Origin of the sequence: Actinomadura opuntiae, from assembly GCF_030283205.1 — a bacterium.
Classification (GTDB): Bacteria; Actinomycetota; Actinomycetes; order Streptosporangiales; family Streptosporangiaceae; genus Spirillospora.
Genome location: NZ_JASNWF010000015.1, coordinates 115344 through 171363 on the forward strand (window position 1 = coordinate 115344; position 56020 = coordinate 171363).

Annotated in this window: 58 protein-coding genes and 1 pseudogene (1 of these 59 running past the window's edge); 18 read left to right on the plus strand and 41 right to left on the minus strand. The window is 69.2% G+C overall.

The features are described 5' to 3' along the window. The first annotated feature begins 34 nt into the window (after window positions 1–34). A complete protein-coding gene (locus QP089_RS30235) occupies window positions 35–448 on the plus strand; it encodes an L-threonylcarbamoyladenylate synthase (protein ID WP_285916073.1) in 414 nt (137 codons plus the stop codon). 42 nt (window positions 449–490) lie between these two features. Here QP089_RS30235 and QP089_RS30240 read toward each other — a convergent pair whose 3' ends face one another. From QP089_RS30240 to QP089_RS30260, 5 genes are all read right to left on the minus strand, one after another. Continuing rightward, the gene (locus QP089_RS30240; RefSeq protein WP_285916075.1) at window positions 491–904 is read right to left on the minus strand and encodes a fasciclin domain-containing protein; all 414 of its coding nucleotides are present in this window, start codon (window positions 902–904) and stop codon (window positions 491–493) included. Window positions 905–1115: 211 nt separating this feature from the next. Further along, window positions 1116–2291 carry an acyl-CoA dehydrogenase family protein gene (locus QP089_RS30245; RefSeq protein WP_285916313.1) on the minus strand — a complete coding sequence of 392 codons (1176 nt, stop codon included), beginning with the start codon at window positions 2289–2291 and terminating at the stop codon, window positions 1116–1118. 5 nt (window positions 2292–2296) lie between these two features. Further along, a complete protein-coding gene (locus QP089_RS30250; RefSeq protein WP_285916076.1) occupies window positions 2297–3304 on the minus strand; it encodes an ABC transporter permease in 1008 nt (335 codons plus the stop codon). Continuing rightward, window positions 3291–4793 (minus strand): sugar ABC transporter ATP-binding protein, encoded by a 1503-nt coding sequence (locus QP089_RS30255; RefSeq protein WP_285916078.1) that lies wholly within the window; start codon window positions 4791–4793, stop codon window positions 3291–3293. The genes QP089_RS30250 and QP089_RS30255 overlap by 14 nt, the downstream gene beginning before the upstream one ends. Window position 4794: 1 nt before the next feature. Next, a complete protein-coding gene (locus QP089_RS30260) occupies window positions 4795–5838 on the minus strand; it encodes a sugar ABC transporter substrate-binding protein (protein ID WP_285916080.1) in 1044 nt (347 codons plus the stop codon). 153 nt (window positions 5839–5991) lie between these two features. On the opposite strand from QP089_RS30260, the gene QP089_RS30265 reads away from it, so the two are divergent. The 3 genes from QP089_RS30265 to QP089_RS30275 all read left to right on the plus strand — a co-directional run bounded on the left by QP089_RS30265 (window position 5992) and on the right by QP089_RS30275 (window position 9587). Continuing rightward, a complete protein-coding gene (locus QP089_RS30265) occupies window positions 5992–6903 on the plus strand; it encodes a PaaX family transcriptional regulator (RefSeq protein WP_285916082.1) in 912 nt (303 codons plus the stop codon). A 59-nt stretch (window positions 6904–6962) separates the two neighbouring features. Next, a complete protein-coding gene (locus QP089_RS30270) occupies window positions 6963–8312 on the plus strand; it encodes an FAD-binding oxidoreductase (protein WP_285916083.1) in 1350 nt (449 codons plus the stop codon). A gap of 300 nt (window positions 8313–8612) precedes the next feature. Further along, window positions 8613–9587 carry an L-threonylcarbamoyladenylate synthase gene (locus tag QP089_RS30275; protein ID WP_285916084.1) on the plus strand — a complete coding sequence of 325 codons (975 nt, stop codon included), beginning with the start codon at window positions 8613–8615 and terminating at the stop codon, window positions 9585–9587. A gap of 101 nt (window positions 9588–9688) precedes the next feature. Here the strand turns inward: QP089_RS30275 and QP089_RS48895 are convergent, their stop codons facing one another. The 5 genes from QP089_RS48895 to QP089_RS30300 all read right to left on the minus strand — a co-directional run bounded on the left by QP089_RS48895 (window position 9689) and on the right by QP089_RS30300 (window position 14279). Next, entirely contained in the window at window positions 9689–9985 is a 297-nt protein-coding gene (locus QP089_RS48895; protein WP_353070639.1) for a carbonic anhydrase, read from the minus strand. Between the two features lie 268 nt (window positions 9986–10253). Then, window positions 10254–11030 (minus strand): transposase, encoded by a 777-nt coding sequence (locus QP089_RS30285; protein ID WP_285916086.1) that lies wholly within the window; start codon window positions 11028–11030, stop codon window positions 10254–10256. Between the two features lie 666 nt (window positions 11031–11696). Then, window positions 11697–12008, minus strand: coding sequence for a hypothetical protein (locus QP089_RS30290; protein WP_285916088.1), 312 nt, complete (start codon window positions 12006–12008; stop codon window positions 11697–11699). Between the two features lie 279 nt (window positions 12009–12287). After that, window positions 12288–13322 carry a hypothetical protein gene (locus tag QP089_RS30295; RefSeq protein WP_285916090.1) on the minus strand — a complete coding sequence of 345 codons (1035 nt, stop codon included), beginning with the start codon at window positions 13320–13322 and terminating at the stop codon, window positions 12288–12290. A 264-nt stretch (window positions 13323–13586) separates the two neighbouring features. Continuing rightward, complete coding sequence (locus QP089_RS30300) at window positions 13587–14279, minus strand: hypothetical protein (RefSeq protein ID WP_285916092.1); 693 nt, start codon at window positions 14277–14279, stop codon at window positions 13587–13589. Between the two features lie 122 nt (window positions 14280–14401). On the opposite strand from QP089_RS30300, the gene QP089_RS30305 reads away from it, so the two are divergent. From QP089_RS30305 to QP089_RS30320, 5 genes are all read left to right on the plus strand, one after another. Continuing rightward, window positions 14402–15091, plus strand: a complete 690-nt coding sequence (locus QP089_RS30305) for a TetR/AcrR family transcriptional regulator (RefSeq protein WP_285916094.1) — start codon at window positions 14402–14404, stop codon at window positions 15089–15091. A 66-nt stretch (window positions 15092–15157) separates the two neighbouring features. After that, window positions 15158–16558, plus strand: coding sequence for an IS256 family transposase (locus tag QP089_RS30310; protein ID WP_285916096.1), 1401 nt, complete (start codon window positions 15158–15160; stop codon window positions 16556–16558). Between the two features lie 196 nt (window positions 16559–16754). Further along, window positions 16755–16988, plus strand: a complete 234-nt coding sequence (locus QP089_RS48900) for a helix-turn-helix domain-containing protein (RefSeq protein WP_353070640.1) — start codon at window positions 16755–16757, stop codon at window positions 16986–16988. After that, a complete protein-coding gene (locus QP089_RS30315) occupies window positions 16880–17152 on the plus strand; it encodes a helix-turn-helix domain-containing protein (RefSeq protein ID WP_285916097.1) in 273 nt (90 codons plus the stop codon). The genes QP089_RS48900 and QP089_RS30315 overlap by 109 nt, the downstream gene beginning before the upstream one ends. A gap of 43 nt (window positions 17153–17195) precedes the next feature. Further along, window positions 17196–17345: a hypothetical protein gene (locus QP089_RS30320; RefSeq protein ID WP_285916099.1), complete on the plus strand. Its 150-nt coding sequence runs from the start codon at window positions 17196–17198 to the stop codon at window positions 17343–17345. Between the two features lie 133 nt (window positions 17346–17478). On the opposite strand, the gene QP089_RS30325 is transcribed toward QP089_RS30320, so the two are convergent. Both QP089_RS30325 and QP089_RS30330 read right to left on the minus strand, forming a co-directional pair. After that, window positions 17479–18498 (minus strand): SDR family oxidoreductase, encoded by a 1020-nt coding sequence (locus QP089_RS30325; RefSeq protein ID WP_353070641.1) that lies wholly within the window; start codon window positions 18496–18498, stop codon window positions 17479–17481. Continuing rightward, window positions 18441–18791, minus strand: coding sequence for a hypothetical protein (locus QP089_RS30330; protein ID WP_285916101.1), 351 nt, complete (start codon window positions 18789–18791; stop codon window positions 18441–18443). Before QP089_RS30330 ends, QP089_RS30325 begins: the two co-directional genes overlap by 58 nt. Before the next feature lie 18 nt (window positions 18792–18809). Here QP089_RS30330 and QP089_RS30335 point away from each other — a divergent pair, with 18 nt between their 5' ends. Then, the gene (locus QP089_RS30335; protein WP_285916104.1) at window positions 18810–18980 is read left to right on the plus strand and encodes a hypothetical protein; all 171 of its coding nucleotides are present in this window, start codon (window positions 18810–18812) and stop codon (window positions 18978–18980) included. 244 nt (window positions 18981–19224) lie between these two features. Here the strand turns inward: QP089_RS30335 and QP089_RS30340 are convergent, their stop codons facing one another. Then, window positions 19225–19866: a nuclear transport factor 2 family protein gene (locus QP089_RS30340; protein WP_285916106.1), complete on the minus strand. Its 642-nt coding sequence runs from the start codon at window positions 19864–19866 to the stop codon at window positions 19225–19227. 56 nt (window positions 19867–19922) lie between these two features. Further along, window positions 19923–20501: an NADPH-dependent FMN reductase gene (locus QP089_RS30345; protein ID WP_285916108.1), complete on the minus strand. Its 579-nt coding sequence runs from the start codon at window positions 20499–20501 to the stop codon at window positions 19923–19925. 220 nt (window positions 20502–20721) lie between these two features. On the opposite strand from QP089_RS30345, the gene QP089_RS30350 reads away from it, so the two are divergent. Further along, on the plus strand, window positions 20722–21423 hold the full coding sequence (locus QP089_RS30350; RefSeq protein WP_285916110.1) for a GntR family transcriptional regulator: 702 nt from the start codon (window positions 20722–20724) through the stop codon (window positions 21421–21423). Between the two features lie 150 nt (window positions 21424–21573). On the opposite strand, the gene QP089_RS30355 is transcribed toward QP089_RS30350, so the two are convergent. The 16 genes from QP089_RS30355 to QP089_RS30430 all read right to left on the minus strand — a co-directional run bounded on the left by QP089_RS30355 (window position 21574) and on the right by QP089_RS30430 (window position 37313). Beyond that, window positions 21574–22782 (minus strand): acyl-CoA dehydrogenase family protein, encoded by a 1209-nt coding sequence (locus QP089_RS30355; RefSeq protein WP_285916112.1) that lies wholly within the window; start codon window positions 22780–22782, stop codon window positions 21574–21576. 152 nt (window positions 22783–22934) lie between these two features. Then, window positions 22935–23798 (minus strand): SDR family oxidoreductase, encoded by an 864-nt coding sequence (locus tag QP089_RS30360; RefSeq protein WP_353070642.1) that lies wholly within the window; start codon window positions 23796–23798, stop codon window positions 22935–22937. A gap of 119 nt (window positions 23799–23917) precedes the next feature. After that, entirely contained in the window at window positions 23918–24562 is a 645-nt protein-coding gene (locus QP089_RS30365; RefSeq protein WP_285916113.1) for an NAD(P)-dependent oxidoreductase, read from the minus strand. A gap of 275 nt (window positions 24563–24837) precedes the next feature. Then, on the minus strand, window positions 24838–25305 hold the full coding sequence (locus tag QP089_RS30370) for a hypothetical protein (RefSeq protein ID WP_285916114.1): 468 nt from the start codon (window positions 25303–25305) through the stop codon (window positions 24838–24840). A 74-nt stretch (window positions 25306–25379) separates the two neighbouring features. Beyond that, window positions 25380–26225 (minus strand): fumarylacetoacetate hydrolase family protein, encoded by an 846-nt coding sequence (locus tag QP089_RS30375; protein WP_285916116.1) that lies wholly within the window; start codon window positions 26223–26225, stop codon window positions 25380–25382. Between the two features lie 121 nt (window positions 26226–26346). Then, window positions 26347–26910: a VOC family protein gene (locus QP089_RS30380; protein WP_285916117.1), complete on the minus strand. Its 564-nt coding sequence runs from the start codon at window positions 26908–26910 to the stop codon at window positions 26347–26349. Between the two features lie 79 nt (window positions 26911–26989). After that, complete coding sequence (locus QP089_RS30385; protein WP_285916119.1) at window positions 26990–27844, minus strand: oxidoreductase; 855 nt, start codon at window positions 27842–27844, stop codon at window positions 26990–26992. 129 nt (window positions 27845–27973) lie between these two features. Continuing rightward, the gene (locus QP089_RS30390) at window positions 27974–29299 is read right to left on the minus strand and encodes a sugar ABC transporter substrate-binding protein (protein WP_285916120.1); all 1326 of its coding nucleotides are present in this window, start codon (window positions 29297–29299) and stop codon (window positions 27974–27976) included. Then, a complete protein-coding gene (locus QP089_RS30395) occupies window positions 29280–30332 on the minus strand; it encodes an ABC transporter permease (protein ID WP_285916122.1) in 1053 nt (350 codons plus the stop codon). Before QP089_RS30395 ends, QP089_RS30390 begins: the two co-directional genes overlap by 20 nt. Window positions 30333–30393: 61 nt before the next feature. Continuing rightward, on the minus strand, window positions 30394–31890 hold the full coding sequence (locus QP089_RS30400) for a sugar ABC transporter ATP-binding protein (protein WP_285916124.1): 1497 nt from the start codon (window positions 31888–31890) through the stop codon (window positions 30394–30396). A gap of 301 nt (window positions 31891–32191) precedes the next feature. Beyond that, on the minus strand, window positions 32192–33409 hold the full coding sequence (locus QP089_RS30405) for an acyl-CoA dehydrogenase family protein (RefSeq protein WP_285916126.1): 1218 nt from the start codon (window positions 33407–33409) through the stop codon (window positions 32192–32194). Window positions 33410–33438: 29 nt separating this feature from the next. Continuing rightward, window positions 33439–33978, minus strand: coding sequence for a flavin reductase family protein (locus QP089_RS30410; RefSeq protein WP_285916127.1), 540 nt, complete (start codon window positions 33976–33978; stop codon window positions 33439–33441). A 61-nt stretch (window positions 33979–34039) separates the two neighbouring features. Beyond that, window positions 34040–34939 carry a dihydrodipicolinate synthase family protein gene (locus QP089_RS30415; RefSeq protein ID WP_285916129.1) on the minus strand — a complete coding sequence of 300 codons (900 nt, stop codon included), beginning with the start codon at window positions 34937–34939 and terminating at the stop codon, window positions 34040–34042. Window positions 34940–35036: 97 nt separating this feature from the next. After that, entirely contained in the window at window positions 35037–35615 is a 579-nt protein-coding gene (locus QP089_RS30420; RefSeq protein WP_285916131.1) for a VOC family protein, read from the minus strand. A 429-nt stretch (window positions 35616–36044) separates the two neighbouring features. Beyond that, window positions 36045–36734 carry a GntR family transcriptional regulator gene (locus tag QP089_RS30425; protein ID WP_285916133.1) on the minus strand — a complete coding sequence of 230 codons (690 nt, stop codon included), beginning with the start codon at window positions 36732–36734 and terminating at the stop codon, window positions 36045–36047. Between the two features lie 57 nt (window positions 36735–36791). Next, window positions 36792–37313, minus strand: coding sequence for an Lrp/AsnC family transcriptional regulator (locus QP089_RS30430; RefSeq protein WP_285916134.1), 522 nt, complete (start codon window positions 37311–37313; stop codon window positions 36792–36794). Window positions 37314–37589: 276 nt separating this feature from the next. Here QP089_RS30430 and QP089_RS30435 point away from each other — a divergent pair, with 276 nt between their 5' ends. From QP089_RS30435 to QP089_RS30460, 6 genes and pseudogenes are all read left to right on the plus strand, one after another. After that, entirely contained in the window at window positions 37590–39923 is a 2334-nt protein-coding gene (locus tag QP089_RS30435) for a thiamine pyrophosphate-binding protein (RefSeq protein WP_285916136.1), read from the plus strand. A gap of 451 nt (window positions 39924–40374) precedes the next feature. Further along, window positions 40375–40611: a CoA-transferase gene (locus QP089_RS30440; RefSeq protein ID WP_285916137.1), complete on the plus strand. Its 237-nt coding sequence runs from the start codon at window positions 40375–40377 to the stop codon at window positions 40609–40611. A gap of 220 nt (window positions 40612–40831) precedes the next feature. Continuing rightward, window positions 40832–41424 (plus strand): annotated as a pseudogene (locus tag QP089_RS30445) (biotin/lipoyl-containing protein); the annotation flags it as partial. Window positions 41425–41650: 226 nt separating this feature from the next. After that, on the plus strand, window positions 41651–42019 hold the full coding sequence (locus QP089_RS30455; protein ID WP_285916141.1) for a 2-oxo acid dehydrogenase subunit E2: 369 nt from the start codon (window positions 41651–41653) through the stop codon (window positions 42017–42019). Beyond that, window positions 41965–42252, plus strand: a complete 288-nt coding sequence (locus QP089_RS48905; protein WP_353070646.1) for a hypothetical protein — start codon at window positions 41965–41967, stop codon at window positions 42250–42252. Before QP089_RS30455 ends, QP089_RS48905 begins: the two co-directional genes overlap by 55 nt. 171 nt (window positions 42253–42423) lie before the next feature. Next, window positions 42424–43035, plus strand: a complete 612-nt coding sequence (locus QP089_RS30460) for a TetR/AcrR family transcriptional regulator (protein ID WP_285916143.1) — start codon at window positions 42424–42426, stop codon at window positions 43033–43035. A 304-nt stretch (window positions 43036–43339) separates the two neighbouring features. Here the strand turns inward: QP089_RS30460 and QP089_RS30465 are convergent, their stop codons facing one another. After that, window positions 43340–45082 carry a CocE/NonD family hydrolase gene (locus QP089_RS30465; RefSeq protein WP_285916146.1) on the minus strand — a complete coding sequence of 581 codons (1743 nt, stop codon included), beginning with the start codon at window positions 45080–45082 and terminating at the stop codon, window positions 43340–43342. Between the two features lie 252 nt (window positions 45083–45334). Further along, a complete protein-coding gene (locus QP089_RS30470; protein ID WP_285916149.1) occupies window positions 45335–45556 on the minus strand; it encodes a hypothetical protein in 222 nt (73 codons plus the stop codon). A 137-nt stretch (window positions 45557–45693) separates the two neighbouring features. Here QP089_RS30470 and QP089_RS30475 point away from each other — a divergent pair, with 137 nt between their 5' ends. Further along, the gene (locus tag QP089_RS30475) at window positions 45694–45861 is read left to right on the plus strand and encodes a hypothetical protein (RefSeq protein ID WP_285916152.1); all 168 of its coding nucleotides are present in this window, start codon (window positions 45694–45696) and stop codon (window positions 45859–45861) included. Window positions 45862–45871: 10 nt separating this feature from the next. Here QP089_RS30475 and QP089_RS30480 read toward each other — a convergent pair whose 3' ends face one another. The 9 genes from QP089_RS30480 to QP089_RS30520 all read right to left on the minus strand — a co-directional run. Then, window positions 45872–46600, minus strand: a complete 729-nt coding sequence (locus tag QP089_RS30480) for a GntR family transcriptional regulator (protein WP_285916154.1) — start codon at window positions 46598–46600, stop codon at window positions 45872–45874. A gap of 285 nt (window positions 46601–46885) precedes the next feature. Further along, on the minus strand, window positions 46886–47785 hold the full coding sequence (locus tag QP089_RS30485) for a fumarylacetoacetate hydrolase family protein (protein ID WP_285916156.1): 900 nt from the start codon (window positions 47783–47785) through the stop codon (window positions 46886–46888). Continuing rightward, window positions 47782–48921 carry a DUF3500 domain-containing protein gene (locus QP089_RS30490; protein ID WP_285916157.1) on the minus strand — a complete coding sequence of 380 codons (1140 nt, stop codon included), beginning with the start codon at window positions 48919–48921 and terminating at the stop codon, window positions 47782–47784. The genes QP089_RS30485 and QP089_RS30490 overlap by 4 nt, the downstream gene beginning before the upstream one ends. Continuing rightward, window positions 48918–49247 carry a cupin domain-containing protein gene (locus QP089_RS30495; protein WP_285916159.1) on the minus strand — a complete coding sequence of 110 codons (330 nt, stop codon included), beginning with the start codon at window positions 49245–49247 and terminating at the stop codon, window positions 48918–48920. The genes QP089_RS30490 and QP089_RS30495 overlap by 4 nt, the downstream gene beginning before the upstream one ends. Before the next feature lie 6 nt (window positions 49248–49253). Then, a complete protein-coding gene (mhpA, locus tag QP089_RS30500; RefSeq protein WP_285916160.1) occupies window positions 49254–50861 on the minus strand; it encodes a bifunctional 3-(3-hydroxy-phenyl)propionate/3-hydroxycinnamic acid hydroxylase MhpA in 1608 nt (535 codons plus the stop codon). Then, on the minus strand, window positions 50858–51955 hold the full coding sequence (locus tag QP089_RS30505; protein ID WP_285916161.1) for a quinone oxidoreductase family protein: 1098 nt from the start codon (window positions 51953–51955) through the stop codon (window positions 50858–50860). Before QP089_RS30505 ends, mhpA begins: the two co-directional genes overlap by 4 nt. Next, window positions 51956–53227: an acyl-CoA dehydrogenase family protein gene (locus QP089_RS30510; protein WP_285916163.1), complete on the minus strand. Its 1272-nt coding sequence runs from the start codon at window positions 53225–53227 to the stop codon at window positions 51956–51958. Window positions 53228–53279: 52 nt separating this feature from the next. Continuing rightward, window positions 53280–55547, minus strand: a complete 2268-nt coding sequence (locus QP089_RS30515) for a CocE/NonD family hydrolase (RefSeq protein WP_285916165.1) — start codon at window positions 55545–55547, stop codon at window positions 53280–53282. Window positions 55548–55659: 112 nt separating this feature from the next. Then, on the minus strand, window positions 55660–56020 hold the 3' portion of the coding sequence (locus QP089_RS30520) for a CaiB/BaiF CoA transferase family protein (protein ID WP_285916167.1). Its footprint extends 899 nt past the window's final position; the window shows 361 of its 1260 coding nt (coding positions 900–1260); its start codon lies beyond the right edge, outside the window — the gene reads right to left on this strand; it ends in the stop codon at window positions 55660–55662.

The following is a 56020-nucleotide window of genomic DNA, read 5'->3' on the forward strand; positions in this document are numbered from 1 at the left end:
GGCATGGGAACGGAACGGTGGGAGGATGTCGAGGGTGAGGGCGAGCACCAGTGACATCGAGACGGCGGCCGATGTGCTGCGCACCGGAGGCCTGGTGGCCTTCCCGACCGAGACCGTCTACGGCCTGGGCGCCGACGTCCCCGCAACCGCGCGCTTGCTGGCCGAACACTTCTGGCCGGGGCCGCTGACACTGGTGCTGCGGCGCGGTCGGGGAGTGCCGCTGGAAGCGACGGGCGGTCTAGAGACCGTGGCCGTGCGCGTACCCGACCACCCGATCGCACTCGCGCTGCTATCGACCTTCGGCGGCGGCCTCACGGCCCCATCGGCCGACCGCTTCGCCTCAGTCAGCTTCGACCGGAGCAGGGACACCTCCCAGGGCGGCGGGCCGGGCAGGGGAATCGGGGGCGGGCTCGGAAGCGACGCGGGTCAGCAGGTCTGCGGCAATTAGATTAAAGGGTCAAGGTCCTGGCCGTCCGCGCCTGCCGCGGCTTCACTTGGGGGGCGTCAGGACGCTGTCGATGATGTAGACGGTGGCGTTGGCGGTGTGGACGTTGCCGCAGGCCACCTTGGCGTCGCTGCCGATGGTGAACGATTCGCCGGAGCTGCTGGTCTTGAGCATCGCGCCGTTGAGGGTCTTGAAGTCGCCGTTGGCCAGCCCGCTCGGGGTGATCGGCTGCCCGACGACGTGGTAGGTCAGGATGCCGGTGAGCGTCTTCTTGTCGCTCAGGACCTTGTCGAGCGTCGCCTTGGGGATCTTGTTGAACGCGTCGTTGGTCGGTGCGAACACGGTGATGTTCTTGGCCGAGTTGAGGGTGTCGACCAGCCCGGCCTTCTTCACGGCGGTGACCAGCGTCGACAGCACCGGGTTGTTGGACGCGGCGGTCGCGACGGGGTCGGCGGACATGCCGCTGAAGCTGCCCTTGCCGGACGCCGGGACGGCCGAGCAGGCGGGCCCGAACGGCTGGTCGGAGGCCGGTGAACTGCTCGCGGCCGTCGCCGGCGCCGAACCGGCGGGCGCGGCACTGAACCACCGTGATCTCCAGGAACACATGCCCTGGCGCCCGGCTCGGTCGAACCGAGGACGCTGGGTGCCCGCTCGCCTGCGGCCTCACCGTTCAGACGGCGGGAAGGGCTGCGGCGATGCCGAGGTGGAGCATTTCTCTCGTGAAGTCGCAGGGGTAGCCGGTCCAGGCGTCCCGGAGGAGCTTCTCCGGACCAGCGCCCGTGGTGACTCCGGTGGCTCCGTGCAGCCGGACCGCTGTTTGCGCGCATTGGATCGCCGCGTCCACGGCGCGGGTCTTGGCCGCCGGAACCAGGACGGCCAGCTCGCTCGGATCGCCTCCCCCGTCCAGCGCCGTCGCGGCCTCATGGACCAGCAGCCGGGCCGTCCGCACGGTCACCGCCATCTCCGCCAGGTCGAGCGCCACGGCCTGATGCTCGCGCAGCGGGCGGCCCCAGCTATGGCGCGAGGCGGTATGGGCGCGGGCGAGGTCCTCGGCGGCGCGGGCGACGCCGACGAAGGTCGCGGCGAGACCGACCGCCATGCCCGGCGTCGTGCTCATCAGCAATCGCAACGCCTCACCCTCCGACCCGATCCGGGAGGAGGCGGGCACCCGGACCTCGTCGAAGAACACCTCGGCGTGGAAGCCGGTGCGCAGTCCCAGCAACCGCGAACGAGGCCCGCAGGACAGGCCCGCGGTGCCGGCCGGGACCCAGAAGGCGCTGGTCGATTCGACGCCGGCACGGTCCGTGGCCGTCCGGGCGAAAGTGACGTAGGCGTCGGCGACGCCAGCGTTGGTGACCCACTGCGCCTTGGCGCCGCTGATGACGTACTCGTCGCCCTCCCTCACCGCGCGGGTGCGGTAGCCGGACTCCGGGCCCGGTCGGGGGTCGAACAGCTCGGAACCGGCGACGGACGGCTCGTTCATCGCGCCCGCGAGAACCGTCTCGCCGACCGCTATGCCCGGCAGCCACCGTTCCTTCTGCTCCGGCGTGCCCGCCGCGAGGATCAGACCTGGGACGGTCATGGTGAGGTTCAAGCCGGCGGCGAATCCCGCGTCCACCGCGCCGAGTTCCTCGGCGACGATCGCGTTGTCGAGCTGCGTCCCGCCTCCCCCGCCGTACTCCTCGGGAATGAGCAGGCCGGGAAGTCCCAGTTCCGCCGCACCTTTCAGCAGGTCGCGGTTGGCCTCGGAGGACAGCTCACCGTCATCGAGAGGAAGCGCGGGGGCGAGGCGGTTGCGGGCGAAGGCCGCGACCGCCTCGCGGAGCGCCTGCCGTTCGGGCGCCATGCGGGTCACGGCATCGCCTTTCCGCTGCGCAGGCGGTCGATGCCGATCGCGACCACGAGGACGACGCCGCTCACGACGTTGCTCCAGAACGGGCTGACGCCTGCAAGGGTCACGCCGTTCTGCAGAACGCCGAGGAACAGCACGCCCAGCAGTGTGCCGAGCAGGGAGCCACGGCCGCCCATGAAGGACGTCCCGCCGAGCAGGACGGCGGCGCCGGCCGTCAGTTCCATCCCGATGCCCGCGTCCGGGGAGGTGGAGGTGAGGCGTGCCGCGCCGACGACGCCGGCGAGGCCGGCGAGCGCGGCGCACAGCGTGTAGACGGCGACGCGGACGCCGGCGACGCTGATCCCGGCCAGCCGTGCGGCCTCGGGGTTGCCGCCGACCGCGTACACCATGCGGCCGAACCCGGTGTAGCGCAGCACGAGGACGGCCAGCAGGAACACCGCGGCAGCGATCATCACCGTGATCGGGACACCGGCGACGCGCTGGGAGCCGAGCTTCACCAGGAACGCGTGCTTGAAGATCGTCTGCGACTGCCCGCCCGACCAGATCTGGGCGAGCCCGTGCAGCAGCGTCCCGGTGCCGATCGTGACGACCAGGAACGACAACCCCGCCTTGCCGATGAGCAGGCCGTTGGTCAACAGTCCGGCGGCCAGCGCGGCGGCGACCGAGGCGAGCAGCGCGGCGGGGGCGGGCAGCACGTCCAGCAGCTTCCAGCACACGATCGCCGAGAAGCCCATCATGCCGCCGACCGACAGATCGATGCCCCCGGTCAGCAGCACGAACGTCATCCCGGTGGCGACCAGCAGCAGCACCACGTTCGTCTCGGCGATGTTCATGAAGTTGTCGACCGTGAGGAACTGCGGCTGCGTCACCGACAGCACCACGATCAGCAGCACCAGGACGGCGAGCACCCCGAGGTACTGCGAGGTCGCCTGCACGGCGTCGCGGGCCCGGCCGGCGGCCGGGCCGCGCGGCGCCGCCGCGGTCAGTGTCCTGTCAGGCAGCGTCATCTCGGTCCCCTCCCCCAAGCGCCAGCAGCGCGATGGCCTCTTCGCTCGCCTCGTCCCGGCCGAGGGCGCCGGCCGGGCGGCCCTCGGCGAGCACGATGATCCGGTCGGCGAGCCCGAGCAGTTCCAGCAGATCGGACGAGGCGAGCACGACGGCGGCCCCGGCCTCCGCCAGCCCGCCGATCAGTTCGTAGATGTCGGCGCGGGCACCGATGTCCACCCCGCGGGTCGGCTCGTCCAGCAGCAGCACCTTCGGCGCGTGGCCGATGGCGCGGGCGAGCACCAGCTTCTGCGCGTTCCCGCCCGACAGCGTCCCGACCGGGACGTCCACTCCGGGGCAGCGGACCCGGTACTCGGCGACCGCTCGGTTCGCGCGTTCCCGGTCGCGGGCGCGGTCCGTCCTTCGCAGGGCGCGCAGCCACGGGACGGCGAGATTGTCGCGGATCGTGTGCTCGGCCGCCAGGGCCTGCTCGAACCGGTCCTCCGGGACCAGCGCGACTCCGGCCCGGCGGGCGGTGCGGGGGGTGGCGCGTTCCACCGGGCTCCCGTCGACCACGACGGTGCCGCCACGCGGCCTGCGGGCACCGGCGATCGTCTCCAGCAGTTCGCTGCGCCCGGCACCGACCAGGCCGGCGACGCCGATGATCTCCCCGGCGCGCGCCTCGAACGAGATGGCGTGCGGGGCCCGGTCCGTCACCAGGCCCTCGACGCTCAACCGCACCGCACCGGGCGTCACCGGACGCTTGTGGAAGTACTCGCCGAGGTCACGGCCGACCATCGCCGAGGACAGTCGCTCGTCGGTGAGCTCGTCGCGCCCCAGCTCGGCCACGGTGCTCCCGTCGCGCAGCACCGTCGCCCGATCGCAAGCGCGCCGGATCTCCCGCAGCCGATGGGTGATCATGATGACGCCGCAACCCCGCGCCGCGAGCCCGTCCACCACGGCGAACAGCCGTTCCGGGTCGGGCAGCCGGGTCGTCACCTCGTCCAGGATCAGCAGCCGCGGTTCGGCGGCCAGGGCCTTGGCGACCTCGACCAGCTCCCGCTCCCCCGGCGGAAGCGTCCCCGCGGGCCGCAGCGGGTCGACGTCCAGCCCGGCTCGCTCCAGGTACGGCACGGCCTGGGCGGCCAGGGCCGTGCGGCGGACGGTCCGGGCCGCCCGGTTCAGCCGGGGCAGCAGCACGTTCTCGGCGATCGAAAGCCCCGGGACCAGCGTCGGCTCCTGCGACACGAGGCACAGCCCCGCGTCGAGCGCGTCTTTCGGGCCGCTGAACGTCACCTGATGCCCGTCCAGTTCGACGACGCCCGCGTCCGACGGCATCGCGCCGGCCACGATGCGCGCCAGCGTGGACTTCCCGGAGCCGTTCTCGCCCGCCAGGCAGACCACCTCGCCGCGGTTCACCACCAGGTCGGCCCGCCGCAGCGCGGCGACGGGCCCGAACCGCTTGGCGACCCCGGACACCTTCAGCAGCGGGGCCGTGTTCGCGTCCGCCACGTCAGCCCAGCTTGACGTAGGTCTTGCCGTCGCGCTGCTCGAAGGCGAGGGAGAACGGGTTGTTCACCCGCTGCGCGATCGGCTGCCAGGTCCCGACGTTCTTCTTGTCGAGCTTCACCGTCGGGATCCAGATCTCCTTCGGGACCTTGCCGCCGCACACCGCGCGCAGCGCCGCGTACGCCAGCGCCTGACCGGTCTTGTCGTAGGGGACGCCGTAGGTGGCGGAGATCTTGCCCGCCTGCACCAGCGGGATCGCGTCCGGCTGCCCGTTGATCGACACGATCGCCGGCCTGAAGTCGCCGGACAGCGCGGACGCCGCGCCGATCGCGGAGACGTCGTTGAACGTCCAGATGCCCTTGAGGTCCTTGCCGTACTTCTGCCGCCATGACTCGGCGATCGCCTTGGCGTCCTCGGGGGTGATCTTCTGGTTGACCTGGCGGTCCACCACGGTCAGTCCCGCCTGCTTCGCTCCCGCCTCGAAACCGGCCTTCTCCCAGTTCAGCAGCTCGGCGTAGCTCGGGCCGAACATCGCGGCGACCTTGCCGCCTCCGACCAGCGCCTTCAGGGTCTTCGCCCCGTCCGCGCCCGCGAAGTCCACATCGTCGTGGACGGTGGTGAAGTACGGGCCGCCGACCTTGGTGTCCAGCACGATGATCGGGATCTTCTTCGCCCGCGCCTGCGCGAAGACCCCCTGCGTGGCGTTCGGGTCGACCGGGTTGGCGATCAACGCGTCCACCTGCTGCTGCATCAGCGTGTTCAGGTCGGAGATCTGTTTGCCCGGGTTGAGGTTGGCGTTCACGGCCTTGAGCTTGGCCCCGTACTTGGCGAGCGCTTTGGAGACGATCTGCTCGATCGCCTGGAAGTTGGGGTCGGGCAGCGGCTCGCTGAATCCGATGGTCTTGCCCTTGGCGGCCGGGCAGCCCGTCCCGTCGTCTCCCCCGGACGCGACGGTCTTGTCGTTGTCGCTGCCGCCGCAGGCGGCCAGGCCGAGCAGGAGTCCTGCCGCCACCACCCCGGCCGCGGTGCTCCGTGCACGCACGGTCATATGCCACCTCCGGCAGTCTTACCGCATGACGGTCGTCACATTGCTGACGACTGGAATCACGGTTGTACGCCCTGACCGGCAGGACCTCCGAGACAAAGGGTTCGCTGGACGGACCCGCACGCCCGACCGCCCGGCTCATGCACACTGGGGTGCATGCGAGGACCCGAGAGCGACCTCATCGACGGCGACTGGGCGGGCGCGACACCGTCCATGGCCCGCAGCCCCCGCAGCGGCACCGCCGGCGAGCCCGGAACCGGCCGCCCCAAGATGCTGATCATGGACGTCTGCGGCGCCTACATGCGGCCGCTCGGCGGATGGTTCGCCATCGCGAAGATCGTCCAGCTGATGAACGAGCTCGGGGTGGACGAGACGGCGACCCGGTCCGCGCTGCTGCGGATGCGCCGCAAGGGCCTGCTCGAATCGGAGAACCGGGCGGGCGCGCGCGGGCTCCGGCTGACCGAGCAGGCGCTCGCCGCGCTGGAGGAGACCGACCGGCGGATCTTCGGCCCCCGCCACCCCGCCTACCTCGGGGACGGCTGGGTCCTGGTCTCCCTGTCCGTCCCCGAGGACGAGCGCTCCAAGCGGCACGTCCTGCGCTCGCAGCTGTCCTGGCTCGGCTTCGGCAACCTCGGCAACGGCCTGTGGCTGGCACCGCGCCGGATGCGGGACGAGCTGGAGAAGACCGTCAAGCAACTCGGATTCGAACGCTTCGTGCTGATGTTCGACGCCCAGTACTCCGGTTTCACCGAACTGTCGGCCCTGGTGGAGAAGGCCTGGGACATGGCCGAGCTGACCGCGCTGTACGCCGAGTTCGTCGAATGGTGCGAGCCGGTCACCGAACGCTGGCAGGACGTCCGGCTCCCGTCCGGCTCCCAGGCGTTCGCCGACTACACGCTGGCCCTCTACCACTGGCGGAAATTCCCCTACCTCGACCCGGGCCTGCCCAAGGACCTGCTTCCGGCCGACTGGGCCGGGCACCGCGCCGCCGAACTCTTCTTCGATCTGCGCAACCGGCTGGAGCCCGGTGCGATCGAGTACGTCCGCAAGGTCTGCGCGGCCGGCTGAGTTCGTCCAGCGGACCGTGCGGCTCCCGGCTCTCGCACCCGCCGACCTACCGTGCCTGCGTGATCAAGGGATTCAAGGGCCGGCTCCTCACCCCCGGCGACGCGGGCTACGACGACCACCGGCGCATCTGGAACGAGGCCGTCCAAGCCCGTCCCTCCCTGCTCGCCCGATGCGCCGACACCGATGACGTCGCCCTCGCCATCGGTCACGCGCACGACAGGGGCCTGCCGTTGACCGTCCGCGCGGGCGGGCACAACTTCGCCGGCCGCTCGCTCGCCGACGGCGGCGTCGTCATCGACGTCCGCGACCTGAACGGCATCGCGGTCGACCTCGAACGCCGCGTCGCCCACCTGGGCGCCGGCCTTCGCTGGGGCCAGGTCGACCCCGTCCTCCAGGAGCACGGCCTGGCCACCACCGGCGGCTCGGTGTCGAAGGTCGGCGTCGCCGGTTTCTCCCTCGGCACCGGCCTCGGCTGGCTCGGCCGCCTCCACGGGCTCGCCGGCGACAACCTCACCGGGGCGACCATCGTCACCGCCGACGGCGCCGTCCGCAACGTCGGCCAGCACACCGACCCCGACCTCTACTGGGCGCTCCGCGGCGCCGGCACCGGCCTCGGCGTCGTCACCGAACTCCGCATGCGGCTGTTCCCCCTCGTCCGCCCGACCACCGGCATGCTCATCCACCGCATCGACAACGCCAACGACGTCCTCTGGCAGGTCGTCGAAGCCACCGCGGACGCTCCCTCGCATCTCAACTGGGCGGCCGTCCTCACCTGCGCACCCCCCGTCCCCGCCCTGCCCGGCGACGTGCAAGGCCGCCCCGTCTTCCTCGTCCCCGTCTTCTCCACCAGCCCAGACGGAGTCGACGACCCCCACGTCCAGGCCCTACGCCGCATCGGCCGCCCGCTCCTGGACACCATCGCCCCCACCGACTTCTGCACCTTTCAGACCTCCACCGACGACGCCGCCCCCGACGGAACACGTTGGGACGTCCGCTCCGAATGGCTCACCCGCCTGGACGGACCCGCCATCGACCACGCCGCCGCCATGATCGAGGAGGCGTCCTCACCGCTCGGCGAGTTCCTCTTCCGCCCCCTCGGCGGTGCCATCGCCGCCCCGGACGCCCCCGACACCCCCTTCTCCTACCGCCCCGCCGCCTTCATGACCGAGGTCATCGCCAACTGGCCGCACGGCGACGGCGCCGCAGAACGCGCATGGACGGAAAAGGGACTGGCCGGCGTGCTCCACCTGTCCGCCGGGGGCCCCGACGTCAACCACCTCGGCCTCGACGAAGACCCCGCCCGCGCCCGCGCCGCCTACTCCCCCGCGACGCTGAACCGCCTTGCGGCGATCAAGAAGACCTATGATCCCGCCAACGCGTTCACCTCACCGCCGTGGCTCGCCCGCTAGAGACAGATGAGAGCCGAGCCGACCGGCTTGGCAACAGACCAACATGGCCCCCTTTGCCTAGCAAGTCGCCCCCAACGCCCCCAGTCGGTGTCAGGGGCCCTGCCGATGGGACGCGCGTTCGATGGTCTTCGGCTCAGTCGGGTGTCGACCGGCGACACCCTTCTCTGCCTTGACTGCCGGGACAGCTCGACAGGGGCGGCGAGTGGCGGCGACGGCGGCATCGCGTTCACCGAGCGGACGGCGGGTGAGAGCCGCCGTGCTAGGACGGCATGGGAACGGAACGGTGGGAGGATGTCGAGGGTGACGGCGAGCACCAGTGACATCGAGAAGGCGGCCGATGTGCTGCGCACCGGAGGCCTGGTGGCCTTCCCGACCGAGACCGTCTACGGCCTGGGCGCCGACGCCCAGGACCCTGTCGCGGTCACGCGTACCTTCCAAGTCAAGGGACGTCCGCCCTCCCACCCGCTGATCGTCCACATCAGCGGCGCCGAGCGCCTGCCGGAGTGGGTCGCCGACGTCCCCGCAACCGCGCGCTTGCTGGCCGAACACTTCTGGCCGGGGCCGCTGACGCTGGTGCTGCGGCGCGGTCGGGGAGTGCCGCTGGAAGCGACGGGCGGTCTAGAGACCGTGGCCGTGCGCGTACCCGACCACCCGATCGCACTCGCGCTGCTGTCGACCTTCGGCGGCGGCCTCACGGCCCCGTCGGCCAACCGCTTCGGCTCGGTCAGCCCCACCACAGCAGACCACGTCCGCACCGAGCTCGGTGACGGCGTCGATTTCGTGTTGGACGGAGGCCCCTGCCAGGTCGGTGTCGAGTCGACCATCCTCGACGTCACGGGCGATGCCCCGGGCATCCTCCGCCCCGGCGGGGTCACGCGAGAGGACCTCCAAGCAGTGCTGGGGCGCCCGCTCGCCGTTCCGTTGACGAGCCGCGTCCGGGTGCCGGGCCAGCATCCCTCCCACTACGCGCCGCGCGCACGGGTCGTCCTCGTCGACCCCGACAAGGTCATCGCCGAAGCCGAAAGCGCGCAGGAACTGGGGCACCAGGTGGGAGTGTTCCTACCCACCGCCTTCGCCGAGACCCCGGTCAATGCGCACGCCGTGGTGACGATCCCCGACTCGATGACCGCCTACGCGCGCGGACTGTATGGGTTTCTCCGCGAGCTCGACCAGCGAGGCTGCGACCTCATCATCGCCTCCTTGCCGACCGAAAAGGGACTGGGACTGGCGATCGCCAACCGGCTCCGCCGCGCCGCAGGCCCGCGGCCTTCTTAAGGAACAGCCTTCAAGAAACCGGGCCGACCTCTGGCGGAGCCCTGGATCAAGACGCGGAGTCAGCGGCGACTTGGAGCCCGCGTGCCGCGACCACCTGGGTGTTACCGTCGGCCAGGCGGTAACACAGCCCACGACCGCGGCCCGCCGGCGTTGGCCCGTTCGGCGAGCACCCGGGAGCGGTCCAGCAGCGGGTCCTGATGTGCTCGGCCAGGATCTCCTCGGTCTCCACCCTGCCCGCGGCGCGCGCCGCGAGCACGCTGGACGTCACCCGCTCGACGACGTCCCGGATACAACCGCCCGGCGCCATCCCCTCCTCCAGCGCCGCACGCGTCATGGCCCAGGACCACCACCAGCGGGCAGCCCAGCACCTCCACCCCATACTCGATGCCGCCCACCACTCCGGACCCATCACATGACCCGCGGTACGCACAGTCATCGGACCCCGCTCGGCTCCACGATCAGAGCACCACACGCATCGCCGCCGAATGCGGAGAGGCCTGGATCGCCTTGGCAACCATGCTGCTTCCGCCCTTTTGGACTCCTCGGCGACAGGCTTGCTGGCCCTCTATCGCTCCATTCGGGGACGGCGCGGCTAAAGGTTGTCCCGTAATGGTGGAGAAGCGCGGCCAGACGTGCTGCCGGTGATCTGGCGTCCTCCGGGCCGGGTCAGCCGGCTGTCGCCAGGTTGTGCATGAGGGCGATGCCGCGGGTGGCGTGGTGGACGCCGTCGCGTTTGCGGCGGCAGTTGCGCAGGATGTTCCACCACTTCATACGCGCGAAGGCGTGCTCGACGCGGGCGCGCACCCGTTTGTGGACGGTGTTGAGCTCGTGCTGCCAGGCGGGCAGCTCGCTGCCGTCGCGGGGCCGCCGGTAGGGCATGATGACCTGCCGGTTTCCCTGGTAGCCGCCGTCGGCCATCACGTGCGCGCCCCGGCACGCGGTATCGGCACCTGAATCGCGGAAGGCGGTGCAGTCGTTGTGATTGCCCGGCACCGGGCGTCCGACCGCGACCACCAGCCGGGTGTTGGCGTCGATGACGACCTGCATGTTCACCGAGTAGCGGTAGTTCTTGGACGAGGCGGTGACCGTCCGGTCGTGGACGGGAACCAGCGTGCCGTCCACGATCAGCACGGTTTCGGGGCCGTGCCGGCGGGTGACCGGGGCGAGTGCGAGCAGCGGCGCCAGGTGGTCCACGACGCGGTGCGCGGCCGACTTCGACACCCCGAACAGCAACGCGACCTGCCGCAGCGTGAGGTTGGTGCGGTAGTACACCGCGATCAGCAGCACCCGGTCGGCCAGCGGCAGACTCCACCGCCGCCCGGTCCCGGTCTGCTCACCACCCCGACCTGCAACGATCCGCACCAGGCGTCGGAACTGCCGCACTGACAGACCGGTGAACACCGGCACCCACTCGTCCCGATCAGCAGTGATTGCCCGCTCCACACCAAGATCAACGATCTTGATCGCCTGACGTTACGGGACAGCCTTTAAGCCGCCGGGCAGCATGCAGGTGCCGAAGGTCTGCTCGACCGCCCACCGCTTGGGCACCGGGGTGAACCCCCTGTTCTCCGGGCCCGGGCTGCACCGTGATGACGGTGATGCCCAACGCGGCGCCGTGGTCGACAGGCGGCTGTCCCGGAGGGTGCTGCCGGGCCGGCTAGTAGGAGTTCGGGAAGCCGCTTGGTGGAGCGGGGGGCCGGGTGTGGTGTGGGCTGGCCTTGGCTGCGGCGTTGGCGGCGGCCACGGTGGTCTCGCAGAGTCGACGGAACGCAGCGCGTCCAGGCCGACGCACAGCACCGAGATGCCGCTGTCGAGCGCCGCGGCGCAACTGCTGGATGCGGCCGTGCTGCGCATCACGCCGCCATGGCCTGGAGGCGAGCCGACCGGCATAACGCCATGGCGCCACCGGCAGGTGCCGGGCCGCAAGCCGGTGCGGGTGCCGGCGCCTGAACATGCGGCGGACCGGGATCAGGACGGTATCGGCGCAACGTGGCCCGTTGAGGTGATCAGCGCAGGAGCAGGGTGGGACCGTAGGGGCATGTCGACTCGCGCCGACACTTCCAGCAGCGCGGCGCACGCCTTGTCCAGGTCGTCGCTGCTGCGGTTCTCTTACCACCAGGTGAAGGTGATCTTGTGGGCGACCTTGCCGTCCGAGGCGCCCAGAATGTTGGCCTCCGGATGCTTCTCAGCGTGGAAGCCGCTGAGGTAGACCGTCACCGGCGGGTAGTCCTCCGTGCGCGCGCACGACTGCGGTGAACAACCGGGTGCCGCGCGGGTGGGGACGGTCGGCGGGGCCTTGTGCCCTGCCGCCGGGTGGTGCGCGGAGGCGTGGTCGTCGGTGGAGGAGCAGCCGGACAGGGTCGCAGCGATGGTGAGTGCACTGGTGGCGGTACAGGCGGCGATGCGCACAGGCGTCGGCATCGGGCTTCCCTCATCGAGACGGGGGGCGGCTGTCGAAACGCGAGCCCTCACCCTAGCCAGGCGATCACCCGGCCGGGTAGCGGCCAGCGCCGGGTTCCGTGGTTCCCCGGACACTGCCAGTGAGAGAACCCCGCCCCCCGCCCGAGCCAACATGGCAACCCGCAGGCCAATCCATTACCGGCCGAACGACACGATTCTCAGAGGACGAACCAAGCGGTCCGTCCGGCGGTGCGACCAGTCCTCGCGGCCGTTGGTCGCCGGTTTTGCACAACGGGTCGTTTATGACAATGGCCGTTGTGTCGCTCGGTGGTGGGTGCTCTGCTGTGGTGGCGTATCGGGGGTGGAGGAGGCGGTGTGTCTGCCGCGCTGGTCGGCGAGGAGGGTGAGGGCGACTCCGATAGCGGCCCAGGCGGTGAGGACGAGGGCGGGGAGGCCGGCGCCGGTGCTGTCGAAGAAGGCGTTGGCACGCAGGAGGCTGCCGGAGGCTCCCGGGGGAAGGAGTTGGCCGAGGGTGGCCCAGCCGGTGGGGAGCCAGTGGGGTCCGGTGGCCAGGCCCGAGAGGGGGTTGCCCAGGAGCATCATCAGCGCGCCGCCGAGGGCGAAGCCGGCCATGCCGAGGAGGGCCTGGAGTCCCAGGAGGGTGGTGGACATCGCGGCCATGCCGAGGATGACTCCGAGGGCGGTGAGCGCGTAGTTGCCGTCGATCGAGTGGGTCGCGAACTGCAGGACGGCGGCGACGGCGGCGCCCGCGGCGGTGGAGAACAGCAGGGCCCCTGTCAGGCGGGTCCGCAATCCGCGGTGGCCGGGGAAGATGCTGCTGAGGATCAGGGCGGGGAAAATTCCGCCGAAGATCATGGGTAGGAGCGCAGAGGTCAGCCCGGTGCCGTGGGGGTCGTGCTGGGTGAAGGGTGCCAGGTCATGGGTGGAGGCTGTGGTCGCGTGCTGTGCGGCGAGGCTGTCGCCCAGCGCGGTGAGGGCGCTGGTGGCGGAGGGGCCGCCCGCGGTGGCGGTGTAGATATCGACGCCGTGGCCGGTGACCGCGAGTCCACCCGCGACGTCGCGGTGTTTGACTGCGGTTTGGACGGCGTCGGAGGTCTGGTAGAGGCTTAGGTCCCACGCCTTTCCGTCGAGCTTGTCCTGGAGAGCTTCGGTGGTCTGCTGGGGTCCGCTGACGCCGATGGGGATGTGGTGGGGGCCGCTGTTGAGGGAGGGCAGCGCGAAGGCGCACAGCATCGTGGTGATCAGGGCGGCCAGGCCGAGGACGACCAGGGTCAGCTTGCGTGTTGTACCGGGCGGCGTGGAGTGCTTGGACATCGTTTGGGTCTTTCTGTGCTTTGCCGTGCGGGGAGAGGGCGGAGCCCTTCTCTGGCGGGGTGATGGAGAAGGCCGGACGGACTGCGCGGCGCGCCCGTACCCCGTGTACCCCGGTTCCCCGTGCCCCGGTTCCCCGAGGCGCGGTCGGTGTCGCCCTCATGCGGTCGGTAGCGGTGCGGGCGTCGTACGTGCCGGAACCGCCGACCACAGGTCGGGGCATCTGGCCCGCTGTGGCCGAAGCTGCCCGACCTGTGGCCCAGAACCTCAGGCACGGGCAGCGGCGGCGGCGGTGATCCAGTTCCTGAACTCGACGGCGTAGTGCCGCAGGTGGTGGTCCAGGACCTCGTCCGGGCAGGTGACGGGGAAGTAGACGCTCAAGTTCGCCGTGAAGCCGTCAGCGGTGTCACCGAACTGGATCAGAGCCCGCCCGACGACCGTGCCGTCGGCCAGGAACAAGTTCGAGGACATCTTGTGCGGAAACTCCGACTTCGGGAGAAGCTCGTCCGCGTCCGCGGCCCAGGCCACCGCGTTCGATCCCCAGCCGCCCATGTAGAAGGAGCAGACGTGGGGGCCGATGTTCTCCACCACGCGCGCGCCGATGTCATCGGGGCCCATCACGTAGTGCTCGGGGTGCGCCGCGAGGAGCGCGCGCTCGTCGCCGACGAAAGCCCTGTCCATCCAGGCCAGGAACGCACCCGAGGTCAGGCCTGTCGTCGTGAGCACGGTCGTGCCCCCCTTGAAGCGGCCGTCGGAGGTGCGGGCGCACTCGCGCAGGAAGGCGTTGCCTTCCTCAATGTCGGCGGCCAACAACTCGAGCAGGCCCTGGCGTCCCAGCCGCGTCCGCAAGCGGTCCAGGGCACGACGGGCGTAGAACAGCTCGAAGTCGTCGATGCTCCCATCGGCGGGCCCTGACTCCAGTGTCACGGTCACCGGCGGGCGAGTCTGGTTGTCGGTCATGGTCGAACCTCCAGATGATAATATGTGAATGCGAACTCGCGTTCTCATGTTGGAGAGTACCCAGAGGAGTGGACCCGTTGTCAAAAGAACCTGCTGAGACCTCCGCCACTGCGATGCGGGACGTGACTGAGGAGCCGGACCGCCCACTGCGCTACCGGCAACCCCGGCAGGCACGCAGCGCCGCGACACTGGCGCGCGTCCTGCGGGCGGCCGAGGAGATCGCCGCTTCGTCCGGTCTGGAGGAGATGACGATGGCCGGCGTCGCAGAGCGCGCCGGCGTCTCCGTCGGCACGATCTACCGCCGCTTCGAAGACAAGGAGCAGCTGATCACCGCCCTGAGCGAGCGGATGCTGGAACGCCGCGAGGAGTACATGGCCGAGCAACTGCGCACGGCCGAGCCGTCACTGTCGGGTGTCCTGGACGCCTACGCGCACGCCCTGCTGCAGTCCTTCGCCGACAGCAACAGGCTCTTCCCCGAACTGCTACGCACGCGGGGAACCACGTCACTGAACCGCGGAGCCCGCACCATCACCGAAATCCACCGTCTCCTGCTCCAAGCGGCAGCCCCCTACACCGACCAGATCCAGCACCCCTACCCGCAGCAAGCGCTGGACACCGCGGCCCGCGCCGTCCTGGGCGCCTGCTTCCACAACTCGGTGCGCCCCGACCCCGTCACGGGCGAGACAGCCAGGCGCCAGTACGCGGACGAACTCGCGGACATGGCGATTGCCTACCTCCTCACCCCCGACCGCCGCCGCACCGCACACACACGGGGGTATCTCTCCAGGGGTGAAAATGATCTTGGCGGGTAGATGATCGGCAGGAAGATCATCCATCGAATTCGGGGGGATTCGTAGCCATGAGCGTGATCGAGGGAAATGGGAGTGTCGCCCAGACCGGGGGCGGGTGCGGCCGGGTTGGTGCCGGTGCCGGCAGGGAGCCGGGATGTGCCGGTCCGCGAGCTGCTGAGCGATGAGGTGCTGGACCTGCTGGCCGAGCGCTCCCGCGACGAGGCCGGGCAGCTGCGGTTGACCGGTGAGGGGTCGATGCTCGGCGAGCTGGTCAAGGCGGTGCTCGAGCGGGCATTGGAGGCCGAGTTGACCGCGCACCTGGGCTACGGCAAGCACAACGTGGCCGGGAACAACTCGGGCAACTCCCGCAACGGGCGGGGCAAGGGCAAGACGGTGCAGACCGGGGTCGGTCCCGTCCGGCTGTCGGTGCCGCGGGACCGGGCGGGGACGTTCGAGCCGGTGCTGGTGCCCAAGCGGGCCGGGCGCATCGCCGGCGGCCTGGACGACATGATCATCTCGCTGTACGCGCACGGCATGAGCGTGCGCGACATCCTGCACCACCTCAAGCAGGTGTATGGCACCGAGTTGTCGCACGAGCAGGTCTCCCGCATCACCGACCAGGTGATGGACGAGGTCAAGGCATGGCAGACCCGTCCGCTGGACCCCACCTACGCCGTGGTGTTCCTGGATGCGCTCGTGGTCAAGGTCACAGACAACCATGTCGTGCAGAACAAGCCCGCCTACATCGCGGTCGGGATCGACACCGACGGGCACAAGCACGTCCTGGGCATCTGGCTCGCGCGCACCCCGGCCGAGAGCGCCACCGCCGGCGAGAGCTCGCGGTTCTGGACCTCGGTGACCACCGACCTGCGCAACCGCGGCGTCCGCGACATCCTCATCGCCTGCTGCGACGGGCTGAAGGGGTTCGAGGACGCCATCGGCGCCGCGTTCCCCGCCACCGTGGTCCAGACCTGCGTGGTTCACCTCATCCGGAATGCGCTGCGGCCGGTCGCCCGCAAGGACGCCGGGGCGGTAGCCAGGGAACTCAAGAAGATCTACACCGCCGTCGACGCCGACGCGGCGCTGGAGGCTCTGGCCGAGTTCGCCGACACCGACCTCGGCAAGAGGTATCCCCAGGCGGTGAAGGTGTTCGAGAACGCCTGGGACCGGTTCACGCCCTATTTCGCCTTCACCCGCCCGGTCCGCAAGCTGCTCTACACCACCAACGGGATCGAGTCGCTGAACTACCAGCTCCGCAAGGTCACCAAGGCCCGCGGGCACTTCCCCACCGACGACGCCGTGGTCAAGCTCCTGTGGCTGGCCATCGTCAACATCGAGGACAAACGCGCCCGCGAACGCGCCACCAAACGCCACAACGGCGACAAGCACGCCTTCTCACCCGCACGCCTCGTCGAAGGACAACGCGCCGCCGGATGGCGCGAAACACTCAACGAACTCGCCGACGCCTATCCAGGACGCATCAGGTAAACCAGACTTCACCGTCTATCTGCAAGAACTTTCCACACCTGAAGTTACAAGCTCCACACACCTGAGCCGCCCGCACTGCCGGATGGTTCCATCCGCGTCTAACCAGGGTTTATGGGTCGTGGCGGTTGGGTGAGTGGACCGGCCGGTTGCGGGGGCGTTTGCCGGTGGCATGGCCAGATACCACCGGGGCGGCGGGATGACCGGCGTTGGGCGTGCACGTCGGGAGCTTGTCCGGCTGCAGGCGGCACAGTGGTTTGCTGAGGGTCGTGCAAACGCGGAGGTCGCCGCCGAGTTGCGGGTCGGGTTGCGGCAGGTGGAGAAATGGCGGCAGGCCTGGCGTCAGGGCGGGGTTCATGCGCTGCGGTCCAAGGGCCGCACGAGCGGCTGCGTCTGGACCAGGCGCAGTTCGCCAAGTTGGAAGCCGAGCTGAATCGTGGCCCGGCTGCGCACGGCTACGCCGATGACCAGCGGTGGACGCTTGGCCGGATGACCGCGCTCATCAAAGAGCTGTTCGGCATCGACTACACCCTGCCCGGGGTGTCGCTGCTGTTGCGCCGTAACGGCTGGTCGGTGCAGGTTCCCTTATGCCCCTGAACTCAACCCGGCCGAGGCTGTGTGGTCGGCGCTGAAGCGCTCCATGACCAACTTCCTGGCCACCGACCTCGACCACCTCGCGGGCATGATCAAGCACCGGCTCAAGGTGATCCAGCACCACCCCGACGTAATCAACGGCTGTCTGAATCCCACAGGCCTCACCCTGACCACCACACCCACCATCACCAGTTGAACCTGGTTAGAGGGGCTCCCCCGCCGTCCGCGACCGGCTCGGCGACGGCTTGGCGACGTGATAGCCATCACCCGCGGCCCCGATCCGGACTGCTCTCACCTGGAGTGTCGCTGAGGGGCGTGCGGCCGTGGGGTCAGGGCCTGGCGGCGTCCAGTTCGCGCTGGACGTACTCGCGCAGCGTCGTCGGCGCCCGGCCGAGCAGCCAGGTCAGTACGTTGGGGTTGCCCGTGATGCCGTAGCGGCTGTAGTGGCCGAAGAGTCGGTACATGATGTCGTACGGGAACTCGGCCTCGGCCAGTCGCTGGCGCTCGGGGCTCACGAGGTCGTTCAGCGCCTGGACCTCGGCGACGACCGGGCGGCCCGACAACTCGGCGAGGACCTCGGCGATCTCGTGGCCCGTGACGTAGTCGGCACCCGACAGTTCGTAGGTCGCGTAGTGGTGGTGAGGATCGCCGACCACCTGCGCCGCCACCTCGGTGACGTCCTCCAGGTCGACGTGCGCAAGACGGGAGTCGGCCGAGTGCGGCTTGGCGTAGACGCCGGACGCGACGGAGGCGTTGACGTCGATGTTCTGGAGGTAGTGCATCGGCTGCAGGATCGTGAACGGAATCGGGGACTCGATCACGGCGCGCTCCACCGCCAGCTTGGCCTGGTGGTTCAGCAACTGCTCGATCTGCGGGTGCACCACGGAGAACTGCACGAAGTGCTGAACGTCGTGACGGCGCGCCTCCGCGACGACGGCACGGCCGATGTCGGCCTCGCGGTGGTGGAAGAGCGGCCCGATGTGGACGACCGACTCCACGCCCTCCATCGCCTTGCGCAGATCGGACGGTTCCAGGAGGTCGGCCACGACGGTCTCGGCCGCGCCGAGTTCGCGGACCTCGTGGACCGAAGGCGCGATGTCCGCGGCCCGGACCTCTTTAGCCAGGCGCGTCAGGGCGCGGATCACGCTACGGCCGGTGCGGCCACTTGCTGCGGTTACCAGGATCACGAGGGCTCCAGACGCTCGATCGGAGGAATCGATATATTTGATATCACTACCCGTACCCACTGGGAAGCCTCGGTCCCCCACCCTCCGCATGCCCACCGGCAAAGCTAGGCGCCCAGCTCGCACCACACCATCTCGCCGGGAACGCGCTCCGCCACCCCCCATTTGTCCGCCAGCTCCGACACCAGCAGCAGCCCCCGGCCGCCTTCGCCGTACTCCCTTCCGCACACCTGCGGTATGGCCAATACGCCGCCGCTGCCGTGCACCTCCACGCGTACGCCGTTGCCGTCGCCGTCGCCGTCGCCGTACGGCAGCAGGCGGAGGAGGAAGCCCCGGCCGGGGGCCAGCCGTTCGTCGACCTCCAGTAGCCGCTGGTAGGGCAGCGCCGAGTACTCCATGCGCAGCGCCCGGCTCCGGCCCGGCCGCATCGGCGCCGGGGTGCCCGAGCGGGCCAGCACGCCGACAGGACGTCGAGGGTGAGCCATCCGAAGCCGGCCGCCTTCACCCACATGGGGGTGGGCATGCGGGAGACGATGGACATGATGGCCAGGTGGAACACGACACCGGCGTACTCGACCGCGACGGCCCCGGGGGCGACGGCGAAGGAGACCAGCGGGGGCGTGAAGAGCATGGGGGAAGGAGGGTGAGGGTGCGGAACGCGAATTGGCCCGCGATCTGCTGGTGGATTTACGTGAACGCGGCCTGGATGTCACCCGGCCGATCCTGGTGGTGCCGTACGAAGCCGAGGCGGCTGTACCGCGCCGCGACCGACGTGTTCGATCAGCCCGCCATCCACAGGCGTCAAGAGACCGTGCAAGGTGGTCTGGCCAGGTGCCGGGCCGCACGCGCCAGTGGCGACGAGGCGACGTTGGCGGTTCAAGGCGCGCACAGTTAGCCGCCACCGTTGAGCCATTTCCAGACGGCGACGTAGAAGGCGGCCAGTTCCTCGGGGCGGTCATCGCCGAGTTCGTCCTGGCTGGGGGAACGTCCTTCCCGCGCGGTGTTCCAAGCGAGTACCGCGTAGCTGGGCCGGTAGTCGGCGAGTTCTTCGGGGGGAATCTGGATGGTCTGGCCCGGTATCGAGGGGGTGAGCGTGGAGGATTCGTAGACGGCGTCGAGGGACAGCATCTTCCAGATGCCGGCTCGGCGTTCCAGGCGGTAGTTCAGGCGGGTATGGGAGATCAGATCGCCCATCACAGTGTCGACTTCGACCTGGAACCGCATTGCGACGGACACCTCGACGTAGGCTCTGTCGCCTCGCACATGCACGACCGGTGCGAGCAGATGGTGGGTGGCCACAGCTCCCCGTCGGGCCATGGCCTTCGATCCTTCTACGAAGCCGGCCCCGTCGCCGTCGTACCAGCTGAGACGGACCGAGGAGTCCGGCCAATACTGGGCCGCCATCTGGCCCCACCAGCCGCGGTCTCGTCCCTGGCGCTCGGCCAGGACGACCTGGGTGACAACCGCGATGTCGTTACCGCTTCCGGCGAGGGGCGTCTCTCGTGCGCCGACACCCGCGTCCACTGTTTCCATTCGATCCTCCTGTTGGAACAAGTCCTTCGGCCGTTCACCGAGCGTCATGCACGGGTTCAGCGCTTCGCCGGCCGCAGCTTCCCGGTGACTCTGGCCAGCTCGTCAAGCATGAGCATCGCCGCCTGATCGGCGTCGGCGTCGTTGGCGAACTTGTGCTCGGCAGTGAGCTTCTTCATGGCGAAGGGGATGTTGACCGACTCCAAGACCGGCACCATCCGCAGCGTGGTCACCACTTGCTTGAGCTGCTGGACCGCCCTGGTCCCCGCGCCGATGCCGCCGTAGCTGACGAAGCCGACCGCTTTGTCCGCCCATTCGTGGCACAGGTGGTCCAAGGCGTTCTTCATGACGGCGCTGTACCCGTAGTTGTACTCCGGTGTCACCAGCACAAAGGCGTCCGCGCGCTCCACCGTGGCACTCCAGTCGAGGGTGTGCTGATGGACGTACCGCCTGAGCCTGGGGTGGTGCGGCTCGTCCAGGAACGGCAGGTCCACCTCGGCGAGGTCGATCACCTCGACCTCGAACATCGCGTGCTTGTCGGCCATCGCGGCGAACCAAGCGGCGAAGGCGGGCCCGATGCGCTGGGGCCGCGTGCTTCCGATGTGGATCTGCAGGAGGGGACGTGTGGTGGTCGACATGCTGTTCCTTACGGGTTGACGGCGGGGGGAGAATTCACCCGGTGATCTCATTGGCGTTGTCTACTGGCGACGTTGCCGGGCCAGGTCGGTGTCCGAAGGTGCCCCAGCCAAGGAAGCACAGGTGTTATAGCATATCGCAGGGATCGGGCGGTGTTCGGTTCCCGCGGAATTCCCTGGCGCCGTTGCGCTTGATGACGGACTGAATGTGAAAGCAGGAACGATGACGGACAGCCCTGTCCCGCCAGTTGAGCCCCGCTCGGTCTCGGAACTGGTCACCATCGAGTTGCGGCGCGCGATCGTCTCGGGTGAGCTCGCGCCGGGCGAGACGTTCTCCCAGCGGAAGATCGCCTCCGATCTCAACGTCAGCTTCATCCCGGTGCGGGAGGCGTTGCGCGCGCTGGAACACGAAGGCCTGGTGATTATCAGACCGGGCCGGGGGGCCTGCGTTGCGCCGCTGTATCTGGAGGACCTCCAGGGGATCTACCGGCTTCGCCGCAACCTTGAACCCGATTTGGCGGCGCACTCCTGCACGCTGATCTCTGACGCCGAGCTGGACCGGCTTCAGGCCCAGGTGGAGGACTTCGGAGACGAGCGGCACACCATTCAGACGGTCTACGACTCCCATCACGAGTTCCATGTGGCCTTGATCGCCCCGGCGGCGACCGTGTGGGACATGCGGGTTTTGAACTCGCTGTGGCGAGCCGCCGAGCGCTACATCCGGATCGGCTTCAGCAAGCTCGACCCCGACCCGCAGGACAAGCCGCGTCGCCGGCACGCTCACGAGAGCCTCCTGGATGCATTCCGCCGGCGCGATCCCGCCGCCGTCGCGGACGCTGTGCTGGTCCATCTCACCAGCAACGAGCAGACGGCGCTGCGGGCGCTCGCCGACGGCCAGTACCTGGCGACCAGGTCCGAGTCCTGACCGGGCCGAGTCCCGACCGGCGGTGGCGAACTGCACGATGCCGCCGCGCTCGTTCACCCGGGCCGCCCCCGTTCGCCCGCGCCGCCCCCGTTCGCCCGCGCCGGGCCTGGCCCCCCGATACCGGTTCCTCGCCTGCCGACCTGTCACCTTCTAGATCATGGGGGTGATCCGCTCGTCGGAGCCGACGAGCGCTTTGCCGTAGATCTCGTAGCAGACCATCGGCAGGATGCCGGCATGGCGGGCGGCGACCTCGGAGTCGCGCCAGATCCGCTGGAGCGGGTTGGCCTCGGCGAAGGCGCCCGACCCGTGCGCGTAGAGCAGGATGTCCGTCGCCTTCACCACGTTCTCGATGGCCCAGGCGATGTCCGCACGGATCCGTGCCCTGTCCAGGAAGGTGAGCTTCTCGCCCCGTGCCGCTGCCCTGTCCAGGTCGTCGGTCACCCGGTGGGCGTGGAAGTGGGCGGTGTCGAGCAGCATGGTCGCCTGCGCCAGCTGGATCTGAAAGGCCACTGAGTCGGCTTGCCGCGCGTAGATGGTGTTGGCGATGCCCTTGGTGGCGGCCTTGGCCTTGACGATCTCCAGCGCGGCCCGCCCGAGGCCGAGCTGCGGCCCGACCATGCCCACCGCGAAGAACGGCCCGAGGGGCGATTGGTAGAGGAGTTCGTCGGTGAACTCGGTCGGGAAGTCGCCCTCGATCGCCGGGCCGACCGACATGATCCGGTGCTCGGGGACGAACACGTCCTTGGCGACGAGGCAGTTGGAGCCCGAGGCGCGCATCCCGGCGACGAACCAGGTGTCCTCCAGTTCGAGGTCGCTTCTCGGCAGCAGGGCCATGGCCATGTCGACGACCTCGCCGTCGTCATCGGTGACGGGCATGCTGAGGACGGCCCAGTCGGCATGCCAGGATCCGGAATTGTAGAACCACTTCCCGGTGACCTCATGCCCTCCGGCCACCTTCCTGGATTCGACGCGCGGTGAGAACACGCCCGATACCAGCGCGCCGGGGTTCGAACCCCAGACGTCGTCCTGAGCCTGGGCGGAGAAGCAGCCGGCCAGCCACGCACCCGAGTTGAGGAGCGACACCACCCATGCCGTGCCGCCGTCCGCCTCGCCCACGGCCGCGGAGACGTCGACCAGCGCGCGCATCGAGGTCTCGAATCCGCCGTAGCGCTTGGGCTGCAAGATCCTGAACAGTCCCGCCTGCTTGAGGGCTTGGATGCTCTCCTCGACCACACGCCGATCCTGCTCACCCTGCGCCGAGTTCTTGCGCAGCAGCGGTTGCAGCCTCTCGGCGCGAGCAACGAGTTCCGTCACATCTGGGGTACCGGCAGTGGGGTCGGTCTTCATCGGGGTGGTCATGCGTCTCCTCCGGAGATCATCGCGCCCAAGAGCGCGGGATATCTGAATGCGGGCGGGTGACCGCACCGCCAACGGGCACGGCGGTGCCGAGCGGGTGAGGTGGACGATGGAACGGGGTGGACGACGGGCCTGCCGGGGTCACCGGCAAGCGCTCAGTTGTCGGTGGCCGCGGCCTGGAGCTCGCGCACCACGTACTCGCGAAGCGTTGTCGGGGGGCGGCCGAGCAGCCAGCCGAGCACATTCGGGTTGCCCGTGATGCCGTAGCGGCTGTAGTGGCCCCACAGGCGGTACATGGCGTCGTAGGGGAACTCGTCCTCCTCGCGCCGTTGACGTCCGCTGCTCGCAAAGTCGCTCAGCGGCTGGAGCTCGGTGGTGATGGGCCGTCCCGCCACCTCCCCGATGACGGCCGCGATCTGGTGACCGTTCACGTAATCAGAACCGCACAACTCGTAGGTCGCGTAGTGGTGGTGCGGATCCCCGACCACCTTGGCCGCCACGGTCGTGACGTCCTCGAGGTCCACCTGCGCCAGCCGCGAGTCGTGGGAGAAGGGTTTGCGGTGCACCCCCGACCGGACCGTCGCGGCGACGTCGATGTTCTGCAGGTAGTGCATCGGCTGGAGGATCGTGAACGGAATCGGCGACTGGATCACCGCGCGCTCCACGGCCAGTTTGGCCTGATGGTTGAGCAGCGCCTCGATCTGCGGGTGCACCACCGAGAACTGCACGAAGTGCTCGACCTCGGCGCGCCGCGCCTCGGCGACCACGGCGTGCCCGATCTCCGCCTCGCGGTGGTGGAACAGAGGGCCGATGTGGATGACCGACTTGATGCCCTGCATGGCCTTGCGCAGATCGCCGGGTTCGAGCAGATCGGCCACCACAGCCTCATCGGCTCCGTGGTCTCGCAGCTCACTGACCGACGGCGCGATATCCGCGGCCCTGACGCGCTTCCCCGCGCGCACGAGCGCTCTCACCAGGCTGCGGCCGGTCCGGCCGCTGGCCGCTGTCACCAGAATCACGAGGGAACCTCCAGATCACCTCACCCGCTGGTCACCGGGCGGGCCGAGTGACACCAAGCGAGTGTTATAACTTATATCGCGTTGGGCGTGTCGCGGATAGACAGGGATGCGCCGCCGGGTCAGGAGGCGACGGTGAATCGTTGGCGGCGATGGGCGGGGCGTTCGATCTCGTCGACGAAGGCCGTAGCGAAGTCCGCCCCGGAGATCTGCGAGAGGCCCTCTTCGTCGGTCAGCATGACCTCGCCGCCCACGCGGTACTTCCCCGTCGCTTCGCCGGGCGCGTAGTGCCCGAAACCCATGGGCGGGCTCAGCACGAACCAGTCCAGACCGGGGTCGCTGTTGCGCAGTGCTTGCAGGACCTCATCGCTGATGCGCGCGTGGGCCCGGAACTGCGCGGGAAACGCCGGAGCGTCGTAAACCTTGGGCCCGTCGGCCGCTACCAGCAAGGACCCGGCCCCGCCGACCACGCCGAGGCGGGCACCACTGCCGCGGGCGATGTCGGCGATCTCCTGATTCACCTTGACGAAGTCGTCGTGAAGTTCCCCGCTGGGCGCCAGCGCGACGACGATCACCTCAGCGCCCGCCGTAGCGTGCTCGAGGTCGCGCCGGACAAGGACGGACCCGGTCGCCGAGACGACGCCGGCGGTTGCATTGCGGGGGGCGTTGCGGCTGAAGGCGACGACTTGATGCCCCCGTGCGGCCGCTTCGCGGGCGATGGCGCTCCCGGCGTATCCGGTGCCGCCCAGAACGGTGATGCGGATCATGAGATCTCCCAACTGTTGTGCGCCGAGAACCCTCCCCGCCGCGGGATGCCCCGGTGCCGGGAGAGGGCTCGCTCCCCGCGCCGGGACCTTGCTTTTTGGCTGGCTCCCGACCGCTTGCCACGCGGCGGGAAGCCCGCTTCACCAACCGGCATGCGCGGGCCCCCTCGGCGTCTCCGGTCGCGTGGAGCCATCCCCTGTCCTGCCCGGTCCTCGTGAGCAGGCGCGGCGTCGCCCCGTCCGGAGGGGCTAGCAGGCTCGGGCTGGCCGACATCGGGTCAGCCGCCCTCGACCGACAGGACGTCGGCCACCAGCGACCCCGAAGTCCGGTGCGCGTAGGCGTTGCGAACGGCCGGAACCAGAGCCCTGGCACGCTCGGGGTCGGCGTGCTCGGCACGGAGCTTGAGGATGTCTCCGGACCGGCGATCGGAGGGCACATCGGCGGTACGGGCGGTGATCAGAACGTGGAAGTGGGGGTACGCCTCACCGAACATGAGCATGTACGTCGCCTCCGCTCCGGTGGCGTGAGTGACGGCGGCGACCAGATCCCCGGCTCGCCGGCCGAACGTCTCCTGCTCCCCTTCACTGAGACCGGTGATCCGGTCGGCGTGGCGCCGGGCGCGCAGGAAGAACCACCCGGGGACGTCGTAGCCGGGGACGATCTCGGCGGCCCAGAGCTCGTCGCGGAACACCACGTCGGACTCGTCGGCCTGCTCGAGGTCACAGATCGGGCACTGCGATTCCATTAGCTGCTCCCTGGGGGTCGGGTTGTGTGCGGTGGCGGATGCAGGGACGGCGAAGACGGGGGCTGGGGTGACCGTCACGACCCGCCGCGAAAACGCGTGCGGATCGATCCGATGCCCTCGATGCTGGTGACAAGCTCGTCACCCGGTTTGAGTAGCACTTTGGGTTCGCGCGCGAAGCCGATGCCCGCCGGCGTGCCGGTGAAGATGACGTCGCCGGGTTTAAGGGTCACGATCGCCGACAGCCGCGCGATGATCTCGGCGACCGGGAAGATCATGAGCTTGGTGCGTGATTGCTGCATCGGCGTGCCGTTGAGAGCGCAGCCGATCGCGAGGGCGTCGGGGTCCTTGAATTCATCGGCCGACACCAGAGCCGGTCCCATCGGCGCGAAGCCGGGGAAGGACTTTCCCATGTTGAACTGCGGGGTGGGCGGCCGGAGCTGGGTGTCGCGCTCGGACAGGTCCTGTCCCACGGTGAGCCCGGCGACGCAGTCCCAGGCCTGGCCCGTGTCGATCCGATGGGCGTGCTTGCCCATGACGACGACCAGTTCGGCCTCGAAGTCCACCGAGCCCGGCGGCAGTTCGACTTCGGCGAACGGCCCGGTGATCGATGAGGAGAACTTGGTGAACACCACCATGGAGTCGGTGGGCACGTCCAGTCCCGCTTCTTCGGCATGGTCAAGGTAGTTGAGACCGATCGCGAAGACCTGCCCCGGTTGCGGAACCGGTGAATCCAGCCGCGCCTCCTCCAACGGTTTCGCCGCGGCCCCTCCGGCTTCGACGGCCCAGGCTCTGAACTCCGTCCACCGGTGGTAGACGGCCTGAATATCCATTGAGAACAGGCCGTTGCTTGCCTCGGCGACGTCGATCACCGCATCGCCCGCGAGCAGTCCCAGCCTGCCCGCCATGTTGACGATCCGCATTCCGTGCTCCTCTTTACGCCGCTTTTCGGGACCGGCGCCCATGGATGGCGCCGGGCCGGGAGATGACGGCACTCGTGGATAGATATGGAAGAAGTGGACGATCGTCGGTTTGGCAGGGACTTCAGTCGTCGGCCATGGGATGAGGGAGTTCGGGACTCGTCCGCTGCGCCCAAGCCCGGCTCTGCAGCTCGGCGGCCGGCACACCGGCCCGTCGCGCCTCCACCATCAGCTCAGGCCGGTACCGCACGCCGATCGGATCGGCGTCGTACTCCGGCCCCTCCATGTACGCGGTGGCCTGTTCGGCCGTGGCGAAGTTGTCGACCTGCAGCTCCACGTGATTGCCGTCCGGGTCCTCGTAGTACAGCGAGGTCGTGACCCCGTGCTGGACGGGCTTCCAGGGCTCGATGCCCTTGTCCCGCAGCGCGAGGTATCGGTCGAGCAGGTCGTCCAGGGAGCCGAAGGTGTAGGCGACGTGGTTCACGATCGCCGCCGTCGGCGGCTTGCGATCAAGGTCGGGGATGTGGGCCAGGGCGATGCGGTGGTGCTCGTCGTCGAAAGTGAGGAAGGTCAGGCCGTGCCCCTGGTAGACGACGTGGGCGTCCAGCAGGGCGCAGTACCATTCGCGCATCGCGTCGGGCTGGGACGTCTGGAAGACGACGTGGGCGAATTTGGGAATGGCGGTCATGATCGTGTCCTGTCTGCTGTGCTGTCGAGCGGCTGGACCGGTGGCGCGGACGTTCGCGCACGGAGCACCGCGCCGGTCGTCACTTGGCGATGGCGTCGAGTTCGGTGACGGCGTCATCCGGCAGATCCAGGGCGGCGCTGCCGATGTTCTGGCGCAAATGCTCGATCGACGACGTGCCTGGGATCAGCAGGATGTTGGGAGACCGCCGAAGCAGCCACGCCAGCGCGACGGCCTTGGGGGTCGCGCCCAGACGTGCGGCGACGTCGTCGAGGATTGCGGACTGAACCGGCGTGAAGCCGCCGAGCGGAAAGTAGGGGACGTAGGCGATCTGCTGCTCGGCGAGGATGTCGATCAGGTCGTCGTCGTCGCGGTTGGCGATGTTGTACATGTTCTGCACGCACACGACGGGTGCGATCGCCCTGGCCTCGGCGATCTGGTCGGCGGTGACAGTGCTGAGCCCGAGGTGCCGGATGAGGCCCTGCTGCTGCAATTCCGCGAGGACGGTGAAGGGCTTGGTCACCGGCTCACCGGGCCCGCCCATGCGAAGGTTCACCACATCGAGGCAGGTCAGACCCAAGCGCGTGAGGTTGTCGTGCACGGCTTGGCGCAACTGGTCGGATTCGGCGGCCTGGGGCCAGCCGCCCGTCTCATCGCGGGCGAATCCGACCTTGGTGACGATGTGCAGGTTCTTGGGGTAGGGGTGCAGCGCCTCGCGGATGATCTCGTTGGTGACGTGCGGACCGTAGTAGTCGCTGGTGTCGATGTGGGTGATGCCGAGCTTCACCGCCTCGCGCACGACCGCGACCGCGGCGGCCCGATCGGCCGGAGGTCCGAACGCCCTCGGGCCGGTGAGCTGCATGGCTCCGTAGCCCATCCGGGTCACGGTGAGGTCGCCGCCGAGGAGGTAGGTGCCCCCGGAAAGGGTGTGCGACATATCGGGCTCTCCTGGTGTGTCGGTGGTGAGTGTTACCTGCCTAGCGCCGTCGGCGGGCGGGTGGTGGCGCGGCGTGCCGCGTGCCCCTGCGTCCGGTCGCATGTCGGCTCTGGCACCGTGGACCGCTGCTCAGCCGACGCCCCATAGTTGCGCGTAGGTCTTGCGGAATGAACCATCGGTGAACCAAGCCCCGTCTTTGAAGTCCTTGACGCTGCCGCCGTTCACCGAGTGGATGTTGCTTTTGTTGAAGACGCGCCGCGGAATGGTGTAAGCGGACTCTTCCGGACGCTGCGCCCCCGACAACATCCGCAGCAGGTGGTCGGTGTTGTTCCACGCCACGAGCGCCGGGTCGACCGCGACGTCTGCCAGTTGCTTCCCGTTCGCGATCCGCTGCATCGCCGCGACGTCCGATCCGTACCCGACCACCTTCAGCTTGTTCGCCCGGCCGGACAGCTGCATGCCCTGCAGGGCCGGCGGGCTCGCCGGCTGGTCGTAGCTCACGTAGACGTAGTCGATGCTCGGGTCGGCGTTGAGCGCGACGCTCACGGTGGTCGGGATCTTCTGGACGGCCGACGCCTCCCAGGCCGCCGTGGTCACCTTGCAGCCGGGACAGTAGGTCTTGAACTCCTCAAGGACCGCGTCGGAGGACTTCTTCGTCGTGCTGGTCGAGGTGGTGTTCACAAACAGCACCTTGGCTTTGCCTCCGGAGTCGGCGATGATCGCGTCGGCCATCAGCCGGCCTCCTACGTCCTGCCCGTTGTCGGTGGTGACGACCTTGTTCGCCCACTGCTGGGGAATCGGGTCGGAGACATCGGAGGCGACGACCGGGACGCCGGCCTTGGCGGCAGCGGCATAGGCGTTGCGGGCCAGGGCGAACGGAAGCGAGTCGGTGATGATCCCGGCCGAGCCGGACGCGACGGCCTGGTTGAGGCATTGCGTCGCCGCCGTCGGCTGGGCCTGGGCGTCGCAGACCTGGACCTTCATGCCCAAGGGCGCGGCGGCCTGGGTGATCTGCTCCAGCTCGGCCTGGAAGTACGTCGCCTTCAAAGTGATGGGCACGTAGGCGATGGTGCGTCCCTTGAACTTGCCGAGCCCGGCGATCTTCTCGCCAGGTGCCTTGAATGTGCCCTGTACATTCTTGTGGTTCTCGACCGCCGTCTTGGCGTGCTGGAGGCCCGCGGCGCTCGTCGCGCCGTGCCCGGCCCCACCGGAGGCGTCCGATTCGCCGCAGGCGCTCAGGCCGGCAGCCGTGAGTGCGGCGGCCGCGGCGGCCGCTGCCCACCTCGCTCGGCCCGGTGCCCGGCGGGTGTTCGATGACCTGGGATGCAACATGCTTTTCATTCGGTTCCCTCGAGACGCGCGATGGGGTGGACGCAACCGCGCCGCAGTGGCTGCCGACCGCGATGGCCGCCGACCGTGACGGCTGCCGACCTGGTCAGGCCTGGCGCCGATCACGGCGGAACAGCGTGGACAAGACGATGGCGATGATGAGCGCCGATCCGTAGAAGACGTCGCTGATCCAGCCGGCGAAACCCAGCAGCTGGAGTCCGACGATCCCGGTCGCCAGGAAGTAGATGGCGATCATGCTGCCGGCCGGGTTGAACCTGCCCGGTTGGATGACGGCCGTACCCAGGAACGTCGCCGACAGTGCGGGAAGAAGATAGGTGGACGCGCTCGCCGGGTCGAAACCGCCGACGGTTCCGACCATGAGAACGCCACCGGTACCGCACAGCAGTGACGATGAGACGTAGGCGCCCACGCGGATCCGGTCGACCCGCACCATGGCGAGTCGGGCGACGGAACGGTTGGAGCCGACGAAGAGCATGTGGCGGCCCAGCGGCGTGGACGTCATGACGTAGGTGAAGACGACGGCCACCAACAGCCCGTAGTAGAAGCTGATCGGCAACCCGAGAACGTCGGTGGCTGCCACCTTGTAGAGGCTCGGGCTGTTGAGGAAGACGCTGCCCCCATTGGAGATCTTGGAGGAGACGCCGGTGAGCAGCGTGGACACGCCCAGCGTCGTGACGATCGGGTTGATTCCGATCTTGATGATGAGCAGCGCGTTGAAGGCGCCCACACCCACCGCGGCCGCCAGGGCCATCAGCACCGCCAGCCACACGTTCAGGCCCTGCTGGCTGACCAGGACGGCGACCAATGTCGCCGACAGCCCGGCGACCGCCGCCACCGAGAAGTCGAACTCTCCGACCGCGAACGCGCACAGGGCACCCAGCGCGATGAAGACCAAGGCCTGCTGGGAACCGAAGATTGTCTGAAGTGTCCCGACGGTGAGGAACCGGTCGGGTTTGAGTACACCGAAGGTGGTGAACAGCGCGGCCCAGACCACGATCAGGCTGCCCCGACGGGACAGATCCGCCGCGACCCTGCGACCGGGGCTCGCACCACCGGCGGCCGCCTTCGCGGATTCAGCGCCGGCGGGCGGGATGGGCTGCGCCTCTGTAGTGGGAGTAGCTCTGTCATGCGATGTCAAGGCCGTGTCTCCTTCGTCGTGCGCCGTCGGCCGGCATGCTGGGTCAGCCACACGTGGTGGGTCAGCCATAGGTGGCCCGGGTGATCGCTTCGGCGGTGACGTCGCCGGCGATCTCCAGGTGGTCCCGCCCGGCGCGCAGGACGATCACCCGGTCGCACACCACCGCGAGGTCCTGCACCTCGATCGAACAGATCACCACGGCTATCCCCTCGTTGGTGGCCTGGCGAAGGGCCCGCAGGATGTCCAGGCGGGCACCGACGTCGACGGCCTGCGTCGGCTCGCACGCCATCAGGATCTGCGGCCGGTTCAGCAGCCATTTGGACAGCAGCAGCTTTTGCTGGTTGCCGCCGCTGAACCATGCGGCCGGAGAGTTCGGCGACTGCGGCGTGATGCCGAAGGCGTCGACCGCCGCCTTGAACTCGCGCCGCTGCCAGCCGCGGCCCAGGAAGAGACGTCCCCGCCTCCCCACCCGGGGCAGCGTCACGTTCGCAAGCGCGCTCACCTCGGCCGCCAGCCCGTCCTCCATGCGGTTCTGGGGGATGACGGCCAGCCCGGCATCGTGCAGGGCGGCACGATTGCCCACCGGCAGGGTGAACTCCCTGCCGCCGATCTTGAGCCGGCCTCCGCACGCGCGGCTGTTTCCTGCGACGATGTCGGCGACCTCGGTCAGGCCGCAGTCGCCGGCCCCGGTGATGCCGATGACCTCACCGCCGTGTACCTGCAGGTCCAGCTTCCGCAGGACCCTGCCGGACAGGCCGGTGGCCTCCAGTGCCACCTCCGGCTTGACGTGTTCGCCATCGGCGGCGGCACCGATTCGGCCACTCGCGAGCTCGCGTCCCAGGATCAGCCGGCTCAACTCGGCCTCGCTCAGTTCCGCCACCGGGACGCCCTCGGCCGTCGCCTTCCCGTCACGCAGCACCGTCACCCGGTCCGCCAGGGCCATCACCTCCTCCAGGCGGTGGCTGACGATGAGGATTCCGGTGCCCGAACGCGCGATGGCCTGCAGAATGTCGTAGAACTCGGGCAGCATCTCGCGCGGCAGGGACTGGGTGGACTCGTCGAACACGATGGCGCCGGTGCCCGGGCGCTGCCCCTGGACGGCACGTGCGATCGCCACGATCGCGCGCTGGCCCGCCGGCAGGGACCCCACCTGCGCGCCCCTGGGGATGGACGCCTTGAGTCTGGCGAAGGTCTCTTCCGCGCGACGGCCCTCCTGCGCCCAGGCGATCCGCCGCGAGAGGCGACCGGGCCGGTACTGTCCCACCCGCACGTTCTCCACGACGGTCAGGTCGTCGACCAGGCCGAGGTCCTGGTGGACGAACGCGAGGCTGTGCTCCCGGAGATCGGCGGGACGCACCGGGGCCGACAGCGGCCGGCCCCCGACGCGGATCTGCCCCGCGTCGGCGGTGTGGACTCCGGAAAGGATCTTGATCAGGGTCGACTTCCCCGAGCCGTTCTGCCCCACCAGCGCGTGGATCTCTCCCGGCGCGATGGTCAGGTCGACCTGGTCCAGGACGGTCGCGCGCCCAAAACGCTTGGTGAGGCCTTTGATCTCCACGGCCTTTTCCGCGGCACTCTCTGCAGCCTTCTCCGCCGCTTGCCGACCGTGCGACCCGCTCGCGTCTGCGTCCGCGTCGCCCCGTCCCCGGCCCTTGACACGGCCGCCGGCCCGGACGGGTTCTCGACGGATCGGTGCGCTCTTACTCCTCATCAGTTCTCCTGCCTTCCAGTCACACGAACCGGGCTCGGCCTGACATGGCCGGCGCCATTCCAGACGCGAGGGATATATGTGATATCAGCGGGCGCTCTGGTGACCCTTAGCCAAGACGGAGGGAGGGGTGGCGAGACCCGGGGGCGATTCAGAGCATCGGGGTGATGTTGCCGTCCTGGGCCAGCAGCGCTGTGCCGTACATCTCCAGGCTCACCCCGGGGACGATGTAGGCGTGGCGGCCCGCCACCGCCGAGTCGCGCCAGTGCCGCTGGATCACGTTGTTCTCGGCGAAGCCGGCCGCGCCGTGGGCGAACAGCAGGAGGTTGATCGCTTTGGTGATGTTCTCCACCACCCAACCGGCGTCGGCTCGCGCGCGGGCGCGGGCGAGCTCGTCGGGATAGGTGCCCTCGCGGGCGGCTCGGTCGATCTCATCGACGGCGCGGTAGGCGTGCAGGTAGGCGGTGTCGATCAGCATCGCGGCCTCCGCGATCTGGTGCCTGAAGACCGCCGAGTCCGCCTGCGTAGAGTAGAAGGTGAAGGTGAGCGGCTTGGTGGCGGCCTTCGCGCTCACCAGCTCCAGCACCTTGCGGCCCATCCCGAGCTGGGGGGCCGCGACGCCCAGGGCCAGGACCGGTGTGAAGGCGCTGCGGTACAGCACCTCGTCGGTGTGCTCCGTGGCCACCTCGCCCTGCCATGCCTTCGGCGCCGAGATGATCCGGTGCTCGGGAACGAACACGTCCTTGGCGATGAGGCAGTTCGACCCGGACGACTTCATCCCCGCCACGAACCACGTCTCCTCGAAGTCCAGGTCGGTCCTGGGGATGAGCGCGATGCCGTGGTCGAGCATCTCGCCGGCCTCGTCGACGACCGGCATGCCCAGGACCGCCCAGTCGGAGTGCCAAGAACCGGAGTTGTAGTACCAGCGGCCGTTGACCACGAACCCGCCGTCGACCTTCACCGACTCCGAGCTCGGAGTCACGACGCCGGAGACCTTCGCCTCAGGGGTGGACTTCCAGACGTCGTCCTGGGCCTGCTCGGGGAACAAACCCGTCATCCACGCGCACTGGTTGCACAGGGTCACGACCCAGGCGGTGCCGCCGTCCGCCTCGGCGACGGCCGCCGATACCTCGATCTGGGTACGCACCGGCAGCTCGTACCCGCCGTACCGTCTGGGCTGGGCGATCTTGAAGATGCCGGCTTCGGTGAGAGCCCGGATGCTTTCCTGCGCCACTCGGCGGTCCTGCTCGCCTCGTGCAGCATTCTTCTCCAGCAGCGGGTGAAGGTCTCTGATCCGGGCCACCAGTTCTTCGGTGCTGGTGGCGGTGGGGGCGGTGTCGGTCGGCTGTTCGGTGGTGGCGGATGCCATAGTGGGTGCCTTCTCCCTATCGGTGGTCGTCAGCGGGCCAGGGCGGCGATGGAGTCGGTGATCGCCGGGCGGCGGCGTTCGCCGTAGCGGGAGTGGGTGCCGAAGGTGCGGTGGGCGTAGACGAGCGGCGGAAGCTCCGCCCGGCTCGCTCCGACGACATGCCCGAGCAGGAGCATGTGGTCGCCGCCCTCGACGGCCTCATGCAGCTCGCATTCGAGCCAGCCGGCGGCCCCGTCCAGGCGCGGAAGGCCGTTCTCCAGGTGCCAGTCGGCCTGGGAGAAACGGTCCACGTTCCGCGTGGCGAACAGGACCGCCAGGTCGGCTTGGGCGTGGCCGAGCAGGTTCACCCCGAACCGCCGCTCGACCAGGATCTGGGCCAGGACCCGCGATGCCCGGTCGAAGGCCACCGTCACCAGTGGCGGATCGAGCGACAGCGAGGCGAAGGAACTCACCGTCGCGCCGGCCGGTGACCGGTCGCTGACCGTCGTGACCACGGTGACCGGTGCGCAGACGCCCGCCATCATGTTCCGGAAGACCTGGGGCGCCACACTCCGCTTCTCAGTGCTCATCGTGCGCTCCTTCCACTCGGCTTGCCGTATCCGTCCCTCACCGGGAGTCGGTCCGGCCTGGTCACCCGAGGCCCTCGAGGTCGCGGAGGCCGAGGGCGTCGATCATTCGGGCAAGCGCGTTGAGGGCACCCTCTTCGAGGTCGAGGTACGGCTTTCGGGCGTAGCCGCCGGGGAGGCCCTGGATGCGCAGCATCGCCTTGTAGACGACGACCCTCGGTGCCGCGAACTCGGCGCAGAACCGAGAAATCCCACTCCACAGTTGCGTCACAGAGCGATAGATCTCCCCTGCCGCCGGCAGGTCCTCGCCGTGGAGGGCGTTATGCAGGCCGCGGCACAGGCGCGGCGCCACGTTCTGCAGGTTGTCCAACTCGCCTGCCGCACCGACCGCGAAGGAGAACATCAGCCTCTGCGTCATCGTCAGCACCGTGGTGTGCGGCGCGAACCGCGCGACGAACTCGGCGACGTTGTGCTGGTCGGGATGGTGTTTGAAAACCCCGATCACATGGGGGAACTCCTCGATCGGGCGCTCGAGGACGGCGGCGGGCACCTCGAACCCGGTCGTGAAATTGCTGGACAGCACGACGGGCGCGTCGATCGCCGCGAGGACCTCGGCGTAGAACGCCTGCAGCATCGCGGCGTTCGGGGCCAACGAGTGCCCCAGGGTCGGCGGGTAGATCTGCACCGCGTCAGCCCCGCGCGCCATGGCTTCGGCGGCGAAGCCGATGTTCTGTGCCGCCGTCGGGAACTCGCGGTTACCGGCGACCACCGGGCTGCGGCCCGCGACCTCCTCGGACACGATCTCCAGCACGCGAAAGATCTCGGCGTCGCTCATCTGCACCCCCTCGCCGGTGGCGGGGCTGGCGGGCCAGAAGCCGACGTTCTCGCGAGCCATCCACCGCACGTGCTCGCGAAGTGCGCCTTCATCGAGGTCACCGTCCCGGGTGAACGGGGTCAGTCCCATCACATAGGAGCCAGCCGCAAGTCCTTGTCGCGCGGGGCCCTGGGCTGCCTGCTGGTCTCGCATTGCCTGCTGGTCTCGCATCATGTGTTCGTTGCCTTCAGTCGGCGCCGCCGCCCATGAGGGCTGGCATCGGGTCGGGCAGTTCGGACTCGAGCGCCCAGGCGCGGTCACAGAGCTCTTCCGCCGTTGCGCCGTTGCGCCGGGCCTCCAGAAGCGCCTCGGGGTCGAAGGCGGGCCCGACGGAGTCGGCCGCGTACTCGGCGCCCTTCATGTAGGCGGTGGCGTCGGTCGGCTCGGCGAACCGGTCGATCTGCATCTCGACCATGTTCCCGTCAGGGTCGCGGTAGTACATCGAGGTGGTGACACCGTGCGCGATGCAGACGGCCGGCGCGACACCTCGATCACGCAGGAGGACGTACCGGGCGAGCAGGTCGTCGAGGGAATCGAAGGTGTAGGCGACATGGTGCATCGCAGCCGTGTCGGCGGCCCTGCGCTTGAACGGCACGTGCGGGTGGATCAGGGCCACCCGGTGGTGCTCCTCGTCGAAGGTGATGAACGAAAGGGCCTCGTCCTGGTAGACGACATGGCCGTCCAGGACGGTGCAGTACCAGTCGCGCATCTCCTGCGGCCGGGCCGTCTGGAAAACAACGTGGGCGAACTTCGGGCTCGCTGACATTGCGGATCTCCCTGGACTCTTACCTCGGGGTCGCGGGTGCTGCCACCCGCGGATCCGGGGTGCTTCGAGAGCGAGCGATGCGCATCACCGTAGCCGCGATATGTTATAACAGCAATGCTCTGGGGAGACTTTCTTCACATGACCGCAACAAACGACGGGCTTGCGGACCTGCCGCCTCGACGGCGAGGTTCAGGACGTCGAGGTACAGAGGCACTGGTCGTTGGGCAGATGTGGTCGCCGTCTACGTCCTTGGCGAGTATGCGGGCGAGGCAACAGTCCCGAGTTGCACACCAGGTGGGAAGGCCGGCTCGGGCGCCGCGCCTTCCCGGCGGCGGTGCACCGCGCATCCGCGCACCGGTGCCCCTGCTCTCCCGGCTGCGGCCGGAGGTTCCGAGTTGCCGGCCTCGGCCTGTTGCTACATCAGCACTGTCAGTCGGCGACGGCTGCGATGCCCTGCTGGGCGATCTGCTCGTTGACGTCCAAGTGGTGCAGGACGGCTTGAGCGGCGTGGTCGGGGTCGCGTTCGGCCACCGCGGCGAGCAGGCGCGTGTGCGCCTCTTCTCGCCTGTGGGGTTCGTCGGGGTCGCTGTCGCGGCCGCCGAAGGCGAGCCGGATGTAGCGTTCGGCCGCGTGCCAGAGCATGTCCAGTACGCGCAGGTCCCACTCGGTGGCCGCGGGGCGCAGCAGTTCGAGGTGGAACTCGTAGTGGGCTTCGTAGATCTCTTCGAGCCCGAGGTTGCTGTCGCCGAAGGTGTCCAGACGGGCTGCCAGCCGGGCGTGATCACGGTCGGTCAGCAGCAGGCAGGACTGTCCGACGAGCTCAGGTTCCATCTTTCGGCGCAGCCGGTAGATGGCGCGCAGGTCGTCGTGGCTGAGCGGGGCGACCGTGGCGCTCTTGCCGCGAGCGGTGATGACCAGGCCCTGGCCCTCAAGGCGGCGTAGGGCCTCACGCACCGGAATGATACTGACGCCGAGCTGCCCGGCGATCTCGCGCAGAGAGAACTCCTGACCCGGACGCAGGTCGGCGGCGAGGATGGACCGGCGGATCTCCTTGGTCACCTGCTCAACCACTGACAGCGGCTCCACGCGGCGCACCCCGGTCGTGGTCACTCCAGCCACACCGGCCCTCCTTCAGGGCACTTGATGAGCCCGCCGGGCCCGATGTTATCAGGTATGTCAGCGGGGCGCCCCGGAGCTGCCCGCGGCGGCTCGCCGCAGGAGCGGGGTGATGCGGTACTGGACCATCTGGCGCATGACCAGAGCGGTGTTGGTGCGCTCCACCCCGGGAACGCCGAGGATCTGCCCGGCGATCCGGTACAGGTCCTCGGCATCGGCGGCCACCACCTGGATCAACAGATCACTGTCGCCGGTGAGGCCGTACACCTGGAGCACTTCGGGAATCGCGGCGAGCGCGGCGGCGACCTCGTCGAGCCGCCGCTGGACGACGCGGGCGGTGACGAAAGCGGTCAGCGGATAGCCGAGCGCGGCCGGGTCGATCCGGCGTTCGAAGGAGCCCACGGCGCCGGTGCGGTCCAGGGCGGCCAGCCGCGACTGGACCGTGTTGCGGCTGAGGCCCGCCTGCTCGGCGAGCGCCACCGCGGTGGCCCGGGGATGCGCAGCCCGGGCCAGCAGAAGCCGGGCATCGGTGGAATTGATCCGCGCAGAGGTGGTCGCGGAGTTGGACGCGGAGTTGGTCACGATGCGCACCTTCTCGGGGAGTGAGGGGTGGAGTTTGAGCATCCTGCACTGTTATAACGCAGACTATTGCGCACATCCCCGCCGTGGTGGTGTGCTCACTGCCAGAACTGCTCGCGTGGCGATCGGCTTGCGGCCGCGATCCGGCCGCGTCGTTCCTGGAGTGCCCGCCAGAGCAGTCTCCCGTTCGTGCCGTGCCGTGCACGCTTTCCCCGTTTACCCCCGTCGCTTCCCGACCTTCGGCCCGCTTCGGCGAGTGCAGGTCGCGAGGAGGTCCGCATGACCGCTGCCCCCGCTCAAGCCGCCGCTTCCCGTGCCTTCGGCGATGGCTCCTTCGACGTCCTGCGCGAGGTCGAGGAGCGTGTGCTGTGGCTGTCCAGCGCCATCGTCCACCACGCCAACCGGGTGCGCCCCAACCCCACCGGCCTCAAGGTGGGGGGCCACCAGGCCTCGTGCGCCTCGATGGTGTCGATCATGACCATGCTGTGGTTCGTGCACCTGCGGCCTGAGGACCGGGTGTCGGTCAAGCCGCACGCGTCCCCGGTCCTGCACGCCATCAACTACCTGCAGGGGAACCTCGACGCCGACTTCCTGCCGACCCTGCGCGCGTTCGGTGGGCTGCAGAGCTACCCCAGCCGCTCGAAGGACCCCGACCCGGTCGACTACTCCACCGGCTCGGTCGGCATCGGAGCCACCGCCACCATCTGGGGGGCGATCGCCCGCCGCTACGCCTCGCAGGATCCCGGCACCGCGGCGGGACGGCAGTATGCGTTGGTCGGCGATGCCGAACTGGACGAGGGCGCTGTCTGGGAAGCGGTGCTGGATCCGCAGGTCGCCGAGCTCGGCGAGCTGGTCTGGATCGTCGACCTCAACCGGCAGTCCTTGGACCGGGTGGTGCCCGAGATCGCTGCAGAGCGGCTGAAGGGCATGTTCGCCTCGGCCGGCTGGCAGGTGCTCACCCTGAAGTACGGAACCCTCCTGGAGGAGCTGTTCGCTCGCCCCGGTGGCGCACAGCTGCGCAGCCGCATCGACGCGATGCCCAACCCCGAGTACCAGCGGCTGCTGCGCTGCTCCGCGAGCGACCTGCGCGAACGGCTGCCCGGCGGCGGCTCCGAAGCCCAGCAGATCGCCGCCCTGCTGGAGGAGTTGGAGGATTCGACCCTGCTCGAGGCCCTGCGGAACCTGGGCGGCCACGACCTAGCAGCGCTCGACGGCGCGCTCGCCGCCATCGACGACCACCGTCCTACCGTGATCTTCGCCTACACCGTCAAGGGCTATGGGCTGCCGACCCAGGGCCACCCGCAGAACCATTCCTCGCTGCTGACCGGCGCCCAGATCAATGAACTGGCCGCCCGGATCGGCGCCGATCCTGCCAGCCCGTGGGAGGGTTTGGCCGCCGACTCGGCGGCCGGGCGCCTGTGCGCCGGGGCCGCGGCCCGGCTGCACCGTGACCCGGCCGAGGCCATGGCGCCTTTGCCGGTGCCCGCCGACATCGGCCGCACTCCCACCGGGACCGCGACCACTCAGGCCGCCCTCGGCCGGGCCCTGCTCGACCTGACCCGCGCGGCACCGGAGACGGCCCGCCGCGTCGTCACCGTCAGCCCGGACGTCAGCTCCACCACCAACCTGGGCGGCTGGGTCAACAAGGTCGGGGTCTGGGCCCCCACCGAGCGCGTCAACTGGTTCCACGACGACGCCGAGACGCTGCTGCACTGGCGCGAGAAGCCCTCCGGCCAGCACATCGAACTCGGTATCGCCGAGACCAACCTCGTCGGGCTGCTCGGCGAGCTCGGCGCGACCTGGAGCCGCTGGGGCAAACCACTGCTGCCCATCGGCGTGCTCTACGACCCCTTCGTCCATCGCGCCCTGGAGCCCTGGTCCTTCGGCATCTACGCCGGCGGCCAGTCCATTCTCGTCGGTACACCATCCGGCATCACCCTGGCCCCCGAAGGGGGCGCCCACCAGTCCATCACCACCCCCTCCCTCGGCCTCGAACAGCCCGGCTGCACGACCTGGGAGCCGGCATTCGCCCTCGACACCGAGTGGATCCTGCTGGCCGCGCTGGCCCGGCTGGGCCACCCGGAGGGCAGCTCGGCCTATCTGCGGCTTTCCACCCGGCCCGTCGACCAGTCGCTGGCCCAGGTGCCCGCCGACCCGGCCGCCCGCGAGCGCCGCCGCCGCCAAGTCGTCGCGGGCGCCTATCCGCTGCGCCGCACCGAACATCCCCAGGTCACCATCGCCGCCATGGGCGCCACGGTGACCGAGGCGCTGGAAGCCGCCGAGCGGCTCGCGCCGCAGGGCATCGCAGCCGACATCGTCTGTGTCACCAGCCCCGGCCTGCTGTTCAAGGCCCTCCGCGCCCGCTCCGGCCACGGCCACGCCGACACCTGGATCCTGGACCAGGCCTTCCCCGCCGACCGCGCCACCCCCCTGATCACCGTCCTGGACGGCCACCCCCACACCTTGGCCTTCCTCGCCGGCCTGCACCGCGTACCGCTGTGCACGCTGGGCGTGACCCACTTCGGCCAGTCCGGCTCGCTGGAAGAGGTCTACCACCATCACGGCATCGACACCGACAGCATCATCCGAGCCGCCCTGGACCTGACGCAGTGACCCACGCACGCTTCGCGGTGCCGCCGCGGGCGCTTCCGGATCCGTGCCCGGCTCGCCGGCGCCGGGGCGGAACACCCGGCACGCACCGTGGACATCCGGCAAGCACGCACCAAGCGGCACCTGAACAACCCGATCCGAACGTATTGGAGAGCCAGTCCCATGAAAGCCTTGAGCGGAGTCGAACGCACCTGGTCAGGAGCCCGAGCACCGCACACACGGGCCGAAGCGCCAGCACCGCGGCCCCGCCACCTGGCACCAGGCGGCCGAATCGGCATGGTCACCTCCTCAACGCCGGGCGAAACCACCGGCGCCGGTGAGGAACCAGCTGATGCCCCTGCTTGGGGCCCGCAGGACGACGCCGCCTTGTAAACGCGCGTCGGCCACGAACGGTAGCGGCCGGTTCCGCCGGACGTGCGGCCGGGGCATCCACGTGCGCTTGTAGAAGGATCGTATGGACAAGACATTCGGCTCTGCCAGGGAAGCGGTGGCGGACATCGGGCACGGTGCGCCCCTGGCGGTGGGAGGCTTCGGCCTGTGCGGTGTCCCCGCCACGCTGATCGCCGCGCTTCACGACCAGGGCGCAGGCGGGCTGCGGGTGGTGTCCAACAACCGCGGGACCGACAACGAGCGACATCGCCGCCCGAACCGGAGCCCCCTTCACACCCCTCACCTCCCCCGCATCCGCTGAATCGGCGAGAGGTGTCGGATGCCCCTCTTCCCGCCGCGGGTGGTCGGGGCCCGTCCCCTGGCTGGGTCTGCCTTCCTGCCTGGTGCTCAGCTGCCTGTCCAGCCAAGCACCACGCCGCGGCCGGCTCCCGGAGCATCCGGACGGCCGGTCGCCCGGAAGGCGACCGGCCGCGGGCTCGCCAGCCGCCCATCCCTCCGCCACGACAAGGAAGCCAACGAACATGCCGGTCTCAGTAACACTGCCCTCGCTCGGCGAAAGCGTCACCGAAGGCACCGTCACTCGCTGGCTGAAGGCCGAGGGTGACCATGTCCGGGCCGATGAACCACTGCTGGAGGTCTCCACGGACAAGGTCGACACCGAGATACCGGCCCCCATCTCGGGAATCCTGGCCTCGATCGCGGTGGCCGAGGACGAGACCACCGAAGTCGGGTTCCGGACGCTGCGCCGTCCCCCGCGACCCGTCAGGCCGCGCCGCCGGATGCGCCCACCGCACCGACTCCCACCGTCGCCACCTCCTCCGCTGCAAGACCAGTGCAAGAGGACCGGGCCGTACCAGCCGGCGGGGCGCCCCGCACTCCTGTGGTCATGCCGGTGCTCGGCGAGAGCGTCACCGAAGGCACCATCACCCGCTGGCTGAAAGACGTCGGAGATATCGTCGAGGCTGACCAGCCACTGTTGGAGATCTCCACCGACAAGGTGGACACCGAGATTCCCGCCCCGGCCGCAGGCGTGCTCCTGGAGATACTGGTCGGCGAAGAAGAGATCGCCGAGGTCGGCGCCCAACTCAGCCTCATCGGCGCGCCCGCCCGCACCACGTCGGCGACCACTCCGTCAACGGCCTTGCCGCCCTCCCGCACAGAAGAGACCGCGTCGACATGTGCGCCCATATCTCCGCCGGCCGCAGCCGCTGCCCCGGCCGCGCGGGTGTCCTCTCCACACGACAGGACCGCGAACGCCACCGAGCTCACACCTGCACTTGCGCCTGCCGCGCGCTGCCGCTGAGACCACCGCAAGCGCGCTGCGCGGGCGGACGATCCAGATGAGCCGCATGCGCAAGGTGATCGCCGGCAACATGACCAAGGCCCTGCAGACCTCGGCGCAGCTCACCTCGGTCGTCGAAGCCGATGCTCCCGCCATCATGCGGCTGCGGGCCCAGGCGAAGGACACGCTCGCCGCCCGCGAGGGCCTGAAACTGTCCCCGCTGCCGTTCTTCGTCAGAGCCGCCGCCGAGACGCTGAAAGCCCACCCGGTCATCAACGCCAGCATCGACCCCGACGAGGGCCGACTGGGGTTCGCCATGGATCCACGACCGCTTTCGCGTCCGGTATCGTCACCCGTAGCGTCCTGCTGGACCTGGCCGCCGACGGCCCGCTCCCGAGCGGCTACGAGGTCACCTCCGGCGACTTAGAAGTTGCCCAAAGACGCCAAGGCGTAGAACTGGAATCCGGCGATGCGCTGGTGGTCCGGGGCGGATGGACGTCGACCCCGGACGCCACTCGACATGAGCCTGGACGCCGTTCAGTGGATGCGGCAACCAGGGGCTGGGCACCTCCGCGCATCCACGGGCTCACCGGGACCCCCGTCAATCCCCTCGCGATCTTCTGGATTCTGACTGACGCTCCTCGACCACTTTCACACTAATTAGTTACCCTAGATTCCTCGACCAGACTCACACAAAGCTTTCACAAGCCGATGCCCTACCGACCAGGGCGCCCTAACGCCCGGTAGAGCCGGGTCGGCCACAGGTCAAGGAACCTGAATTTTTCGACAGCGGCGTTGCCTCCCCAGCGAAGAGGCACCGATAGTAGAAGAATGTCCAGGGATGATCCTGAGGCCAGAGAGATCTCCGAGCCGCTTCGCGACATCGCGGGCCGGATCTTCGCCGAGGTCGGATATGATGGCACCACCACTGACCTGCTCGTCTCCGCCGGGGCCGACAGGCGAGAAGTGGCCGCTGCGGGCGGAAAGAGCGGTCTATACCGTTCAGTCATGGAGGAGCTTATCCGGCGCCAGCGCGACGCCCTTGAAACCGCCCTGGAGAATGCCGCCCCGGGCCTGGACTGCTTCCGTCGATTCGCGGATGCCTTCCTGGACTTCCACTTGGAGAATCCTCACGCGACGGCGTTGTGGATGCATCGATTGCTGCACGATGCCGCCGACTTTGCCGAGCTCGAATACCGATATGTAGCTCCCGTTCACCAGATAATGAGCGATAAAAGCCGTGGCGTAACACTGCCCACCGACCCTGAGATGCAGATAGCCACCGTCGCCTGGTGTGTCGTGGGTTTCCTCAACAGGGGACTGTTCAACGCCGACGGGAGCACGAGCGGCGCTGAGGATCCGGCCGCAGTCGCCCGCTTCCGGAAGCACCTGCAACATCTGGTCAGCCTGATGAACACCCCTGGCCGCGGAACTACGGCCTGAAAGGCCTGCTCGAGGCGGTGGAGACCTGCTCGAAGCGGTGAGGACCGTCTGGCCCCGCACCATCGCGGAGACTCTGGGGTTCACCTGATGCCGCGCAACACCCTCTATGCCCGCCAGGACTGGGACAAGATCGCACGAGCGCTGACGCGGATCAACGCTGCCCCGAGCGAGGACGCGGCCACCGACACTCCGACAGCCACTGAGGAGCCCATCACCGCCTCTGTCGCTTGGGTGAAGGTCGGCGGATGTGCTCTCGGCATGTCGTCGGCTCGCCCCGCCCGAGACGGGGCGAGCCGACTGGATGTCACGCGGGTCGGGCAGGGAGCTGCAGGTACGATGCGCGGTCCCCTCCCGTGTGCACGACGTGCGTTCCCCGGTTCTGAGGGACGTATTCGCGGTTTCCGGGCATCATCGTTCCCAGGATGCTGTGCGCGCTGATGATGAGGCGAAGTTGTTCGCCCGGATAGAACGTGAGCCCGACCGGCAGCAGATCGATCTCGACGTCGACGACTTCCCCGGGTGAGAGCTTTTCGACGCGGTCGAAGCTGTGGGCGGGGACGTCTTCAGTGGACAGCGTCTCGTCCAGATGGCGCATCGAGACGCGAAGCCGTCCGTCGCTGCCCTTGTACCGCAGGATGGAGGCGCCGTGTTCGGTGATGTCATGGACCCGTGCGTTGTGGTTGGGCACGGTGAACTGCTGCAGCGGCGTGCCGTAGGCGTCGAGCTTCTGGACGAGGAGGAACAGGTCCATGTCGTCGGCCCCCTCCGCCTCGACCCACAGGTGTGCTTTCGGATATCCGACCAGCACGGTCTCCTTATCGAAGCGTGTCACGAACGACACCAGGTCCGGATTGGTCCCGGCTGTGTAGGTCGCCGTCGCCTCGGCAGTGGGCACCTTTGTGCCCAAGGTCCGTGAGCGGGCGTCGAGGTAGTACCTGGTCGCCATCACGTCTGCCGGCGGGAACTGGTCCGCCGGGATGTTCACCCGGTCGCCGCCTTCGAGGTCGAGCAGCGAGTAGCGCACCCATGGCGTCTGCTCCCATCCGTTGTCCTCGCCCTTAAGGAAGTGGTCGAAGAACCGGCGCAGATCCTCCCGGTTGGCCTCGTCGTAGTAGTCGGGCCATTCCTGGCTGTTGTGGATGCGCAGCCACTTGTCCTTGGAAGCCATCCGGCGCCAGGCGCGGAAGGTGCCTGCGGTGTGCAGGGTGTTGGAGTAGCTGGCGACGACGTACGCGGGCACGGTGATCTTCTCGAACTGCGGGATCTTGTCTTCCCACAGGGCATTTATCAACGGGTAGCGCTCAGCCTCCGCCAGGAGGTCTTCCTTGCGGTTGTTTCCCCAGTAGGTGTGGTCCTGGAGTTGCTGGGCGAAGCCGGTGTCGGGCATGCCGCCGCGCATCACCAGATCGCGGTAGACATCGCTCACGCCCTCCCACGGATTGATCGCCGCCAGGTGGCCAGGCTGCTCGGCCGCGGTGAACCACTGCGAGACCGCCAGATACGAGGTTCCGCTCATCGCGACCTTGCCGGTGCACCAGTCCTGGACGCCCAGCCACTCGATCAGGTCGTAGCAGTCCCGGCCCTCCTGGCGGTCCCACACGACGCTGTCGCCTTCGGAGTGGGCCACGCCCCGGATGTCGGGGTTGCAGATCGCGTAGCCGTGCGCGCACCAGTACGCAGGGTCCGGGCCCTCGAACTTCTCCAGGCCCGAGACGATCCCGTTGTCCAGTCCCACCATGCCGAAGATGCCGATCACGCTGGCAGAGGTGCCCTGTCCTTTGCCGTACGGGCTCCAGGCCACGATGACGGGCACCTTCTCCGTGCCGGTGGGCCGGAAGATGTCGACATGGATCGTGACGCCGTCACGCAAAGTGACCGCAACATCCTTCTCCAGGACGACATCGACGGGTAGCGGCTTGAACGGCGGGGCGATCTGAAAGCCCGACTCCAGCGTCCGGATTCCGGGCTCGTACCCGCTCAGAATTCCGTATCGGTCGCCCGGCTCCAGAGGGTGGGACGGCACGAACACCTTCAGGTCATCGCTCATGGAAGCTCCTTGCATCTCATCGCGTGTTACGGACAGTGATCTTTCCGGTTCGCCGTACCCACGTTTTCGACCGGCGAGTGGTGGTACCAGCGGTTGCACGTCAGGCGCGGGCCGCCGCAGCGGCGACGATCCGGTTCCTGAACTCGACCGCGAAATGCCGCAAGTGGTGCTCCAGTACGTCCTGCGGGCACGCGGCGGGAACGTAGACCGTCAGGTGTGCGGCGAAGCCGTCGGTGGTGTCACCGAACCGGGTCAGCGCGTGTCCGATGACCGTGCCGTCGGCCAGGAAGAGTTCACGCCGTCGCGCATGGTGACGGCGACGTCCTTCTCGAACACGACGTCGGTCGGCAGCGCCCGGAAGCCGGGGTCGATCCGGTAGCCCGCTCGCAGGGGCCGGGTGCCCGGCTCGAACCCGCTCAGCAGCCCGTGCGCCTCGTCGCGCGACGGCTCGAACACCTTCTCGTTCTGGCTCATTGCCGCTTCCTTTCGCCGCCCGGAATCGCGGCATGCCCGTAGAGCGTCCTTTGTCCCGATGATTCAATGATATGTGAGTCTTTGATTAATGTAGCCTATAGTCGAATATCAATCGAGGTGGACCTCCCACGCGGGACGTGTGGTGGCACGAGGTCACCGGTCGGCAGTCCGCCGAGCACGAACGTCTCCCACCCGGTGTCGCCGAGTCCGCCGTGGTGGGCGCGGCCGACGTCACCACACTCACCGACTCCTCGGTGATGGACCTGACCCAGTGCGGGCTGTCGGCGGCGTTCGGTGAGGGCTGACCGATGTCGGCTACTGGTTGCAGGCGGCGGCGAGGGCTCTGCGGATGCGGACGGGCTCGTAGGTGGGTGAGGCGATCGAGAGGACGACCAGGGCGGTGCGCCCCAGGTGGGTGGCCAGTGCGCGGGCGGCGGCGTTCGCATCACGCGACTTCACCGCCTCGGCGATCGTGTGGTGCTGTGAGCTCGTGTCCGCCTGCCACTCCAGCGGGTTCCAGGAGACGAAGGCCAGGCGATAGCGCGTGGCGTGGTCCGACAGCAGGGCGAGTTCGCGTTCGATGCGCGGGCCGGACGGGTGGACCAGAGCGCGATGGAACTGCTCGTGCGGGCACTCCCACTGCTCGACGTCCCCGATGCGGGCCTTGTCGTCCATCTCCTGGAGCAGGTGGTCAAGCCGCTGGAGGTGTTCCTCGCTCATCCGCGGGACGGCGATCCCGATCGCGAGCGCCTCAAGGCTGATCCGCATCGCGTAGAGATCGTCGAGGTCCTCGTCGCTGAAGGCCGAAACCCGGGCGCGGTGCTGGGACTCCTGCTGGACGAACCCTTCGCGCTGCAGGATTCTGAGCGCCTCGCGCAACGGACCGCGGCTCACCCCGAGCTGCCGGGCCAGCTCGACCTGCGACAGCGGATCGCCGGCGCGCAGTTCGCCGTGCATGATCGCGCGACGCAGGGCGTGATGGGCTCGGCTCACCTCGTCGGGGTGGGCGGTCTTCTCCGCAGCCTCGGCCGGCTGTGCTGTCATCGTCTGCGGGCCTTTCACGCGTTGCCGGATGGCGCCCGGAGGTCTTCCTGAGCCGCCGGGACGAGCTGCAAGTACCCAAAGTAGCCGATGCCGACCTTGGTTCTGCCGACACTTTCGAGGGCACCCCGCTCCCGGCCGATGTCGAAGAGCCGACCAGAACGCCTGTTCTTCAGTGCCAAGGCGTACACAGAGCACTCACCGTGGGTGAAAATGTTGACACCTGGTGGGGTGCAGGGCGGGTCGAACGGCGAGAACGTGGGCGAGCCTTCGCCCCGCCCGCTGAGGTCACGGCTTCGCGGACAGCCGGCCGTCGGCACCGTTGGACGGCCGGTGGTCGCGCCGGTGGTCGTCGCCCACCACGGTGTTGCGGACCACGCCCAGGCGCTCCACCTCCACTTCCACGGTGTCCCCTGGCTGGAGGAGCCGAGGGGGTTTGCGGACGTAGCCGACACCCTCCGGCGTACCGGTGGCGAGGAGATCGCCGGGTCTCAACGTCAGGGTGTGGGAGATCAGCGACAGCGTCTCGCCGACGGTGTAGATCATCTGGTCGGTGCGGGCGTCCTGCATGATCTGCCCGTTGACGCGGGTCTGGAGCCGCAGGCCCTGACTCAGATCGCCGACATCGGCGGCGGGAATGATCGGGCCGATCGGCCCCGACCGGTCCCCGTTCTTGCCCAGGATCCACTGAGAGGTCAGCTTCTGCGCTCTGCGGGCGGTCAGATCATTGAACACGGAGTAGCCGATCACCGCCGCCCGGGCCTCCTCGGGGGAGGCGTCGATGAGCGGTTCGCCGACCCAGGCGACGACCTCGCCCTCCCAGTCCAGCCCCTCCTCGTTGGCGGGCACGGGGACCTTCGCTCCGTCCACGGTCAGGGACTGGGTCCATCGGGCGAACAGGGTCGGATATGGCGGCAGTTCCTGGTCGCGATAGCTGCCCTCTGCGGCGTGCTGCCGGTAGTTGAGCCCGATGCAGATGACACGTGCGCCGGGAAGCGCCGGGGGAACCAGCTTGACGGAGGTGGTGGCCAGTGTCGGGCCCGGGGCCGGCCGGGACAGGTGGCCGGCCGGGTCGGCCCAGAAGTTTTCGAGCGGGGCGATGACGGTCACCTCGCCGCCCTGTTCGGCCAGGGTGGCGGCCTCCACACCGGTTCCGGCGCCCGGCCGTTTGACGCCCACGATTCTCATGCGTTTCCTTTCCCGGTCTCTGCGCCGGTGTGGTCGTGTTCCAGGTGGTGCTGGATCAGCAGATCGGCGCCGAAGTCGTTGACGGGATCGCGCCAGACGCTGTGCACGTGGTTGGCGTCGTCTTCGGCGTTGTCGAACTCGATGAGGGTGGCGGGGCCCTGGATGCGGAAGTAGTGCGGCTGGTCGATGGACGTGCCGCCGGCCCAGGCGAAGCGCAGTTCCTCGACGCCGCCCGCCGCCCCGATGCGGTCCATCTCGAAGCCGACCAGGCCTGGACGGGCGCGCTCGACGAACCGGGCGAGCAGGCCGTCGAAGTGAGTGCGCTGGTCGGGGGATAGATCGCCGACGCGGATGCCGCGAGGGTGGGCGCGGAAGTAGGCCAGGGCCGCACGGTCCTCGTCCGTGATCATCGCGTCCCGGCGGCCGACGCCGTGGTGGTCGGGGTACTCGACCTCGCCGATGGTCGCGACGGTCCGGGTGACGAAGTCCGCGGGCGGCCGGTGATGGATGATCGCCTCCTTCCGCTGGGCGCCGGTGAGTCCGTCCAGCAGGGTGAAGGCCGCGTCCTCCTCCTCGCCCAGGATCCGGAAGGGACCGAAGCGGGCGGGTTCGGCGCCGAGCAGGAACGGCGTGGCGCTGACCAGGTCTCCGTCGACGACGGTGACGTTGATCGACAGATGGTGGCCGACCAGCCGCCAGCCCCAGGTGGTGTCCGGTTGCGGCTGGCCGAAGAAGGTGAGGAAGTAGCCGCGGGCGTCGCGGAAGGTGGCCGCGACATGACCGAACACCGGCAGGTTGAGCTCGCGCAGGACGTGCTCGTTGGCCATCACCTGGACCACTCGGGCGTAGGCCGGGATCGACATCGACTCGGCGATCAGCCGGTGCGCCAGCGTCTCCTGACGGCGGTCGAGTTCGCCGAGGGGGAGCCCATGACGGCCAGATTCGGGCAGGAAGTTCCAGTGCGTCCGGTTGATGTCGGTGTGGGGTAGCAGCACACGCGCGCGTTGGTCGGCGGCCAGGCCGTCGAACAGCCCCATCGCCGCGAACGTGATCACCGTCGCGTCGAAGGTGCCGTCCGGCCGTGGTCGGTGGGCCTCCGGAAGATCACCGCCGGGCAGTGGATGTGGTGTCGTCATCGGCTCGCCGGCCGGATGACGAGCATGCTGGCGGGCAGATGGGTCCGGTTGACCACCTGGCGGACGGTTCCGGGCGTGAAATGCGCGGAGTCGTGGGGCCGGAGCGTCTTCTCGGTCCCTTCGCTGATCATTGTCAGCTCGCCGGCGACGACGACGTAGACGGTCTCGGTGGGCTGGGGGGCCATCTCGGCCCGCCCGCCCGGCAGGTAGTGGGACAGCACGACGGTGACGGTCTCCCCGTCCTGCAGGCGGACCGGCCCCACGCCGCGGTGTCCCGGTGGGTCGAACGGTGTTGCGTCGGCGAGCCGGGTGACGCGCATGGCCATGGTCGATCACTCTCCTTCTGTAGAGGTCGGCTGGAGCGTCTGGCGCAGGCACGAGACGAAGAGCGGGATCTGGCTGTGCGCCCCGGCCGCGAAGACATAGAAGTCGGGCCGGACTAGGAGCGCCTCGCACCCGTGCTCGGTGAACCAGCGCTCGTAGGTTCCGTCGAGATCGTGGACGGGACCTTCGCCCGACACATCGGCGATCACGCCGCCGATCCGCCGGAACCAGGACGTGTCCTGGCCGTCCAGGAGCCCGGCCGGGTCCCCGCTGCGGCTGATCAGCTGCCAGCCGCCGCCGACGATGTCGTCGAACAGGCCCACTCGGCCGCCGACCCGGACCCGCCCCTGAGGCGCGAGCCGGCCGTCGACGCCCCTGCTCGCCAGCGTCAGGGACGGCTCGCCCAGGCGGGGGTGCGGAGGTTCCAGCGGGGCGGCGTCGGGATCGCGCGACCGCTTCCTCATCTCGGCGTCCCTGGCGGCCGCCCGGTCGACGTCGAGTTCGCAGATGACGCGGCCGGCGGCGACCGCCTCATCGATGATCTCCCGGACGTGCCCCGTGCGTTCGGGCCCGTAGGTGTCGAGCACGGTCGGCGCCGCCAGCTCACGATGCACCATGCCCAGCCGCCAGGTGAGCGCCCGGGCGTCCCGCAGCCCCGAACACAGCCCCTGCCCGAGGAACGGAGGCATGAGGTGGGCGGCGTCACCGGCGAGGAAGACGTTCCCCTCGCGCCAGACGCGCGCCCACCGGCCCCGGAAGGTATAGACGGCGTGCCGTTCGAGCCGGGCGGTCTCCGGCGTCACGCCCCAGGGCGCCATGAGCCGCCAGGCCGTGCTTTCCCGGGCCAGTTCCTCGACGGTCGTGTCCGCGCGGCGCATGAACTCGAACCGGCGCCGGCCGGGGCCGCTGTTGACCGCGGTCGCCGGTTGCGCCGGGTCGCAGTACTGGGTGACGAAGGCGCTCCACTTCTCCTCGCCCAGCGGCAGGTAGTCCACCACCAGCCAGTCGGCCTGGAACCCCGAATCCCCGACCTCGATACCGAGCTGGGAACGGACGGGGCTGTTGGCCCCGTCGGCGCCGATCAGCCACCGTGCCCGGACGTCGGTGACCTCGGTCGGTCGGCTGGTGGCGGTCATTTTGACCGACACACCCTCGCGATCCTGGGTCAGGCTTTGGAAGGTCCAGCCGCGGTGGACCGTCACTCCCGGGGTGGCGGTCGCCAGGCCTTCGAGGGCCGCCTCGAGGTCGGGCTGGTGGAAGCCGTTGGTGTTCGCCCATCCCGACTCGGCGGGCCGGTTCCAGTCGATGGCCTGCAGGAGCTCGCCGTCGCCGTTGCGGAACTCGTATCCGCCCCGCTCACCCCGGGACGGCTCGAACAGGTCGGCGTGGTCGTCCATGAGTCCCGCGGCCTGGAGGATGCGGAGCGCCTCATGGTCGATGGTGCACGCCCGCGGCAGTGGGTACCGCCGCGGCCAGCGTTCCACGACCGACACCCGCAGCCCGGCCCAGCCGAGGAGGACGGCGGTCAGCAGGCCGACGGGGCCGCCGCCGACGACGGCGCAGTCGACCATCGGCGGGGGCGGGACGGCGGGGCTCGGCTCGCCTCCTGCCGTCATGCCCCCGACTCCTTCGGGCCGAGGGCGTCCGGAGCGGAGCCGGACGGTGTGGATGCGGTGGTCACGGTCGTGTGCTCCGGTCGTGTCGGGGTGGGCTGGAGGTGGCGAGGGTCTCCCGGCAGGAGGACGCACTTGGCGTGCGGCGAGTCCGCCTGTGTCCGCCAGGCCGAGGGGAGTTCCGTGAGCGGGAAGGTGCGGACCTCGACGGCCAGTTCGCCGCGGGCGAGGGCGGTCCACAGCCAGGTCAGTGCCGGCAGCTTGTCCGGCAGCGGGGTGTGTAGGCCTGCGAAGCCGGACAGGGTGAGCTGCTTGCCGCGCAGCAGCCCGGCCGGTATCCGTGCGGTCGCGCCTGCCGGGTTGCCGATGTTGACCAGCCGTGCCCGAGGTGCGCACACCCGCAGCGCCGCCTCCAGCGGCATCCCGTACACACCGTCCAGGACGACGTCCACCGGCCCGGCCGCGGCGAGCAGGCGGACCGACAACCCGTCGGCGTCCTCGCCGGCGCGCAGATCGACGACGGCATCCGCGCCGAGGGCCGGCAGCCGCTCCAGCGCCGCGCGGTCGCGGGCGACGCCGACCACCCGGCCTGCCCCGCTCTGCCGTGCCACTTGGACGGCGAGCTGCCCGACCGAGCCGGTGGCTCCCAGCACCAGCACTGTCTCTCCGGGACGCAGCGCCGCCTCCTGGATCAGCGGCATGAACGCCGCCGTGCCGGAGTTGCCGACGGCCGCCGCCTGCACCGGGTCGAGGCCGCCGGGCAACGCCAGCACGTTCTCGTCGGCGACGAGTACCTTCGTGGTGAACGTGCCCGGCGTGGCCGGTGAGGCGTGGCACTCGGCGTAGACCCAGGAGCCGGACTGGTGGCGGTCGGAGTCGAGTACGACGCCCACGCACTCGCTGCCCGGGACGTAGGGGGCTTCGTGACGTGCCGAGTGGAACGTCCCGGAGGCGATGGCCAGGTCCAGCGGATTCAACGGTGCCGCGGCCACGGCCACGAGCGTGGTGCCGGGGGCACGCCGCGGCAGGACGACCGAGCCCAGTCGCGGCTCGGCCCCGGGGGCCTCGACGATCGCCGCCAGGTTCGCGCCGGACACTCAGCCGACCCTGTTCGGAGGGGCGGGGGCGAAGCGGTCCAGGGTGGTGATCCCCGCGACCTTGTGCGGCTGAGCCCCGGCCATCAGCCTCCCGTAGTTCTCGGAGAGGGCCTCGAGATTGAGGGCACCGTGCAGGGTGATGACACGCGCGTCGCGCCAGGCCCGCTGGATGGGCTCGCTCTCCATGATCGCGGTCGATCCGGAGTTCCTCTGGAGCAGCTCGATCGCCTCCGCGCACGCCTTGGCCGCGAAGGCCGTCTCGACCAGGACGCGGGCGCTGAACATCTGCATGTAGTCCGGATCGGCCGGCGTGCCGGCGGCGGCGAGCTCGCCGAGCCGGTCGGTCTCCTCGGCGTTGGCGCGGGTCATCAACGTGGCCGACTGGATCTTGGCGTGGACTTCGGCGAGCATCAGATGCGTGGAAGGCGCTTCGAGCTGGTTCTTGTACGTGGTGCCGCGGATCGGCCGGCCGGCGGATCGTTCGAGGAATCGCTCCAGCGTGCCCTGGGCGATGCCGATCGACATCCCCGCCATGAGGCTGAAGGCCCAGCCGAGCGTGGGCGCCCTCCAGAGGGAGCCTTTGAGACCGTTGTCGAGGGTTCCGGCGGAGATGTGACGAAAGTCGACGCCCCGATAATCCGGGACGAGGAGTTCGTCCTTGGCGAGCATGAGGGAGACGCTGCCGGTGGCGCGCATCCCGGCGACCTGCCAGTCGTCGAGGAAGCGGAGCTCGTCGCGCGGGACCTGAACGCCTACCAGATAGGGGCCCTCGCCGTCGTCAGCGATGCAGCCGAGGTTGGTGAACGGCGCCCAGAGCGCGTCACTCCCGAACGTCCAGGGGCCGCCGGAGATGATCCAGCCGCCCTCGACACGCCTCGCGCGCCCCCGGGACGCCGGGAAGTGGCTCGAACCGGCGACGCGCGGCCCGACCCACGGCGGGCCGTAGACCTCCTCGACGACGCGGGCGCCCGAGCCGGCCGGAATCCAGTTCGTGGAGGCTCCCGCCCAGACGGTCCATCCGCTGGAGCCGTCCCACTTGGAGACCTCGGAGACGACGTCCAACTGCTGCCGGACGGTGAGCTCGTAGCCGCCGAACTCGGCGGGGCTGCCGATGTCGAAGGCCCCGGTGGCGTCCAGATCGGCGATGGTCTCGTCCGAATGACGGCCTGCGCGTTCGGCGGCCAGCGCCCGCTCGCGCAGCGTGGGGCCGAGCGCACGCACCTTCTCCAGGATCGCCGTCAGCCTGTCGGTTGTCTCTTGGGTCGCCGCCATCGTCGTCATCTCCTCTGTCGTGCCTGTGGATCGAGAACCGCTCTGCCGGAGATCACCTCGGTGGCACGATCGGCAGCTGGACATAGCTCGGGTGGGCCGGCCCGGTGTGGATCATGTTCTCCGCCCCGACGTGGTAGCTCTCGTCGTACGCGCGGACGGGCAGGCCGGCGGGTGCGTAGGGCTGAACGTCGATCCGCAGGCGGCAGCCCTTGCGGATCTTCGCGCTGCTCGGGTTGAGCCCGATCTCGATCGGGACGATCTCGCCGGGCTTCAGCGGCCGGTGGTCCGCCTCCGCGTGCGTGTGGACGGGCCAGTACTCCGTCGACCTCGCCTTGTCCAACTCGCGGTGTGAGGCCTTCAGCCAGCCGTGTCCGACGGGGTGGATGTTGTTCGGATCGATCGGATGGACCAGGGCCTCGTAGCGAATCTCTCGATCCTGCTCGTCGATCACGCGCAGGGACACGAAGACGTCCATGTCGTCGCTGGTCGACGACACCCACAGGCCTACCTTCATGTAGCCGGCGAGCACCAGGTCCTCGGTCAGCGGCTCGCTGACGAAGGAGATGCCGGTGGACCAGCGCGGTGTGCCGCCGACGGAACCCGTCGGAAAGCCCGTGGGCCGTCCCAGCTCGAGGTGGGCGTCGTAGTGCGCGCTGCTCCCGGTGGCCGGTATCTCCTCGCTGATCCGCAGGAAGTCCTCCCGGCGGCCGTCGCCCTTCCAGCCCGACGGGACGGCGTCCAGGTACCAGCGGCGGTAGACGGTCCGCGCGATCGGCCATTCGTTCTCTTCCGAGACGTAGTAGGCGCCGTTGCCCGTCCTGACCTGGACGCGGACCGGAGCGTCGTCCATGACGCCGTTGTCGGCGCCCTTGAGCCAGTGGTCGAAGAACCGCATGTGCTCGGCGATCGTCGAGCTCTTGTAGGCGTGGGGGAACCAGGCGTCGACGAAGTCGAACCTCTTCGCCTTGGCCCCGGTGGACCGGATGAAGGTCTCGCTGCTGCCGAGCTGGTGGATGGTGGCACCCGTCTGGGGGCCGACGATCCAGACCGGCGCCGTCGCCTTCTCGATCTCGGGAGACATGAAGATCGACCCACGAGGGCCGTAGGCGGCCGGATCGTTGAAGGGGGTCGCCAGCACGCGGGCCATCCAGTCGGTCTCCGGACGCCGCTCGCCGCAGAAGTTCCGCCCGGACCAGATCTTCCACCACCAGTTCCAGAAGCCCTCGCCGAAGATGCCGCCGCCGTAGACGGCCTCGTTGTAGAGGTCGGAGTCGGTGCCCAAGGCGATCATCGCCTTCAGGTGGGGCGGTCGCAGGCTGGCGACGTTGTGCTGCGTCATCGCCAGGTAGGACATCCCCCAGAGACCGACGTTGCCGTTGGACCAGGACTGCGTTGCCGCCCATTCGATCGCGTCGTAGTAGTCCTCCGCCTCCTGGACGCTCAGGGGAGACTGGACGCCGGGGCTGTTGCCGACCCCGCGGCTGTCGATCCGAACGCACACGTAACCGTTCGGAACCCAGACGGCCGAGTCGACGCTCTCATGGTTCTCGTACTGCTGGCCCTCGGGATTGCCCGAGAAGTAGCGGTCCTCGGTCTCCTCCTTGGCCAGCGCGTCCGCTTCGCTGCCGATGCACTCGTGATTGAAGGCCTTACCGTAGAAGCTCATGCTCATGACGACCGGGTGGCGGCCGTCGTCGGCCGGACGGAAGACGTCGGCGTAGACGAAGGACCCGTCGCGCAGCGGGATGGCGACGTCGGTCATCTTGATGATTCCGCGGATGTCGCGCCGGAGCGTGTTGCGGGCGGCGGCGGCGGTGCGCAGCCTTCGGGGGGTTTTCGCGGTGAAGACGCCCGGCGTGGCGTTGAGCTTGTCCAGAAGGGCCGTGACCACGGCATCGTCGGCGAAGGGGTCGGCGCCTGCCGGACCGGCTTCGGCCTGGTCGAAATCGATGACGACCGATCCGACGAGGTCGTGCACGATCGGCGCGATCGTGACGCCGGATTCGACGTCGCCGGACTGGTCCAGGGTCTGGACCAGTCGCGCGAGATTGGTCGCGGCCGGATCGTGAAGCCGGTCGATCTTCCCGGCCACCCGGTAGACGAGCTGCGCGAGGTTCACCCGAGGCGCGCCCTCGACCGCTCCCAGGACGAGACCGCCCACGAGGAAGCTGACCGCCTCACCCTTCCGGTAGTGGAACTCACCGCGTTCGTTGGTGATCCCGGTGAGCGTCGGTGTCTGGTACCGGAGGCCGGCGATCGGCCCCGCGAAGACGCCGGTGGCGATGCCCGCCGCCTTTCCGCCCGTTTCAGCGATGCGCATCAAACTTCCACTCTCATCGACACTGACGTGAACGAGTTCGGCCGTACGCGGCGGTCACTCCGGAGGGAAGCGACCGAAGGGCTCGCCGCGGCCGCCACCGGCTCGCTACCTCTCACTGCGCTCTCCTCTCCAGGCATGACGGTGCGTCCAGCCAGGCCCGGATGGACGCGGTGTCGGCGTCGAGAACGGGGGGCGGGCGGTGGTCCACGCGGGTCATCTCGGTCTCGGCGCCCGCCGAGTCGACGGTGAAGGTCCGCAAGGCCGAACCCGGCAGGCTGATCTTTCCCAAGCTGTGATGCTCGACGTCGATGAGCAGATGTTGGGAGCGGGTCTGCTCCCACTCGTAGACCTCGTCGAGGCTGCGGACCCGGCCGGCCGGTACACCGGCCTCGGCGAGCCGCTGCAGCAGTTCACCCGGCTCGATGCGGGCAAAGACGGCTTCGAGCAGTTCGGTGAGAGCTTCGCGGTGCGCC

Excerpts from the sequence above, each read along its gene's own strand:
- QP089_RS30345 (WP_285916108.1), bottom strand. The coding sequence starts at position 20,501 with ATGTCGACCACCACACGTCCCCTCCTGCAGATCCACATCGGAAGCACG.
- QP089_RS48900 (WP_353070640.1), top strand. The coding sequence starts at position 16,755 with ATGACCGGCGTTGGGCGTGCACGTCGGGAGCTTGTCCGGCTGCAGGCG.
- QP089_RS30420 (WP_285916131.1), bottom strand. The coding sequence starts at position 35,615 with ATGTCAGCGAGCCCGAAGTTCGCCCACGTTGTTTTCCAGACGGCCCGG.
- QP089_RS30365 (WP_285916113.1), bottom strand. The coding sequence starts at position 24,562 with ATGATCCGCATCACCGTTCTGGGCGGCACCGGATACGCCGGGAGCGCC.
- QP089_RS30435 (WP_285916136.1), top strand. The coding sequence starts at position 37,590 with ATGACCGCTGCCCCCGCTCAAGCCGCCGCTTCCCGTGCCTTCGGCGAT.
- QP089_RS30380 (WP_285916117.1), bottom strand. The coding sequence starts at position 26,910 with ATGACCGCCATTCCCAAATTCGCCCACGTCGTCTTCCAGACGTCCCAG.
- mhpA (WP_285916160.1), bottom strand. The coding sequence starts at position 50,861 with ATGACGGCAGGAGGCGAGCCGAGCCCCGCCGTCCCGCCCCCGCCGATG.
- QP089_RS30300 (WP_285916092.1), bottom strand. The coding sequence starts at position 14,279 with ATGACCGACAACCAGACTCGCCCGCCGGTGACCGTGACACTGGAGTCA.
- QP089_RS30405 (WP_285916126.1), bottom strand. The coding sequence starts at position 33,409 with ATGGCATCCGCCACCACCGAACAGCCGACCGACACCGCCCCCACCGCC.
- QP089_RS30455 (WP_285916141.1), top strand. The coding sequence starts at position 41,651 with ATGAGCCGCATGCGCAAGGTGATCGCCGGCAACATGACCAAGGCCCTG.
- QP089_RS30375 (WP_285916116.1), bottom strand. The coding sequence starts at position 26,225 with ATGCGGATCGTCAACATGGCGGGCAGGCTGGGACTGCTCGCGGGCGAT.
- QP089_RS30515 (WP_285916165.1), bottom strand. The coding sequence starts at position 55,547 with ATGCGCATCGCTGAAACGGGCGGAAAGGCGGCGGGCATCGCCACCGGC.
- QP089_RS30410 (WP_285916127.1), bottom strand. The coding sequence starts at position 33,978 with ATGAGCACTGAGAAGCGGAGTGTGGCGCCCCAGGTCTTCCGGAACATG.
- QP089_RS30480 (WP_285916154.1), bottom strand. The coding sequence starts at position 46,600 with ATGACAGCACAGCCGGCCGAGGCTGCGGAGAAGACCGCCCACCCCGAC.
- QP089_RS30490 (WP_285916157.1), bottom strand. The coding sequence starts at position 48,921 with ATGACGACACCACATCCACTGCCCGGCGGTGATCTTCCGGAGGCCCAC.
- QP089_RS30315 (WP_285916097.1), top strand. The coding sequence starts at position 16,880 with ATGGCGGCAGGCCTGGCGTCAGGGCGGGGTTCATGCGCTGCGGTCCAA.
- QP089_RS30340 (WP_285916106.1), bottom strand. The coding sequence starts at position 19,866 with ATGGAAACAGTGGACGCGGGTGTCGGCGCACGAGAGACGCCCCTCGCC.
- QP089_RS30325 (WP_353070641.1), bottom strand. The coding sequence starts at position 18,498 with ATGGGGGGTGGCGGAGCGCGTTCCCGGCGAGATGGTGTGGTGCGAGCT.
- QP089_RS30485 (WP_285916156.1), bottom strand. The coding sequence starts at position 47,785 with ATGAGAATCGTGGGCGTCAAACGGCCGGGCGCCGGAACCGGTGTGGAG.
- QP089_RS30470 (WP_285916149.1), bottom strand. The coding sequence starts at position 45,556 with ATGAGCCAGAACGAGAAGGTGTTCGAGCCGTCGCGCGACGAGGCGCAC.
- QP089_RS30250 (WP_285916076.1), bottom strand. The coding sequence starts at position 3,304 with ATGACGCTGCCTGACAGGACACTGACCGCGGCGGCGCCGCGCGGCCCG.
- QP089_RS30385 (WP_285916119.1), bottom strand. The coding sequence starts at position 27,844 with ATGTCGCACACCCTTTCCGGGGGCACCTACCTCCTCGGCGGCGACCTC.
- QP089_RS30460 (WP_285916143.1), top strand. The coding sequence starts at position 42,424 with ATGTCCAGGGATGATCCTGAGGCCAGAGAGATCTCCGAGCCGCTTCGC.
- QP089_RS30370 (WP_285916114.1), bottom strand. The coding sequence starts at position 25,305 with ATGGAATCGCAGTGCCCGATCTGTGACCTCGAGCAGGCCGACGAGTCC.
- QP089_RS30465 (WP_285916146.1), bottom strand. The coding sequence starts at position 45,082 with ATGAGCGATGACCTGAAGGTGTTCGTGCCGTCCCACCCTCTGGAGCCG.
- QP089_RS30290 (WP_285916088.1), bottom strand. The coding sequence starts at position 12,008 with ATGCCGACGCCTGTGCGCATCGCCGCCTGTACCGCCACCAGTGCACTC.
- QP089_RS30415 (WP_285916129.1), bottom strand. The coding sequence starts at position 34,939 with ATGGGACTGACCCCGTTCACCCGGGACGGTGACCTCGATGAAGGCGCA.
- QP089_RS30510 (WP_285916163.1), bottom strand. The coding sequence starts at position 53,227 with ATGGCGGCGACCCAAGAGACAACCGACAGGCTGACGGCGATCCTGGAG.
- QP089_RS30265 (WP_285916082.1), top strand. The coding sequence starts at position 5,992 with ATGCGAGGACCCGAGAGCGACCTCATCGACGGCGACTGGGCGGGCGCG.
- QP089_RS30245 (WP_285916313.1), bottom strand. The coding sequence starts at position 2,291 with ATGGCGCCCGAACGGCAGGCGCTCCGCGAGGCGGTCGCGGCCTTCGCC.
- QP089_RS30440 (WP_285916137.1), top strand. The coding sequence starts at position 40,375 with ATGGACAAGACATTCGGCTCTGCCAGGGAAGCGGTGGCGGACATCGGG.
- QP089_RS30355 (WP_285916112.1), bottom strand. The coding sequence starts at position 22,782 with ATGACCACCCCGATGAAGACCGACCCCACTGCCGGTACCCCAGATGTG.
- QP089_RS30295 (WP_285916090.1), bottom strand. The coding sequence starts at position 13,322 with ATGTCCAAGCACTCCACGCCGCCCGGTACAACACGCAAGCTGACCCTG.
- QP089_RS30350 (WP_285916110.1), top strand. The coding sequence starts at position 20,722 with ATGACGGACAGCCCTGTCCCGCCAGTTGAGCCCCGCTCGGTCTCGGAA.
- QP089_RS30260 (WP_285916080.1), bottom strand. The coding sequence starts at position 5,838 with ATGACCGTGCGTGCACGGAGCACCGCGGCCGGGGTGGTGGCGGCAGGA.
- QP089_RS30495 (WP_285916159.1), bottom strand. The coding sequence starts at position 49,247 with ATGGCCATGCGCGTCACCCGGCTCGCCGACGCAACACCGTTCGACCCA.
- QP089_RS30320 (WP_285916099.1), top strand. The coding sequence starts at position 17,196 with ATGACCAACTTCCTGGCCACCGACCTCGACCACCTCGCGGGCATGATC.
- QP089_RS30310 (WP_285916096.1), top strand. The coding sequence starts at position 15,158 with ATGGGAGTGTCGCCCAGACCGGGGGCGGGTGCGGCCGGGTTGGTGCCG.
- QP089_RS30240 (WP_285916075.1), bottom strand. The coding sequence starts at position 904 with ATGTCCGCCGACCCCGTCGCGACCGCCGCGTCCAACAACCCGGTGCTG.